The organism is Kocuria sp. UBA1838, assembly GCF_002338785.1.
Lineage (GTDB): Bacteria > Actinomycetota > Actinomycetes > Actinomycetales > Micrococcaceae > Kocuria > Kocuria marina.
In genome coordinates, this window is sequence record NZ_DDIY01000003.1 from 54938 (window position 1) to 112035 (window position 57098).

At 69.7% G+C, this 57098-nt stretch carries 53 protein-coding genes and 1 tRNA gene (1 of these 54 cut by a window edge); 31 read left to right on the plus strand and 23 right to left on the minus strand.

Going from position 1 to position 57098, the window contains the following annotated elements:
- Window positions 1–76: 76 nt before the first annotated feature.
- Complete coding sequence (locus B3I25_RS01150; protein ID WP_286737554.1) at window positions 77–2824, plus strand: multicopper oxidase domain-containing protein; 2748 nt, start codon at window positions 77–79, stop codon at window positions 2822–2824.
- A gap of 53 nt (window positions 2825–2877) precedes the next feature.
- Here the strand turns inward: B3I25_RS01150 and B3I25_RS01155 are convergent, their stop codons facing one another.
- A complete protein-coding gene (locus B3I25_RS01155) occupies window positions 2878–7959 on the minus strand; it encodes an NAD-glutamate dehydrogenase (RefSeq protein ID WP_286737555.1) in 5082 nt (1693 codons plus the stop codon).
- A gap of 341 nt (window positions 7960–8300) precedes the next feature.
- Here B3I25_RS01155 and B3I25_RS01160 point away from each other — a divergent pair, with 341 nt between their 5' ends.
- Window positions 8301–9134 carry a formate/nitrite transporter family protein gene (locus tag B3I25_RS01160; protein WP_206479192.1) on the plus strand — a complete coding sequence of 278 codons (834 nt, stop codon included), beginning with the start codon at window positions 8301–8303 and terminating at the stop codon, window positions 9132–9134.
- 13 nt (window positions 9135–9147) lie between these two features.
- Here the strand turns inward: B3I25_RS01160 and B3I25_RS01165 are convergent, their stop codons facing one another.
- Both B3I25_RS01165 and B3I25_RS01170 read right to left on the minus strand, forming a co-directional pair.
- The gene (locus tag B3I25_RS01165; protein WP_064845574.1) at window positions 9148–9693 is read right to left on the minus strand and encodes a histidine phosphatase family protein; all 546 of its coding nucleotides are present in this window, start codon (window positions 9691–9693) and stop codon (window positions 9148–9150) included.
- 196 nt (window positions 9694–9889) lie between these two features.
- The gene (locus tag B3I25_RS01170; protein WP_064845575.1) at window positions 9890–10336 is read right to left on the minus strand and encodes a YsnF/AvaK domain-containing protein; all 447 of its coding nucleotides are present in this window, start codon (window positions 10334–10336) and stop codon (window positions 9890–9892) included.
- A gap of 105 nt (window positions 10337–10441) precedes the next feature.
- Between B3I25_RS01170 and B3I25_RS01175 the strand changes: the two genes are divergently transcribed.
- The 3 genes from B3I25_RS01175 to B3I25_RS01185 all read left to right on the plus strand — a co-directional run bounded on the left by B3I25_RS01175 (window position 10442) and on the right by B3I25_RS01185 (window position 12858).
- On the plus strand, window positions 10442–11077 hold the full coding sequence (locus tag B3I25_RS01175; protein ID WP_035964882.1) for a tetratricopeptide repeat protein: 636 nt from the start codon (window positions 10442–10444) through the stop codon (window positions 11075–11077).
- A complete protein-coding gene (locus tag B3I25_RS01180) occupies window positions 11074–12123 on the plus strand; it encodes an aldo/keto reductase (RefSeq protein WP_286737556.1) in 1050 nt (349 codons plus the stop codon). Before B3I25_RS01175 ends, B3I25_RS01180 begins: the two co-directional genes overlap by 4 nt.
- Before the next feature lie 183 nt (window positions 12124–12306).
- Window positions 12307–12858: a DUF2617 family protein gene (locus B3I25_RS01185; protein ID WP_206399605.1), complete on the plus strand. Its 552-nt coding sequence runs from the start codon at window positions 12307–12309 to the stop codon at window positions 12856–12858.
- A gap of 33 nt (window positions 12859–12891) precedes the next feature.
- On the opposite strand, the gene B3I25_RS01190 is transcribed toward B3I25_RS01185, so the two are convergent.
- A complete protein-coding gene (locus B3I25_RS01190) occupies window positions 12892–13368 on the minus strand; it encodes an acyl-CoA thioesterase (RefSeq protein WP_064845578.1) in 477 nt (158 codons plus the stop codon).
- 117 nt (window positions 13369–13485) lie between these two features.
- Here B3I25_RS01190 and B3I25_RS01195 point away from each other — a divergent pair, with 117 nt between their 5' ends.
- From B3I25_RS01195 to B3I25_RS01205, 3 genes are all read left to right on the plus strand, one after another.
- Window positions 13486–14124, plus strand: a complete 639-nt coding sequence (locus B3I25_RS01195; protein WP_286737557.1) for a YdcF family protein — start codon at window positions 13486–13488, stop codon at window positions 14122–14124.
- 288 nt (window positions 14125–14412) lie between these two features.
- Complete coding sequence (locus B3I25_RS01200; RefSeq protein ID WP_286737558.1) at window positions 14413–15276, plus strand: metal-dependent hydrolase; 864 nt, start codon at window positions 14413–14415, stop codon at window positions 15274–15276.
- 119 nt (window positions 15277–15395) lie between these two features.
- Window positions 15396–15479 (plus strand) — tRNA-Leu (locus B3I25_RS01205).
- Window positions 15480–15658: 179 nt separating this feature from the next.
- Here the strand turns inward: B3I25_RS01205 and B3I25_RS01210 are convergent.
- The 3 genes from B3I25_RS01210 to B3I25_RS01220 form a co-directional block, all read right to left on the minus strand.
- Window positions 15659–15871: a DUF2087 domain-containing protein gene (locus tag B3I25_RS01210; RefSeq protein WP_064845580.1), complete on the minus strand. Its 213-nt coding sequence runs from the start codon at window positions 15869–15871 to the stop codon at window positions 15659–15661.
- A 168-nt stretch (window positions 15872–16039) separates the two neighbouring features.
- Entirely contained in the window at window positions 16040–17512 is a 1473-nt protein-coding gene (locus tag B3I25_RS01215; protein WP_286737559.1) for an LGFP repeat-containing protein, read from the minus strand.
- A gap of 239 nt (window positions 17513–17751) precedes the next feature.
- A complete protein-coding gene (locus B3I25_RS01220) occupies window positions 17752–18591 on the minus strand; it encodes an arylamine N-acetyltransferase family protein (RefSeq protein WP_193520003.1) in 840 nt (279 codons plus the stop codon).
- Window positions 18592–18720: 129 nt separating this feature from the next.
- Here B3I25_RS01220 and B3I25_RS01225 point away from each other — a divergent pair, with 129 nt between their 5' ends.
- Window positions 18721–19464 carry a hypothetical protein gene (locus B3I25_RS01225; RefSeq protein ID WP_286737560.1) on the plus strand — a complete coding sequence of 248 codons (744 nt, stop codon included), beginning with the start codon at window positions 18721–18723 and terminating at the stop codon, window positions 19462–19464.
- A gap of 88 nt (window positions 19465–19552) precedes the next feature.
- Window positions 19553–20692 carry a saccharopine dehydrogenase family protein gene (locus B3I25_RS01230; RefSeq protein ID WP_144998481.1) on the plus strand — a complete coding sequence of 380 codons (1140 nt, stop codon included), beginning with the start codon at window positions 19553–19555 and terminating at the stop codon, window positions 20690–20692.
- Here the strand turns inward: B3I25_RS01230 and B3I25_RS01235 are convergent.
- Together B3I25_RS01235 and B3I25_RS01240 are read right to left on the minus strand one after the other, a co-directional pair.
- Window positions 20670–21800: a DUF808 domain-containing protein gene (locus B3I25_RS01235; protein WP_286737561.1), complete on the minus strand. Its 1131-nt coding sequence runs from the start codon at window positions 21798–21800 to the stop codon at window positions 20670–20672. The two genes, B3I25_RS01230 and B3I25_RS01235, sit on opposite strands and share 23 nt — an antisense overlap.
- Before the next feature lie 129 nt (window positions 21801–21929).
- The gene (locus tag B3I25_RS01240; RefSeq protein ID WP_098053616.1) at window positions 21930–22400 is read right to left on the minus strand and encodes a MarR family winged helix-turn-helix transcriptional regulator; all 471 of its coding nucleotides are present in this window, start codon (window positions 22398–22400) and stop codon (window positions 21930–21932) included.
- A gap of 295 nt (window positions 22401–22695) precedes the next feature.
- Between B3I25_RS01240 and B3I25_RS01245 the strand changes: the two genes are divergently transcribed.
- The 4 genes from B3I25_RS01245 (at window position 22696) to B3I25_RS01260 (ending at window position 25837) form a co-directional block, all read left to right on the plus strand.
- Entirely contained in the window at window positions 22696–23208 is a 513-nt protein-coding gene (locus B3I25_RS01245; RefSeq protein ID WP_286737563.1) for a carboxymuconolactone decarboxylase family protein, read from the plus strand.
- Window positions 23205–24215 (plus strand): pirin family protein, encoded by a 1011-nt coding sequence (locus tag B3I25_RS01250; protein ID WP_286737564.1) that lies wholly within the window; start codon window positions 23205–23207, stop codon window positions 24213–24215. Before B3I25_RS01245 ends, B3I25_RS01250 begins: the two co-directional genes overlap by 4 nt.
- Window positions 24216–24259: 44 nt before the next feature.
- On the plus strand, window positions 24260–24607 hold the full coding sequence (locus B3I25_RS01255; RefSeq protein WP_085106532.1) for a GNAT family N-acetyltransferase: 348 nt from the start codon (window positions 24260–24262) through the stop codon (window positions 24605–24607).
- Between the two features lie 126 nt (window positions 24608–24733).
- The gene (locus B3I25_RS01260; RefSeq protein ID WP_085106533.1) at window positions 24734–25837 is read left to right on the plus strand and encodes a type I restriction endonuclease; all 1104 of its coding nucleotides are present in this window, start codon (window positions 24734–24736) and stop codon (window positions 25835–25837) included.
- Between the two features lie 35 nt (window positions 25838–25872).
- Here the strand turns inward: B3I25_RS01260 and B3I25_RS01265 are convergent, their stop codons facing one another.
- Window positions 25873–26478, minus strand: a complete 606-nt coding sequence (locus B3I25_RS01265) for a class I SAM-dependent methyltransferase (protein WP_286737565.1) — start codon at window positions 26476–26478, stop codon at window positions 25873–25875.
- A gap of 120 nt (window positions 26479–26598) precedes the next feature.
- Here B3I25_RS01265 and B3I25_RS01270 point away from each other — a divergent pair, with 120 nt between their 5' ends.
- The 10 genes from B3I25_RS01270 to B3I25_RS01315 all read left to right on the plus strand — a co-directional run bounded on the left by B3I25_RS01270 (window position 26599) and on the right by B3I25_RS01315 (window position 35144).
- The gene (locus tag B3I25_RS01270; protein WP_286737566.1) at window positions 26599–27930 is read left to right on the plus strand and encodes a DUF2254 domain-containing protein; all 1332 of its coding nucleotides are present in this window, start codon (window positions 26599–26601) and stop codon (window positions 27928–27930) included.
- Between the two features lie 46 nt (window positions 27931–27976).
- Window positions 27977–28273, plus strand: coding sequence for a hypothetical protein (locus B3I25_RS01275; RefSeq protein ID WP_286737568.1), 297 nt, complete (start codon window positions 27977–27979; stop codon window positions 28271–28273).
- A gap of 330 nt (window positions 28274–28603) precedes the next feature.
- Window positions 28604–28906 (plus strand): urease subunit gamma, encoded by a 303-nt coding sequence (locus tag B3I25_RS01280; protein ID WP_035964916.1) that lies wholly within the window; start codon window positions 28604–28606, stop codon window positions 28904–28906.
- 13 nt (window positions 28907–28919) lie between these two features.
- Window positions 28920–29243, plus strand: a complete 324-nt coding sequence (locus tag B3I25_RS01285) for an urease subunit beta (RefSeq protein ID WP_286737569.1) — start codon at window positions 28920–28922, stop codon at window positions 29241–29243.
- On the plus strand, window positions 29240–30967 hold the full coding sequence (ureC, locus tag B3I25_RS01290) for an urease subunit alpha (RefSeq protein ID WP_206479098.1): 1728 nt from the start codon (window positions 29240–29242) through the stop codon (window positions 30965–30967). The genes B3I25_RS01285 and ureC overlap by 4 nt, the downstream gene beginning before the upstream one ends.
- Window positions 30968–31113: 146 nt before the next feature.
- Entirely contained in the window at window positions 31114–31599 is a 486-nt protein-coding gene (gene ureE / locus B3I25_RS01295) for an urease accessory protein UreE (RefSeq protein WP_286737570.1), read from the plus strand.
- Window positions 31599–32420: an urease accessory protein UreF gene (locus tag B3I25_RS01300; RefSeq protein ID WP_286737571.1), complete on the plus strand. Its 822-nt coding sequence runs from the start codon at window positions 31599–31601 to the stop codon at window positions 32418–32420. The genes ureE and B3I25_RS01300 overlap by 1 nt, the downstream gene beginning before the upstream one ends.
- A gap of 34 nt (window positions 32421–32454) precedes the next feature.
- Window positions 32455–33066, plus strand: a complete 612-nt coding sequence (gene ureG, locus B3I25_RS01305; protein ID WP_035964924.1) for an urease accessory protein UreG — start codon at window positions 32455–32457, stop codon at window positions 33064–33066.
- Window positions 33063–34064, plus strand: coding sequence for an urease accessory protein UreD (locus B3I25_RS01310; RefSeq protein WP_286737574.1), 1002 nt, complete (start codon window positions 33063–33065; stop codon window positions 34062–34064). Before ureG ends, B3I25_RS01310 begins: the two co-directional genes overlap by 4 nt.
- Before the next feature lie 45 nt (window positions 34065–34109).
- Window positions 34110–35144 carry a HoxN/HupN/NixA family nickel/cobalt transporter gene (locus B3I25_RS01315; protein ID WP_286737575.1) on the plus strand — a complete coding sequence of 345 codons (1035 nt, stop codon included), beginning with the start codon at window positions 34110–34112 and terminating at the stop codon, window positions 35142–35144.
- Here the strand turns inward: B3I25_RS01315 and B3I25_RS01320 are convergent.
- Entirely contained in the window at window positions 35105–36121 is a 1017-nt protein-coding gene (locus B3I25_RS01320) for an urea transporter (protein ID WP_064845598.1), read from the minus strand. The two genes, B3I25_RS01315 and B3I25_RS01320, sit on opposite strands and share 40 nt — an antisense overlap.
- A gap of 149 nt (window positions 36122–36270) precedes the next feature.
- On the opposite strand from B3I25_RS01320, the gene B3I25_RS01325 reads away from it, so the two are divergent.
- Window positions 36271–37020 carry a sulfite exporter TauE/SafE family protein gene (locus tag B3I25_RS01325; protein WP_064845599.1) on the plus strand — a complete coding sequence of 250 codons (750 nt, stop codon included), beginning with the start codon at window positions 36271–36273 and terminating at the stop codon, window positions 37018–37020.
- Window positions 37021–37099: 79 nt separating this feature from the next.
- On the opposite strand, the gene B3I25_RS01330 is transcribed toward B3I25_RS01325, so the two are convergent.
- The 3 genes from B3I25_RS01330 to B3I25_RS01340 form a co-directional block, all read right to left on the minus strand.
- On the minus strand, window positions 37100–38323 hold the full coding sequence (locus B3I25_RS01330; protein WP_206399621.1) for an MFS transporter: 1224 nt from the start codon (window positions 38321–38323) through the stop codon (window positions 37100–37102).
- Entirely contained in the window at window positions 38320–38931 is a 612-nt protein-coding gene (locus tag B3I25_RS01335) for a GntR family transcriptional regulator (RefSeq protein WP_064845601.1), read from the minus strand. Before B3I25_RS01335 ends, B3I25_RS01330 begins: the two co-directional genes overlap by 4 nt.
- 261 nt (window positions 38932–39192) lie before the next feature.
- Window positions 39193–39678 carry a rhomboid-like protein gene (locus tag B3I25_RS01340; RefSeq protein ID WP_286737578.1) on the minus strand — a complete coding sequence of 162 codons (486 nt, stop codon included), beginning with the start codon at window positions 39676–39678 and terminating at the stop codon, window positions 39193–39195.
- An 18-nt stretch (window positions 39679–39696) separates the two neighbouring features.
- Between B3I25_RS01340 and B3I25_RS01345 the strand changes: the two genes are divergently transcribed.
- Genes B3I25_RS01345 through B3I25_RS01355 form a run of 3 tightly spaced genes read left to right on the plus strand, consistent with a single transcriptional unit; the run spans window position 39697 to window position 41908 of the window.
- On the plus strand, window positions 39697–40098 hold the full coding sequence (locus tag B3I25_RS01345; protein ID WP_098053632.1) for a hypothetical protein: 402 nt from the start codon (window positions 39697–39699) through the stop codon (window positions 40096–40098).
- Between the two features lie 44 nt (window positions 40099–40142).
- Entirely contained in the window at window positions 40143–41372 is a 1230-nt protein-coding gene (gene manD, locus B3I25_RS01350) for a D-mannonate dehydratase ManD (protein ID WP_286737579.1), read from the plus strand.
- A gap of 5 nt (window positions 41373–41377) precedes the next feature.
- Window positions 41378–41908 carry a gluconokinase gene (locus tag B3I25_RS01355; protein ID WP_286737580.1) on the plus strand — a complete coding sequence of 177 codons (531 nt, stop codon included), beginning with the start codon at window positions 41378–41380 and terminating at the stop codon, window positions 41906–41908.
- A gap of 167 nt (window positions 41909–42075) precedes the next feature.
- On the opposite strand, the gene rlmC is transcribed toward B3I25_RS01355, so the two are convergent.
- The gene (gene rlmC / locus B3I25_RS01360) at window positions 42076–43215 is read right to left on the minus strand and encodes a 23S rRNA (uracil(747)-C(5))-methyltransferase RlmC (protein ID WP_144998506.1); all 1140 of its coding nucleotides are present in this window, start codon (window positions 43213–43215) and stop codon (window positions 42076–42078) included.
- A 124-nt stretch (window positions 43216–43339) separates the two neighbouring features.
- On the opposite strand from rlmC, the gene B3I25_RS01365 reads away from it, so the two are divergent.
- Window positions 43340–44293 (plus strand): hypothetical protein, encoded by a 954-nt coding sequence (locus tag B3I25_RS01365; protein ID WP_286737581.1) that lies wholly within the window; start codon window positions 43340–43342, stop codon window positions 44291–44293.
- A gap of 215 nt (window positions 44294–44508) precedes the next feature.
- Window positions 44509–46260: an alpha/beta hydrolase gene (locus B3I25_RS01370; RefSeq protein ID WP_286737582.1), complete on the plus strand. Its 1752-nt coding sequence runs from the start codon at window positions 44509–44511 to the stop codon at window positions 46258–46260.
- 162 nt (window positions 46261–46422) lie between these two features.
- On the opposite strand, the gene B3I25_RS01375 is transcribed toward B3I25_RS01370, so the two are convergent.
- The 8 genes from B3I25_RS01375 to B3I25_RS01410 form a co-directional block, all read right to left on the minus strand.
- A complete protein-coding gene (locus B3I25_RS01375; RefSeq protein WP_286737583.1) occupies window positions 46423–49191 on the minus strand; it encodes a glycoside hydrolase family 2 protein in 2769 nt (922 codons plus the stop codon).
- A 5-nt stretch (window positions 49192–49196) separates the two neighbouring features.
- Window positions 49197–50303, minus strand: a complete 1107-nt coding sequence (locus B3I25_RS01380; protein ID WP_064845608.1) for a DUF1839 family protein — start codon at window positions 50301–50303, stop codon at window positions 49197–49199.
- A complete protein-coding gene (locus B3I25_RS01385) occupies window positions 50300–51241 on the minus strand; it encodes a hypothetical protein (RefSeq protein WP_098053638.1) in 942 nt (313 codons plus the stop codon). Before B3I25_RS01385 ends, B3I25_RS01380 begins: the two co-directional genes overlap by 4 nt.
- Window positions 51238–52443, minus strand: coding sequence for an acyl-CoA dehydrogenase family protein (locus B3I25_RS01390; protein ID WP_098053639.1), 1206 nt, complete (start codon window positions 52441–52443; stop codon window positions 51238–51240). The genes B3I25_RS01385 and B3I25_RS01390 overlap by 4 nt, the downstream gene beginning before the upstream one ends.
- Window positions 52436–52690 (minus strand): acyl carrier protein, encoded by a 255-nt coding sequence (locus B3I25_RS01395; RefSeq protein ID WP_064845610.1) that lies wholly within the window; start codon window positions 52688–52690, stop codon window positions 52436–52438. The genes B3I25_RS01390 and B3I25_RS01395 overlap by 8 nt, the downstream gene beginning before the upstream one ends.
- 82 nt (window positions 52691–52772) lie before the next feature.
- Window positions 52773–53228: a holo-ACP synthase gene (locus B3I25_RS01400; protein ID WP_098053640.1), complete on the minus strand. Its 456-nt coding sequence runs from the start codon at window positions 53226–53228 to the stop codon at window positions 52773–52775.
- Window positions 53225–54370, minus strand: coding sequence for an alpha/beta hydrolase (locus B3I25_RS01405; protein ID WP_064845612.1), 1146 nt, complete (start codon window positions 54368–54370; stop codon window positions 53225–53227). Before B3I25_RS01405 ends, B3I25_RS01400 begins: the two co-directional genes overlap by 4 nt.
- Window positions 54358–56031: a hypothetical protein gene (locus B3I25_RS01410; RefSeq protein ID WP_286737587.1), complete on the minus strand. Its 1674-nt coding sequence runs from the start codon at window positions 56029–56031 to the stop codon at window positions 54358–54360. The genes B3I25_RS01405 and B3I25_RS01410 overlap by 13 nt, the downstream gene beginning before the upstream one ends.
- 524 nt (window positions 56032–56555) lie before the next feature.
- Here B3I25_RS01410 and B3I25_RS01415 point away from each other — a divergent pair.
- On the plus strand, window positions 56556–57098 hold the start of the coding sequence (locus tag B3I25_RS01415; protein WP_286737588.1) for a glycosyltransferase family 4 protein. It continues 717 nt past the right edge of the window; 543 of the gene's 1260 nt are visible here — the first part of the coding sequence; it begins with the start codon at window positions 56556–56558; the stop codon falls past the right edge of the window.

Below are 57098 nucleotides of genomic sequence, written 5' to 3' on the forward strand. Positions count from 1 at the left end.
TCCGGGCGGCGGTCCGGGCGGAACCGGCAGCCGCCTATTATGGTATTTCGTACACCAATTATGGAACGGATTCAGCGTGCTCCCCATAAGTGCCCCGCAGCGGCCCAGCACCTCCACCGCCCGCAGGGGCCGCTCATGGCACCGCACCGCGGGCAAGCCCGTGCGCTGGTGGCTCGTGGCCCTCGTGATCGTGATCGCAGCGCACCGGTGGATCCCGGACACCCGATGGCTCATGGTGCACATGGTCACGCTCGGGCTGATCACCACGTCCATCATGGTGTGGTCCCAGCACTTCACCGAGGCACTGCTGCACCACAAGCTCCCGGACTCCGGCCGTCCGCGGCAGATCGTGCGGATCTACGGGGTCACGGTGGGCACCGCCCTGTTGATCGTGGGGATGCTCGCGGGGTGGTGGTGGCTCACTGTGGCCGCGGCCACCGTGATCGGCGTGATGCTCACCTGGCACGGCCTGGCCCTGCTGGCACAATCGCGCACCGCACTGCCCGCGAGATTCGGACTCACCGTGCGCTGGTACGCCACGGCCGCGTTCTTCTTGCCCGTGGGGGCGGTGTTCGGCACGATCCTGGCCCGCGACCTCTCCGCGACGTGGCACTCCCGGCTGCTGCTGGCCCACCAGGCCGTCAATGTCCTGGGTTTCGTGGGCCTCACCGTGTGCGCGACCCTGCTGACGCTGTGGCCCACGATCCTGCGCACCCGGATGCGCCACGACGCGGTGCGGTTGTCACGCATCGCTCTGCCCCTCATGGCCGCGGGCAGTCTCCTCGCTGCCGTGTTCGCGGTGCTCGGAACGGCCCCGCTCACGGCCGCCGCGTTGCTGCTCTACGCCGCCGGCGCGGCCACGGTGGGGTGGCTCATGCTGCGCACCGGGATGCAGCGCCGCCCCGAGGGTTATATGGGATGGTCCGTGGCCTCGGGCATCGCCTGGCTCGTGATGACCACGGTGCTGGCCGCGTGGCTCGTGCTGACCCGAGGGGTGGAGACCTCCGTGGCGCAGTCCCTCACGATCCCGTTCGTGGCGGGATTCCTGGTGCAGACTCTCTTCGGCGCCATGAGCTACATCCTGCCCTCGACCATGGGCGGCGGCCCCGCAACCGTCCGCGCATCTCTGGCCGCCATGAACCGCGCCGGGGTCTACCGCGTCACGGTCGCCAACCTGTGCATCGCGTTGTTCGCCCTGCCCGCCGGGGTCCTGCCCTCGTGGGTCCGCGCGCTCGTGTCGATCGTGGGGGCCGTGGTCCTCGCAGCCTTCATCCCGCTCATGATCTCCTCGGCCAAGGCGGCCATCGCCGCACGACGCCGCGCCGTCGCCGAACGCGCGGCCGGCACCGCACCCACGGACCGCACCGGGGCGACCGCTGCCGAGTCCTCCCGCCGCGGGATGGGAACGGCCCCCCAGTTCCTGGCCGGGGTACTCACGGTGCTGCTCGCGATCGCGGCGGGGATCGCCGTCGCGCCCCAGTCCGCGGGTTTCTCTCTCACGGGCAGCAACAGTTCGAGCGCGGAGGGCACCGGGGAAACCACCGAGATCAGGATGCATGCCCAGCAGGACATGCGTTTCGACCCGTCCGAGATCCGGGTACCTCAGGGAAACCGCCTGGTGATCCACCTGACCAACGACGACCCCACCACGGTGCACGATCTCGTCGTCGCCAACGGCGCCACCTCCGGCCGCCTGGACCCGGGAGCCTCCGCGACCGTGGACGTGGGAGTGATCACCGACAGGCTGGAAGGCTGGTGCTCGGTGATCGGTCACCGCTCCATGGGGATGACCGTCGACGTGATTCCCGTGGACGCACAGGGCCAAGAGGTCACCGCCACCGGAACGGATGACGCCCACGGTTCACACGGGCACGCGGAGCACACCGGAACGGACCCGGCGCAGGCGGCGGATCTCAACGCCGTCCCCGGTGAGGGTTTCACGACCCGCTCCCCCGAACTGGCCCCCGCATCGAACGAAACCGTGCACCGGATGACGCTGGACGTCCAGGAAGTGGCCCGCGAGGTGGCCCCCGGCGTGACCCAGGACGTGTGGACCTACAACGGTCAATACATGGGGCCCACGCTGCGCGGGAAGGTGGGTGACACCTTCGAGATCACCCTGACCAACGGCGGCACCATGGGTCACTCCGTGGACTTCCACGCGGGGGACATCTCCCCCGACCAGGCCATGCGCACGATCGCCCCCGGCGAATCGCTCGTGTATCGGTTCACGGCCCACCGTTCCGGGATCTGGCTCTACCACTGCTCCACCATGCCCATGAGCAGTCATGTCGCAGCAGGCATGTTCGGCGCGGTGATCATCGATCCCCCGAACCTGCCGAGCGTGGACCGTGAGTACCTGCTCGTGCAGAGCGAGACGTACCTCGCGGCCCCGTCCCCGGATCAACCCGGCCTCCCGGAGGGGGTCAACGCGGTTGTGGATCCGGAGAAGATCGCCGCGAAGCAACCCTCGTTCACGATGTTCAACGGCCATGCCACCCAGTACATGCACGACCCGCTCACGGCCCGCCCGGGAGAGCGCGTACGGATCTGGGTGCTCGCGGCCGGCCCGTCCGAGGGGTTGAGCTTCCACGTGGTGGGCGGCCAGTTCGACACCGTCTACACGGAGGGCGCGTACCAGCTCTCTCCCGATGGACCCGGTAATCCCGGTGGGACGGGTGGCGCTCAGGCCCTGAATCTCGCACCAGCGCAGGGCGGCTTCGTGGAACTCCACTTCCGCGAGCCCGGGACCTACACGTTCGTCAATCACTCGTTCGCCGAGGCCGAGCGGGGCGCCCGGGGGCTGATCCGGGTCCAGGAGTGAGCGGGGCCCGGGCGACGTCGCATCGTCACCCGGACCCCCGGTCACGTCCCGACTCAGTCGGTCAGTGCGCTGCGCAGCGTCCGTAGCGCCACGGACAGCGCGGCGAGTTCGGCGCCGGCGTCTCCGCTGTCGGCCATGGACTCGATCTCGTCCAGGACCTCCCGCAACCGCTCGAGCCGGTCCGCGTTCTCCTGCTCCCACGCCTGGACCTTCTCCTGGGCGTTGTCCCCCGGGGAGTCCAGGGCCTGACCCGCGAGCGCCACGAGCGTGGAGTACAGGTCCTCGCGCATGGCGATCCGGGCCATGTTCTCCCACCGCGTGGTCTGCGGCAGGGCCGTGATCCGGTTGAGCAGGTTCTCCAGGCCGTAGCGGTCGAACAGGGCGAAGTACACGCGGGCGATCATCTGCACGGTCACGCCCTCGCCGGAACCCTGCGCGGTATCGTCCGACGACGCCGCGGCGTCGCCGGGCTCGTACCCCGCGATGCCCTGCGCCTGGGCGAGCCGGGCGACGTCGAGCAGCGCGAACGCGTCGAGCAGTTCCGCCCATTCCACGGCGAGTGCGCGGGGCACGCCCTGGCGCTCGGCGAGCTCGGCCTCGGTCCGGGCGCGCTCGGCGGATTCCTCGCCCAGCAAGCGGTCGTTGCCGAAGCGCAGTGCCACGATGGGCCGGTACATCTCCACGAGCTCCTGGATTCCGGAGTCGGTGTCCTGGCGGTGCAGGAACCAGCGGACCACGCGGTCCAGCAGCCGCCGCATGCGCAGCGACATCCGGTTCCACAGCTCCAGGGGCACGTCCGCGTCCAGCTGGGCGTGGCGGGTGGCATAGCTCTCGAGCTCGAAGATCTCCATGGCCACAGTGAACGCGCGGGCCACGTCCACGAGGTCCGAACCGGAGTCGTCCACCACGCGGTACGCGAAGGCGATCCCGCCGTAGTTGATGATCTGGTTGGCCACCACGGTGGCGATGATCTCCCGGCGCAACGGGTGGGTGTCCAGCTTGTCATCGAAGCGCTCCCGGATCTGGGCCGGGAAGTACTGGGACAGCGTGCGGTGGAACCAGGGGTCGTCCGCGAGGTGGCTGTCCACGAGTGCCGCGGAAAGCTGGATCTTCGCGTACGCCGTGAGCACGGACAGCTCCGGGCCGGTCAGGGGCTGGCCCTGGGCGGCGCGCTCGCGCAGCTCGGAGTCGGAGGGCAGGAACTCCAGCTCCCGGTTGAGGTCCGCGTGCTTCTCCAACCAGTGCATGAGCCGGATGAACGTCTCGGTGAATTCCACACCGCGAGCGCGCTCGGTGGTCAGCAGGACGTTCTGGGCCACGTTGGTGCGGAGCACGAGTTCGGCGACCTCGTCCGTCATGGACTCGATGAACTCCGCGCGCTCGTCCGTGGAGAGCAGGCCGGCCTGGACCATGCCGTCCACCAGGATCTTGATATTGACCTCGCGGTCGGAGGACTCCACGCCGCCGGAGTTGTCGATCGCGTCCGTGTTGACCAGGATCCCGTTCAGCGCGGCCTCGGTGCGCCCGAGCTGGGTGGCCCCCAGGTTGCCGCCCTCACCGATGACCTTGACGCGCAGGTCCTCGCCGTTGACGCGGATGGCGTCGTTGGCCTTGTCCCCGACCTCCTGGTTGGTCTCGGTGGACGCCTTCACGTAGGTACCGATGCCACCGTTGTACAAAAGGTCCGCGGGCGCGAGCAGCACCCTGCGCACGAGTTCCTGCGGGCTGAGCGACTCGACGTCGTCCTCGATCCCGAGCGCCTCGCGCACCTGCGGGGTGATGGGCACGGACTTGTCCCGGCGCGAGTACACGCCGCCGCCCTCGGAGATCACGTCCCGGTCGAAGTCCTGCCACGAGGTACGCCCGGCGGTGAACAGCCGTTCGCGCTCCTGGTAGGAGGCCGCGGCGTTCGGGGTGGGGTCCAGGAAGATGTCCCGGTGGTCGAACGCGGCGATCAGGTGGATGTGCTCGGACAGCAGCATGCCGTTGCCGAACACGTCCCCGGACATGTCGCCCACGCCCACCACGGTGAACGCCTCGGACTGGGTGTCCACGCCCAGCTCGAAGAAGTGGCGCTTGACGGACTCCCACGCGCCGCGGGCGGTGATGCCCATGGCCTTGTGGTCGTAACCCACGGACCCACCGGACGCGAACGCGTCACCGAGCCAGAAGCCGCGCTCCAGGGAGATCGCGTTCGCGGTGTCGGAGAACGCGGCCGTGCCCTTGTCCGCGGCGACCACCAGGTAGGAGTCGTCGTCGTCGCGGCGCACCACGTTCTCGGGGTGCACCACGGTGTCCCCGGCCACACCGGAGGTCTCGGCCGACTCGCTCGCACCGCCCTCGGAGCCCGGGGTGGCATCACCGCGGGACGACGACGCCGTGTCCCGCGCGGTCTCGCCGGTCCCGTCCTGCGCGGTGCCGGTCTCGACCTCGCGCTCGATGTTGTCGGTGACGTCCAGCAGGGAGGCGATGAACAGCTTGTAGGCCTCCCGACCCTCGGTCAGCCAGCCCTCGCGGTCGGTCGCGGGGTCCGGCAGCTGCTTGGGGAAGAACCCACCTTTCGCACCCGTGGGCACGATCACCGCGTTCTTGACCATCTGCGCCTTGACCAGCCCCAGCACCTCGGTGCGGAAGTCCTCGCGCCGGTCGGACCAGCGCAGGCCGCCGCGGGCCACCTGGCCGAAGCGCAGGTGCGTGCCCTCCACGCGCGGGGACCACACCCAGATCTCGAAGGCCGGGCGCGGTTGCGGGGCCGCGGGGATGGCCGCCGGGTCCAGTTTGAACGCCATGGTGGGCCGGCTCTGGAACACGTTGGTGCGCAGCGTGGCCGTGACCACGTCCGCGAGCGCGCGGAACAGCCGGTCCGCATTCAGGCTGGGGACCCCGTCGAGCACCCCGGCCAGGCGCTCCAGGGCGCCGTTGCGCGCCTCGTCGCGGGCGGCGGCGTCGTCGGTGAAGCGGGAGGGGTCGAAGCTCGCCGAGAACAGCTCCGCGAGCTCGTGGGTGGCCCGCGGGTAGTCCACCAGGGTGTCCGCGATGAACTCGAACGAGTTGGGGTAGTTCAGCTGCAGCAGGTAGCGCACGTAGGCGCGCAGCACGGCCACGGTGCGCCAGCCCATGCGCTCGGTGAGCACCAGGCGGTCCAGGCTGTCCGACTCGGAGCGGTTGGAGAGCACCGCGCACAGGGTGTGCTCGATGAGGTCCTCCGTCTTGGCGTCCTCGGGGCCCTGGGGGTCCACACCCTCGGGCAGCTCCACACCGAAGTCGTAGAGCTGGAACTCGCGCCCGTCCGCGGGGGTGACCGTGTAGGGGCGCTGGTCCAGCACGGTCAGGCCCATGTTGTGCAGCAGCGGCAGCAGCTCGGTGAGGGACAGCGCCTGGGTGAGGTAGATGTTCAGCCGGACCTGGCCGTCCGCGGTCTGCGCCACGCGCACCTCCGCGGGCAGGTCAGGGTCGCGGCCCCACAGCTCCTCGCAGCGCTTGAGGTCCTGGATGGCCTCCTCGATCTCGTAGTCCTCGCGGTACGAGCCCGGGAACGCGTTCTCCCACACGGGGCCCAGCGCACCGGCCTTGTCATCCTCGAACTCCAGGCCGATCGCCCGGCCCAGGGACTCGGGCCAGGAGCGCACCGCCGCGCGCAGGCGGGCTTCGAGGTCCTCGTGGTCGAAGTCCCGCACCTCACCCGTGTAGGGCAGCCGGATGCGGAAGAACAGGCGGGCCAGGGAGGAGGAGGTCAGGCGCACCTCGAAGTCGATGGCCTCGGCGTCGAAGACCTCGAACAGCTGGGCCTCGATGCGCTGGCGCACCGAGGTGTTGTAGCGGTCCCTGGGCAGGAACACCACGGCGGACATGAAGCGCCCAAAGGTGTCCTGGCGCAGGAACAGACGGGTCTGGCGTCGTTCGTTGAGCCCCAGCACACCCCCCGCGGTCTCGTAGAGCTTCTCCGCGGACATGTGGAACAGCTCGTCCCGTGGGTAGTCCTCGATGATGCCCATGAGGTCACGGGCGGAGTGGGAGTCCGGGAGGAAGCCGAAGCGCTCGACCACCCGCTGCACCTTCTCGCGCACGAGCGGGGTCTGCTGGGCCGGGACCGAGTAGGCGTGGCGGGAGAACAGCCCGAGGATCAGGTACTCGCCATCCACATCCCCGTTCTCGGCGAACGTGCGCACCCCGATGTAGTCCAGGTACTCGCGGCGGTGGATCGAGGAGCGGCGGTTGGCCTTGGTCACGAACACCACCTGGTGGTCGCGCGCGTGGGCGCTGCCCAGGCCCGTGAGCTTCTGGGCATGGCCCTCGGTGCCCTGCTCCCGCAGCAGCCCCAGGCCCGTGTCCGGGCGCGAGTGCAGCACGGCGTCCTCGCCGTCCACCTCGAGGTCGTAGCGCTTGATGCCCATGAACACGAAATTGCCGCCGCGCAGCCACTCCAGGAACTCCTGGGACGCGCCCACGTCCGGCAGCCGCGAGCCGTCCTCGAACGTGATGTCCTCCAGGGGCGCGAGGGAGTCGGCGATGCGTCGGGTCTGCTCCAGCATGGCCTCCTGGTCCTCCGCAACCCGGCGCACGTCCGCCACGAGCGCCTCGATGTGGCGCGCGAGCTCCCCGCGGGCCTGCTCGTCCAGGGTGCGGTGCAGCTCCACGCGGATCCAGGACTCCACGGCGGTGTGTGAGCGCCCACCGGCGGCGCCGCCCACGAGCTCGTCCGTGATGGGGATCGAGGTGGTGTCCCCGGAGGAGACCGCGGAGATGTTGGGGACCTCCCCCAGGGATCTCAGCACGTCCTCGGAGTCACGTGCGGCGAGCAGCAGCGGGTGCAGCACGAGCTTCGCGCCGCCCCAGTTGGCGGCGATCTCCGTGGTCAGCGTGGACACCAGGAACGGCATGTCCGTGGTGACCATGTACAGCACGGTGTCCCCGTGGTCCTCCCGGACCTCGATGCACAGTTCGTCCGTCCGGCGGCTGCGCCCGACCTCCCGGTGGCTCTCCGCCCGTTCCGTGAGCACCTGCTGGTCCGTTCCCGCCATGTCCGCGTCCGGGACCGAGCGGTAGTACTCGTTGAGCCACGCCTGCTCTGCACTCCATCGCGGCCGCTGCCACACCGTGGGGATGGCCTGGGTGGTGGCTTGAGGAGAGGTCACTGCTGCATCACGCCTTAGCTGTCGTTGAGTTGGGATGTCACTCCACGGCGTGGCTCGTGGTGCCCGGTGGGGCACGGCGCACAGACCTCCGCCGGACCGCTCGCCCCGGAACCCATGACGTCTGCCTAACCCACGGCCACACTGCCGCATGTTCCACCACCATAGGACCCCGCGAGCACCGGGACCAGACGCCGCGCGTGTTCGCGCGAGCGTTGCACGGCCCTACACTCATGCAGTTACGGTTTTCCCCTCGCACCCCGCCCACCGGCGACTGCGGGTGCCCCTGACCCCGCAGCCGGGGCGCAGGCCCGCCCCCCCCCACGACAGAAAGCAGAGCAGTCATGACCAACGTGAACCCATCGGATGTGGTGGCGAACGCCGTCACCGCCGGGGAGGCCAAGGCCACAGCGCCCTCCGGCGCCCTCGTGCTGCGCGGCGTGCTGGGCGGTGCCGTGCTCGCGGCCACCACCTCGTTCGCAGTGTCGGCCACGGTGAGCTCCGGCTCGCCCGTGGTGGGCGCCCTGCTCTTCCCCGCCGGCATCACCATCGTGATCCTCATGGGCATGGAGCTGCTCACCGGCGGCTTCGCCCTGACCCCCATGGCCGCGCTGCGCGGACTCGTCCCGTGGTCGGCCGTGGCCCGGTACTGCCTGATGGTGACCATCGGCCACATCATCGGGGCTGCGCTGTTCGCCCTGCTCTACGCGGGCACCCTCACGGGCTTCGGCTCCCACGACGCCGGCGCGCTGGGCAAGAAGTTCGCCGACACCGCCGCGGCCAAGACCACTGCCTACCAGGCCATGGGCTTCGCGGGCATGGTCACGGTGTTCGTCAAGGCCGTGCTGTGCAACTGGCTCGTGTCCCTGGGCGTGTTCATGGGCATGGTCTCCAAGGACACCATCGGCAAGATCGCCGCCATCTGGCTGCCCATCATGGCGTTCTTCGGCCTGGGCTTCGAGCACGCGGTGGTCAACTTCTTCATGATCCCCATGGGCATGCTCATGGGCGCGGACGTGGGGCTGGGCGACTGGTGGATCTGGAACCAGATCCCTGTGCTGCTGGGCAACCTGGTGGGTGGTTTCGTCTTCACCGGACTCGCGCTGATGTACGCGCACCGTCCGGCCCGCACGGAGGCCATCGAGACCGCGGCCGCTCGCCCCGGCGCAGAGCAGTAGTCCGGTAGGTCGGTCAGGGGGCGGCAGCCAGCTGCTGCGTGGTCACCTCGACCACTTCCCCGTTCTGCAGGCTCGGCAGCTCGACCCCCAGGATCCGGCCCGCAGTCAGGCGGATGAACGTCCCGTGGGCCACGATCATCACGTCCTGCTGCGGGTACCGCGCGGCGATCTCGCGCAGTACCGCGATCCCCCGCTGCACCACGTGCTCGGCCGCCTCACCGTGCTCCTCCATGAACGCGTGCCGCTCGTCCTCTGTCATCCCGGTGCAGTCGTAGCCCTCCGCGTCCCCGAAGGAGCGCTCCGCGAGGTCCGCGTAGGTCCCCGCCGGTGCGAGTCCGAGCTGCGCCCCGATGATCCGGGCCGTCTCCCGTGCGCGCTGCAGGGGAGAGGAGACCAGCGCGTCCCAGTGTCGCCCCGACGCCGCGAGTTCCCGGCCCACCGCGCGGGCCTGTTCCCTGCCCGTGTCGTTGAGGGGGATGTCCGTGCGGCCCTGCAACAACCGTTGCAGGTTCCAGTCCGTCTGGCCGTGGCGGATCAGGGTCAGGGTCGTTTCGCTCACCCCACCAAACTACCCCGCGGGCACCCTGATGCCGCAGCGGCGTCGTCCCCCTGTGGCGGGGACGCGGACGACGCCGCGCCCACCGCGGGTGCCGCGGACCGGGGGTTCCGTCGCGAGGGCGGACGACGACGGACCGGCACCCCGCTCGGAGATGCCGGTCCGTTGGAAGCTCTTGCCGCGGGCGGCGCCGCGTGGCTCAGTGCGCGGGGCGCTCGTCCGTCTCGATGTCCACGCGCTCCTTGCGCAGGGTCTCCTCGATCACCTCGGTGCGCTCGACGCGCTCGGCGACCAGGCGGACACGCTGGTACGGGACCCGCATGGTCTGCACCACGGGCTCGGTGCGGTACAGGATCAGTTCGTCCTCACCCACGGGCAGCTCGCGACCGTCCAGGAACGCCTGACGCTCCTCCTCGGTGATGGGGGTGCGCACCACGTTGGCCTCCTCCGAGGCGAGGGTGACCTCCTGGCGGACGGGCTCACTCACCACGTACTTGCGCAGCCGAGCACGGCCGGTGACCTCCTCCTCGCGGTTGATCACCAGACGCTCCTCGTGACGGATCACGGAAGCATGCTCGTCGTCCGGGGCTGCTGCGTGGCGGGGGTCGCGCGAGTCCTGCCCCGGTGCGGTGTTCTGTACTGCCATCCTGACCTCCTGGGAGAGTGTGGTTTTGAGATTAGCAGCCGGGTTCCGAATCGGCTCACCATGTAGCATCCTTAGATTCTTACTGGGTCCCGGGAGGTTGATCTGATGAGTTACTCGGATGACGGCAACGGTTATTTCACGCGTGCTCTGGACGCCGAGGACCGCGGTGAGCACGCCCTCGCGGAGACCGCGTACCGGCAGGCCATCGAGCTGTTCCACGAATCCGGCGACACCGCCAAGGAACTCGCCGCGTGCCACTACAACCTGGGCCACATCTACGTGGTCATGGAACGCACCAGCAAAGCCGTGGCGGAATACCGCACCGCGCTCGAGTACTTTTCCCAGCTCCCGGGCAGTGGCAAGCATAAGGCCCGCGCGCACCTGATCCTGGGGTCCCTGCTGGTCGAGACCGGGGAGTTGCGCGCGGCCGAGACCCAGTTGTTGGACGCCCTGGGCCAGTACCTGGACGCCCCCCACGAACCCCGCGACCAGGCCGACTGCTACAGCAACCTCGCACGGGTCTACCGCGAGACCCAGCGCAACGCGCAGGCTGTGACCGCGTACAACCGCGCCGTGGACTTCTACGAGGAGGTCCCCGATTCCCTGCGCGACCGCTCCGACTGTTTCACGGAGCTCGGAACGGTCTACGAGAGCACGGGCAAACTCGACGAGGCCGCCGCCGCGTTCGCCGAGGCCGCCCGCCTGCGCCGCGGCGCCGAGCAGCAGGGCGGGCGCCCGTGAGCACTCCCCTGATCTACGGGTGCATGACCCTGGGTGGCTCCTGGGGTCAGGAGTCCGTCCCGGCGTCCCAGTACGACGTCGCTCGCGAGGCCGTGTACGCCGCGCACCGGGCCGGGTTCGAACTCTTCGACCACGCGGACATCTACATCGGCGGCGCCTCTGAAACCCTGTTCGGTCGCATCCTGGCCGAGGACGCCCTGCTGCGGCGCGCGGTGCGGATCCAGACCAAGTGCGGGATCAAGCTGCCGGGTAACACCGGGCCCCAGGGCTCACCCGTCCACTACCGACTCGACCGTGACTCCGTGCGGTCCTCCCTGGAGGGGTCCCTGCAGCGGCTCGGCGTGGACCACGTGGAGCGGTTGTTCCTGCACCGCCCGGATCCGCTCACACCCCTGGGCGAGACCGCGCGGGCCCTGGACGAACTGCACCGTGAGGGCCTGATCGGTTCCGTGGGGCTGTCCAACATGACGCCGCATCACGTGGCCGCGTTCCAACAACTGTTGAGCGTGCCCGTGACCGCGGTGCAGATCCAGATGAGCCTGGCGCACCGCGATTTCGTGGAGTCCCAGGTGCTCGCCAATCACCCGGAGGGGACCGGGGTGTCGTTCCCCGGTGGGCTGCTCGCCCAGTGCATCGCGGACGAGATCGAGTTGCAGGCATGGGGTGCCATGGCCGGCGGGATCTATTCGGGTGCACCCGCGCCCGCGTCCGGAGCTACGTCCGCGCCGGCTGCCTCGTCCGGGGAGGACGGGATAGGCGGTGCGGAGGCCGGGGGTGCGGCGTCGTCTTCCGGCGGTGTGAACGAGGACCCCGTACGGCGGACGAGCGCCCTCGTGGAGCAGCTCGCCCAGCGCATGGGCGTGTCCCGCGAGGCCGTGGTGGTGGGTTGGTTGCTGCGCCACCCGTACGGTATCCGCCCGATGGTGGGGACCCTGAACCCGCAGCGGATCGCCGCGTGCGCGCAGGCGCCGCGGGCCGCCGAGCTCATGACCCACGAGGACTGGTACGCACTGTGGACGGCGGCGCGGGGCCGTCCGCTGCCCTGATCCAGCCCCTGTCACCGCAGCCGTTCCGGCACGCGCCGCGTCCGTGTGGGCCCGGGTGGCATATATGCGTCGTCATCAAACGGTGACCTTCCGGTGCTTGCTCGCGCCCCTGCTTGGTGGATATTTTCTTCTGTAAAGCCGATGCGGCGGACTGTCGCGGGGCCGAAGAGGGAGAACAAGGCTATGGAGCATCGCTGGCTGACCCCGTTGCACGGGCATGTCGTGTGCCGCCCGGAACAGTTCGGGTACCGCACGGATCTGGGCGTGCTGGACGCACCGGCCGGGCGCTCGCTGCGAGTGGACGAGCACACGGTCGTGGAACTGCGTGTGGGTTCCTCGCACCACCAGTGCGTGATCACCCACGCCGGGGAGCAGTGGGTCGAGACCGTGGGTCTGTTCGAGGACACCGCAGCGCAACTGCCCACGCTGTGCAGCATCGCCCACCCCACGCCGTTCGCCTCGCACGTGGAAGTGGGCTGCACGGTGACCGAGCACTCCCCTCGCGGTCTGCAGCGGGAGCTCGCGCGCCTGCACGACACCCTGGATGCGGCACCCCTGGCCGTGTGCGTCCAGGACACCGAGGACCCCGCGGCGGTCACCGCTGCCACGTGCCACGCGGACCCGGACTCCCACGCCGTGCTGTGGTGGACGTGGCGGGTCTTGCCGGAAAGCGGCCACATCCTGCGCACCCGCGCGCAGCTGCGGTTGCGGACCCCGGTGAAGCTCGCCGCCTGAGCGGCGTCGGCGCGGTGCGCGGGTGTGCGCAGGTCAGAACGGCGACGGCGCCGTATACGGTTCCAGCAGTTCGCGCTGTTCGGGGGTCAGGCGCACCACCGTGCGCGTGCTCGGGAGGTAGAACGCGAGCTGGGTCTGGGCGCGGACGCAGGGAGCGCCGTCGGCGAAGTCGAGGATCTCGAATCCCAGGACCAGGGTGGCGGCCCGGGCGGAGACCACCCACACGCGCACATCCACGGGGACGTTGCGGTACGCCAGGGGGCGCAAGTACTTGACCCGGTGCTCGGCGATCAGCGCCTGGGTGCCCTCCGGGAGCACTGAGAACAAGGGGATCTTGGCCGGCAGGACCTGCTCGCCCGTGCCTACGGGGACGCCGAACGCGGCGATGCGCGCTTCCTCGAGCACACGGACGACCTCCACGTTGTTCACGTGGCCGTACGAGTCCATGTCCCCCCACCGGAGCGGAACCTGGCAGGTCATCGAACGTTCGAGGTGGTCGTTCGAGCGCATGAGCTGACTCCTTGGTGGGTGTTTACCGGTTCGAGATGCAGAAGCCTCGGAAGGGGTTCCGCTGGATGAGATGATATCCGCGGCATTCCTGTAAAGCCCCACATCGGAAGGACATCCGTGGCACACGCGGCCCCCGGGCAGACCCTCGCCAAGAAGCGGCGGTGGCCCCTGCTGGTGTTGACCGTCCTGACGATCCTCGTGGTGCTGTGGCTCGCGGTGTGCCACGCGGTGCTGGACAACCCCCGCGTGGATCCGCCGAAACGATCTGACGCGGTGTTCGTGCTCGGACCGCCGGACACGTCCCGTATGGCCTACGCGGAGGACCTCGTGTTCAACCAGCACGTGGCGGACACGCTGGTGATCTCCGCCCCGGACCCCCAGCCGTACGAACCACCGCGGATGCAGGAGTACTACTCGACCCGCCCGTTCTGCGCGCCCCGGGAGGGCGTGGAGGTGATCTGCTTCAAACCGGATCCGTCCACGACCCAGGGCGAGGCCATGGAGCTGCAGAAGCTTTTCGAGGAACGCGGGTGGGACACCGTGACCGCTGTGACCTTCACCCAGCACGTGCCCCGATCGCGGCTCATCCTCTCCCGCTGTTATCCCGGTGAGCTACGCATGTCCGCCGTGGACTTCCACATCACGGGCAAGAGCCTGCTCATGCAGTACCTGCACCAGACGGGCGGCTTCATCAAGGCCTGGCTCACACCGGGGTGCGATCAGCAGCTCCCCTGGAACCCCAAGTCTCTGGACTGACGCTTCACGCTCACGAATCAAGGGGTGGTGCGCGGACCCACCCACGCTGGTTCGGCAGGGCAGGACATGGCCCCACGCGGGTGACTGAGGCGCGGTGCACCGACCGTCGTGAACGGATGGCACGGGGCATGGACGCGCGGTGGTCGACTGCCGCGCACAGTGCGGATCCGAGCAGGTCGCCGAGGCGGCCTCCGCAGCCGCTTATGCAGGTCGGAACCGGTTCCTACCCTGGGGTCTGCTTCTTCCCCGAAGTCTTGAGAGGACCACCACCATGCCCAGGTTCCCCCGATGATGGGCCCCAGCCATGCCGCGTGCGGTGCAGCCGCGTGGGTGGCGCTGACCGGTACCTACACCGTGCACCTCGCCGACGTCTCCGTGCCGGTGGGTTTGGGGGTGATGCCCGTGGGCGACCCCGGCGTCATCACCGGCGCGCTGATCTGCGCCGGCGCGGCCCTGCTCCCGGATCTCGACCACCCCGGGGGCACGGTCGCCCGCTCCCTCCCGCCACTGTCCACGTGGGTGGCCCGGGCGGTCGGCAAACTCTCCGGGGGCCACCGCAGGGCCACACACTCGCTCGTGGGGCTGCTCCTGATCATCGTCCTCGCGCTGTTGTCCCAGCGCGCGTCCGTCCCCGTGGGGGACGCCCTGCGCTGGAACTCCTTCTCCTGGCCGGGGACGGAAGGTCAGGCGGGAGAGATCCCGGACGCCGCGGCGTCGTTACCAGGACAGGTGTGGCCCCTGGCGGCGGTGCTGTCCGTGCTGCTCATCGCGTGCGCGGTGAAGGTCCTGGCGTTCGTCCCGGACCGGCTCTCCCACGCGAACTGGATCGTGGGCATCCTGCTGGGGGCGTTCGTCGCGGTGAATCCCCCGCAGGACCCGCGCTGGTTCGTGGTGGCCGTGGGTCTCGGGTGCGCCGTGCACATGCTGGGGGACCTGCTCACGACCCAGGGGATCCACCTGTTGTGGCCCCTGCGCACGTCCCTGCCGCTGCCCACCACGTTCTACAAAGGCCGCTCGTTCGTGCGCTTCCCCGTGCTCGGCAACGCGGGCTCCGCCCGGGAGATCGCCCTGCTGGTCCCGGTGACGCTCTACGCGCTCGCCGGACTGTTCTGCGCCGGCGTCACGTGGGCGGGACTCACGGTGAGCATCTGAGGCGCCACAACGCCGTCGCCCCTACCGAGAGGTCGACGACGCCGCGATTCGCCAAACGTCGCACGCGTCAGGTATTCTTTTCGACGTTGCTCACCGGCGAATGCCACGTGGAACAACGAGCGCGAGTGGCGGAATAGGCAGACGCGCACGGTTCAGGTCCGTGTGCCCGAGAGGGCGTGGGGGTTCAACTCCCCCCTCGCGCACCGCAAGAAGTCCCGTTCGACCGGAAGGTCGGGCGGGACTTCGTCATTCGCGGGGCCGCTCGAAGGCAACCGTTATCCGGCGCTCCCCACCGGACGGCTCCGTAGAACCGAAGCCGACGGAGACCGCGGGAACCCTCCGTATCGATGGTGCGGCCGGCCCCTCGCGCCGCGGCCCCCGCTCAATCCTCGGTCAGTTCGTACCGGGTCCCGTCCGGGGCGCGCCTGAGCACTCCCATGTCCACGGCGTGCCGGCGGAAGAACGCGACGTCGAGCACGAACATCCGCAGCCGCTCGTTAAGCGCGGACTCCGCGACGGCTTCCCCGGGGCGCACGACCCGCCGGGCCACCGCGGCCACGACGTCGTCGACCCAGCGCACGGGCAGGCCCGGCACGCTGCGGATCAGATCCGCGCGCTGGCCGAGAAACTGCAGGCGCCGGTCGTGTCCCTGCGCGGGGACCGGGGCATCACGCCCTCGTCCGGACCATGGACGCAACACCCCGGGTGGCACGCCCCGGACGCACGGTGGTTGCCGCGCGTCCGGGGCACCGGTCGGGTACCGCTACCCCCGACTCACCGTGACCTTGCCGGTGGAGCGGTGCCACGTGGCCACCACACCGCGGGAAAAGCGCTGGGCCATACCGCCGGAGACGGCGTACTCGTCGGTCGCGGGGTACCCCCACGCGTGTTCGTGCCCGGCCTTCTGCCAGGCCGTACCGATCCCGCCGCTGAGCTTGATCACGCGGGTGCCCGTGGCCGGGGAGTACATGGCGCGGTAGCGGGCGTTGCCGTTGCGGAAGTCCTGGTAGGCGCCGCCGGGGATCTTGCGCTCCGCCATTACGGGATAGCCCCACCCGCGCTCCAGACCGGCAGCCTTGTAGGCGTTACCGATGCCGGTCCCCCACTTCACGGGGTGGGCGCCGGTCGCGGGGCTCCAGTAATACGTGTAGTTCTTCGTGAAGCCCTGGTAGACCCCGCCCGCGCGGCCCGTGGGCTTCTCCGCCGACGTCGGTTGCCCATATGTCCCCATCCCACCCGTGGCGACGTAGTCGGTCCGGATGGCCCCGCGCAGCCAGGACGTCTGAGGGGTGCCCCGTGTGGCGGTCTGGCCCGTCGTCGTCGGCGCGGGCGGCAGCGTGGCCAAACCCTGGGCGATCAGGCCCACGATGTCGTAGTCGTCGTGGTCGTAGCCCTGCAGGGTCTTGAGGGAGGCGCGGGTGAACCCGTCCGCCCGGAACCGCTTCATGCCCTGGGCTGCGGCGGCGGACGCGGACCACGTGGGTGGGTTGGTGCTGCCGGCCACGTCCTTGGTCCCCGCGTGCCATGTGATCGGGAGGGAGCGCACCGCGGCACTCGGCGCGGTCTGCATGCCGCTGGCACCGCCGCCGCCGATGATTGTCGCACCGCCGCCACGGATCCAGTTCTGCCGATCGGCCAGCAGCTCGTACGTGATGAACTCCGCGCCACCCGAGTAGCCGGCGAGCCACACGCGGGAGGTGTCCAGGTCGTAGGTCTTCACGAGGCTGTCCTTGAGCGCGCGAAAGTAGTCGCCGTTGCCGTCCGCGTCCTCCCACCACGTGATGCCGTTGGGCTTGAGCTTGTGGTCCGGGGAGATGGGGACCACCAGGATCATGTTCTTCTTGCGGGCCTGAGCGGCCAGTGCTGTGAGCGCGGTCCCTTGGGGGCTGTGCACCCAGGTCTCGCCGGGGTTGTCGTAGTCGCCGCCCAGGTAGAACAGCACACCCACGGCCTTCGAACGGTCGATGCCGTTCGTGTAGATGTGGTAGCTCGAGTTCTTGCCCGCGGCCTTGAAGGGTTTGTGATGGGCGGTCGCGGGAAGGGCGGGGGCCTGAGCCGCGTGCACGGGCGCCTCGGGAACCCGCGGCGCGGTCCGGACCGCGGGAACCGCGGGAGCGGTCACTGCGGGAGCGGCGTTCGCCGGGGCCAGGAATGACGGGGAGAGCGCCAACGGGGACAGCGCCGTGACCACGGCGAGGGCCGCCGCGGGCACCACGGAGGAACGGAAGAAACGCATGGGGGGCTGCTTTCTACATGGGGGGGGGTATTCAGTTGTGGCCCGCTCGGTCAGCTCATTCCGGGCGCAGCGCTGGCCGAGCATCGGGGGAAATGCTCAGCCAGGTGAAGATCATGCCATCGGCGTGATCGAATTTTGCGAACGCGAAGCCCGTGCCGCGTTAATTTTTGGTGTCCCGGCCGCTCGCAGCCGTCGCCCCCCCCACGACTGGCCGCCCGCGGCCGCCGATCCCGCCCCGATCAGCCCCTCATCCGGGTCACGACGTCGGTGAGCTGCGCGTCTTCCTCCTCGGTGATCCGCACGCCCAGATCCCGGACCTCGGTCACGATCTCCGGGGCCGTCAGTTCCCGCTGCCGGGTCGGCCGCCCAGGGGTGCGCACGGTGGTGCCGTGTTCGGTCACGGTCACGTGGCCCCGCGGGGTGTGCTTCATGACCATGAGGTGATGGCGGAATATGGACTCCGCACCGGTCGAGGTCTGCAGGTGGCCCATCCGCACGTCCGCGGGGTGGATGGTGGACTCGTCCAGCACGTGTTCCATGGCCCCGTCCCGCTCGAACGACCACACGGGCCAGCCCTCGTCCGTGACCCGCCCGATCGAGAAGGTGCGGTCCCCCTCCACGCGGCGCGCGCCGTCGTCCAACGGGATGGGACCCGTGATGCTGAAACCGAAGCCGGGATCGCACAGGTAGCGTGTGCCGGCGAGGTCCACGAGCACGGTCATGTGGGTGCGGGGGCTGTCGAACGAACGCACGCGGCCCAGGGCGCGGCGCACGGTGAAGCCCAGCGTTTCCAGAACGGCCGCGAACAACTGCGAGTGCTCGAAGCAGTACCCGCCGCGGCGGCGTCGGACGAGTTGGTCCTGCACGGTCGCCAATTCCACCCCGGGATGCTGTCCGAGCAGCACCTCCACGTTGCTGAACGGGAACGTGAAAACATGGGCGCGGTGCAGCCGTTCGAGCAGGCTCAGGTCCCGCGGGGCGGCGGCGAGCTGCGCGGCGTCGACGTCCAATGCCGCGAGGTAGCCGGGGACGTCCACGTCCTCGATCCGCCACGGGGACGCGGGGCGTTCGTTCATCATGACCTCCGGGGGCACGGGAGCGGGCCGGTACGCGGGGCACGGCAAGGTTGACCCGGCATCATGGTGACACACGACCGCACCCCGACAAGGACCCGCCATGCATCCGCACACCACGTCCCCGTCCCCCTCATGAGCCGCGCTCCGGGACGCGTCGCCGGCTGGATGTGGGGTCTGCTCGTGGTGCTGGCCCTCGTGGTGGGTGCCGTGTGGGCCGGTTCGGGACCGCTGCGTTCGATCGTGTCGAGTGCCCCTCCCGCACTGGGCAGGGCGGAATGCACGGTGACCACGCAGGACGGGGACGTCCCTCTGACCCGCGAGGAGGCCAAAGCCGCGACCACCGCCGTCGTGCGCGGTGCGGACGCCTCCGCGGTACCCGGCGTGGAGCCGACTGTCATGGAGCGTCTCACGCACGGCCCGCCCGACGACGCCGGGCCCAGCCTGCGCTGCCGCGGGCACAGCAGCGAGGGACTCGAGGCGCAGGAGATCACCCCCTCCGGGCTGACGCCCCGGGCCGAAGCGGTCCGGGACGCGATGATCGAGGTCTTCGGCCCCCTGAGCCTCGGCGGTTTCGCCCCGGGCGGTGTGGGCCACGGACATGGCGAGAATTCCACGCACTACGACGGGCGCGCCGTCGACGTGTTCTTCCGCCCCGTGACGGAGGAGAACCGCCGGCAGGGGTGGCAGCTCGCGCACTGGCTCGTGGCCCACGCCGAGGACCTGGACGTCCAGTACGTGATCTTCGACGACATGGTCTGGGGTTCGCGCTCCCCCGCCGGGCGCTGGCACCCCTACAACGCGCCCGCGCCGGCGAACGAGATCCTGCGCCACCTGGACCACGTGCACGTGGACGTGGTGCGCGGGGAGCCCGCGTAATCGTCGCGCACTCCGGCCCGATCCCGTAACGTGACGAACCAGCCCGCACGGCACCCGTTGCGGTCCGTCCCAGCGCAGGAGGACACCCATGAACGCTCACGTGGTGGTTTTCGGAGCCACCGGATACACCGGCCGCCTGGTGGTCGAGTCCCTCGTGGAACGGGGAGTGCGCCCCGTCCTCGCCGGGCGCCGCGAACGGCCCCTGAACCAGCTGGCCTGCACGCTGGGCGGCCTGGACGTGCGGACCGCGGACCTGGCCGAGCCCGATTCCGTCCGCGCGCTGGTCTCCGAGGGGGACGTCCTGGTCACCACCGTGGGTCCCTTCGAGCGACTCGGGGACGTGGCCGCGGACGCCGCCGCGGCCCAGGGTGCCCACTACCTGGACTCGACGGGTGAGGTGGGCTTCGTGCGTCGGCTCCAGGAGCGCTATCCTGCCGCCGCGCCCGACGACGCCGCTGCACCGGGTGATGCGCCCCGCGGCACCATGCTGCCCGCATTCGGTTACGACTACGTGCCCGGGATCCTCGCGGGATCCCTGGCTCTGGAACGCGCCGGGGACCGCGCCGAGACCCTGCGGGTGGGCTACTTCGCCCCCGGGGCGGGCCCTACCGGGCTGAGCGGCGGGACCATGACCACCATGCTCGAAGAGCTGAGCAAACCGTTCCTGGTGTGGCGTGATCACCGGTGGAAGAAGCCGGGGCGGATACCGCGGCAACACACGTTCACGGTGGACGGGGCGAAGCGCAACACGGTGATGGTCCCCGGGAGCGAGATCGTGTTCCTGCCGGACGCGTTCCCGAAGGTTGCGAACATCGAGGTGTTCAACGGGTGGTTCTCCGCGCCGGGGCCAGTCATGAAGGCTGCGCTGCCCGTGATGGCCGTGGCCGGTTCCTCGTCCCTGGCCCGCAAGGCGCTCGGCAAGGGCATCACCGCCCTGACCGGTTCCGAGGGTGGGCCCAGTGCCAGTGAGCGGGTGAAGTCGTCCTCCCTGGCCATCGCTGTGGCCACCGATTCCCGGGGCGAGACCGTGTCCGAGGTCCGCGTGGCGGGTCCCAACGTCTACACGCTCACCGGCCACCTGTTGGCGGCCGGCGCGGAGCACGTGCTCAAGGACCGTTCACGGGCGCGCGGGGTGGTGGGCCCGCTGCAGGCCTTCGGCATGGAAGGCCTCGTGGAGCTGTGCGCTTCGGCGGGGTTGCGGGAGGTCAGCCCCGGGGCGGCTCGCTGACCGCGGTCGAGCCGCCGTCCTCATGGGAGTTCTTTGAGGACGGCGCCCCGGTCGCCGAGACCCCGGACGACGGCGCTCCGCGCACCGCGGCGGCGTTCCCCCGGTGGGTAGACACGGCGTCGTCGGCATCCGAGGACTCACGGCCGGCGGCATCGGAGGAGTGAACGTCGTCGTCGCCGTGCTTCTTGCCGAAGGGCAGCACGTGGACGATGCCCACGATGATGGAACCCCACACGATGCCCAGCACTAGGGCGCAGAACGTCTCCACGAGCCACGCGAGCGCGGGGCCCACCCCGGCCACGTGGTGTACTGACTCGCCCAGGTGGTGGACCCAGTCGTACACGGGGGTGAACCCGAGGTCGGCCATGCCCACCAGGATGATGTGCCCGCCCACCCACAGCATGGCGAAGACACCCACGATCGAGATCACGGACAGCACCGTGGGCATGGCCTTGACCAGGCCCCGGCCGAACTTCTGGGCGCCCTCGGAGTCCTTCTGGGCCAGGGCCAGGCCGATGTCGTCCATCTTCACGATCAGGGCCACGACGCCGTAGACGAGCACCGTGATGAAGATCGCCACCACGATCAGGATGAGCGTGCGGGTCAGGAACGGCTCGTGGGAGACCTCGTTGAGCGCGATCACCATGATCTCCGCGCTGAGGATCAGGTCCGTGCGGATCGCCCCGGAGGTGATCTTCTTCTCCGCCTCCGGACCGCGGTCCGCGGCGGGTTCGTTGGGGGCGTGCTCCTGGTGGGACAGGTGCTCGATCACCTTTTCCGCGCCCTCGAAGCACAGGTACGTGCCGCCCAGCATCAGCAGCGGCGTGAGCAACCACGGCGCGAACTGGCTCAGGATCAGGGCCACCGGCAGGATGATCAGCAGCTTGTTGCGCAGGGAGCCGATCGTGATCTTCTTGATGATCGGTAGTTCTCGCTTGGGGTTAACACCCTGCACGAATCGCGGGGCCACCGCGGTGTCGTCGACGACGACGCCCGCGGCCTTGGCGCTCGCACGCCCCGCCGCCCCGGCAACGTCGTCCACACTCGCGGCGGTCAGCTTGGCGAGTGCCGCGATGTCATCCAGCAGCGCAGCCAGTCCAGCGGCCATCAGGCTCCCTCAATCCATGTGCTCAGCTATCTCGATTAAGGACAAGCGTAAAGGGTGCCGCGGCCGGCGCGAACCACGAGCGGCATCGGCCCCTGTCCGAGGTGGTTCGCGCCTCGGTCGCCGAGACCGCTACGCGCGGTCGATTCCGCTGCGGTGCAGATCGGCCATCGCCTGTGCGACCACGACGGCGCGTTCGGGGCCCAAGACGTCCACGAACGTGGCCGTCATCGTCTCGGCCACGAGATCACGAACCTTCCCTGCCGTGGTGCGGCCTTCGGCGGTGAGCTCGAGGTAGACGACGCGCCGGTCCTCGGGACACGGGGCACGCCGGACCAGGCCGCGCTTGGTGAGCCGGTCCGCGACCTTGGTGAAACCGCCGGTGCTGAAGGCCACCTGACGGGCCAATTCGGCCATGGGCATGCGCTGGTGCGGGGTGCACGTCAGCCGCAGCAACGCCTCGGCCTCCGCGGTGTTCAACGCATGGGCCGCGGCCACCTCTCGGTGCAGGTTCTTGTTGGTGCTCTGGAACCCCTCGATCACCTGGCCCCACAGGGTCACGGGGTCCACCGCCTGGGCAGCGGTGTCGGTGTGCGCGGTCATGATCTCCCCTTTCAAGCCCTTAGAACTCGTTGAGCTGGGGGATGATTTTACCTCGCCTCGGAAACATTTGTCTAAGAATCTTCTTGCGCAGCCACCTCCAGCCTCGCACCCTGTCCCGCCCCCTTGAGCGGACCCCGACCGCAAGTTAGTCTTGCGAGGAAGATATTTCTGTTTAAACAAGTTCATCTCCACCCGGACCGCCCCGTCGCATCCCGGACCCGCGCCGGGTGGCCGCGACAGCAGCGTCGTCGACCCCGGCGAATACAGTCGGCGCACGAAACCACGAGGAGCCGCCATGACCGAGCAGGACCGTTTCTTCCTGGACAAGTCCGACCCCTCCAGCTGGCGGGCGGTCAACGCCTTCTCCCGCAAGGTCGGTGCCGCTGCAGAGGATGCGGGCACCCCCGCCTCGGTCGTGGAGCTGGTCAACGTGCGAGTGTCCCAGCTCAACGGGTGCGCGTTCTGCCTGGACCTGCACGTCCGCAAGGCCGAGGCTGCCGGGGTGACCGCGCAGCAACTCGCCGTGCTCCCCGCATGGCGTGACACCGTTCTTTTCAATACCGTGGAACGGGCCGCCCTGATCATCGCCGAAACGGCCACCCTGCTGCCCGACGAGAACACGCGGCACGCCGAGCAGGCCGCGGCCCGGGAAGCACTGAACGACGAGCAGTACTCCGCCCTGCAGTGGACCGCGATCGCGATCAACGCCTTCAACCGGATCTCCATCCTGTCCGGACACCCCGTCCGTCCCCGTAAGACTGCGTCCGCGCCGGCCGGTGCGACCACGAGCACCGGAGGTGCGCGATGACCAACCTGGAAAGCAACCCGCAAGAGGTCCTGTGCACCGAGGCGATCGGTGCCGGGGCGGCCCTGCTGACCCCGCGGGACGTGCCCCTGGGTGGCCCGCGGGCGATGACCGTGCGCCGCACCCTCCCCCAGCGCCATCGCAGTCTCATCGGCGCGTGGTGTTTCCTGGACCACTACGGCCCCGATCCCGTGGCGGACACCGGGGGCATGTCCGTGGCGCGCCACCCGCACACCGGCCTGGCCACGGTGAGCTGGCTGTTCACCGGCGGCATCTCCCACCTGGACTCCGCCGGGTACAGCGCGGACGTGCGCCCCGGGGAGGTCAACCTCATGATCGCCGGGCGCGGGATCTCCCACCAGGAGTTCTCCACCCCGGACACCACCACCCTGCACGGCGTGCAGCTGTGGTACGCCCTGCCGGACGACACCCGTCACATGGCACCGACCTTCGAGCACTACACGCCAGAGCCCGTGAAGAACCACGGCGCCGAGCTGCGGATATTCATCGGTGAGCTGGCCGGATCCACCTCCCCGGTGAACACCTACACACCCCCGCTGGTGGCCGCCGAGATCCTCATGGAGCCGGGAACGGAACTGGAACTGGACCTGGACCCGTCCTTCGAGCACGGGGTCCTGGTGGACACCGGGGACCTGAGCCTGAACTCGGCGCCGATCCCGGAGGACCACCTGGCCTACCTCCCCACGGGGCGGGACAGCGTGATCCTAACCGCCGGTGAGAAGCCCGTGCGGGCCATGCTCCTGGGCGGGGAGCCCCTGGGGGAGCAGATCGTGATGTGGTGGAATTTCGTGGGCCGCACCCACGAGGAGGTCGTGGCCTACCGTGAGCAGTGGCAGGCCGAGATCGACCCCGAACCGGCCCCCACCCCAGAGTCCGGAACCTACTCGGACGGGACCCCGTACCCGCGCTTCGGCCCCTTTCCCGACGGTCAGCCCGCGCCACTGCCGGCCCCGGCTCTGCCCACCGTCACTTTGCGACCCCGCGGCTGAGCCCGCCCGATCCCGCCCCGCCCGATCCCACCCAGGAGAGTCCCGTGGAAACCGAATCCGACATCACCGTCCGCCACAACGCCGACGGGCACCGCTACGAACTCCTCGACGGTGACGCGGTCATCGGCGAGGCGCACTACCTGCCGTTCGACGGCGCCGACGAGCCGCGGCGGATCTTCTACCACACGACCGTCGACGACGCTTACAGCGGTCAGGGTCTCGCGTCCACGCTCTCGAGGGTGGCCTTGGACGGCACCATCGCCGACGGGAAGACCATCGTCCCGGTGTGCCCCTACATCAAGTCCTGGCTCGGCAAGCACGACGACTACCAGCCCCACGCCACTGCGGTCCGCCCGACGCATTTGCAGGCGTTGTCGGGGATGAATCGGTAATCATGCACGGCGCGTCCCGCTGAATTGGAGCGGCGGGTCGGTAGGGTGGATCCAATTCAGAAAGTGCATAATCACCCGCCCGGCGGGACACTTGCACTGTTTGATTTGTCTCACCCGGAGGAATTCATGGAATTCACGGAACGCCTGGCCGCTCTTGCGAACAAGGTCGCGCATCAAAAGGATGCACTCCAAACGGAGGAAGCCACCAAGAACGCATTCGTCATGCCCTTCATCTCCACGATCCTGGGATACGACGTGTTCAACCCCTCCGAGGTGGTTCCGGAGTTCACGGCGGATGTCGGCCTGAAAAAGGGCGAGAAGATCGATTACGCGATCGTCCAGGACGGCCAGATCCAGATGCTCATCGAATGCAAGCACGTGGGGTCACCGCTTTCACTCGAGCACGCTTCACAGCTGTACCGGTACTTCGCCGTCACGAACGCTCGCATAGCCATTCTGACGAACGGGGAGAAGTACCACTTCTACACCGACCTCGATGCGCCCAACCGAATGGACGACAAGCCGTTCCTCGTCCTGGACCTGCTCGACATCGATGCCACGTTGATCCCGGAACTGCTCAAGCTGAGCAAGACGGAATTCGATCTGGATTCCATCATCAACGCTGCCGGCGAGTTGAAGTATGTGGGGCAGATCAAACGAGCCATTGCGGCTCAGTTCAAGGAGCCATCCGATGATTGGGTCCGGTTCTTCACCAACCGGGTTTACGAAGGTGCGTTCACTCAAAAGGTGCGCGAACAATTCACGCCGCTGGTGAGCAAAGCATCCCAGCAATTCCTCAACGAACAGGTCAACAATCGCCTCGCCACCGCGCTCGGCGCGAGCTCGGTGCCCCCGTCCCTACCCTCCGGCGATGACGTCACCGAAGAGATCACCAGCCGGGAGGAAGCCGAACGAGATCTCGAGGAGAGCCAGGACGACATCGTCACTACGGCGGATGAACTCACCGCGTTCAACATCATCCGCGCGATTGTGTGCGATCGGGTCGACATGTCTCGGGTGACCTACCGGGACGCGAAATCGTATTGCGCGGTTCTGCTGGACAATAACAATCGCAAGACGATCGCCCGCCTGCATTTCAACAGGAGCCGCAAGTACGTGGGCCTTCTCGATGAGAACAAGGTGGAAACGCGCCACGGGATCGACGCACTCGAGCAGATCTACGGGTTCAGCGACGCCTTACGCGAAACGGTGGACCGCTTCAACGGTTGATCCGGGGCAGCTCGTTCACGGAATGCCGCCGCGGCTCACTCCGCCGCAGCGCCCAACACGGTCACGAGGAACTCGCTGTCCGGGGACCAGGGGCGTACGTCCCACCCCGCCAGGGTGAGTTGCGGTGTGAGACCCTCCGCAGCAGCGTCGGCGAAGAACTCCGCGGCGGAGTAGCCGCGCCCCGCGCCGAAACCGACCACCGCGCGGCCGTCCTGACCCAGGTGACTGCGGAAGCCGCGCAGCACGTCCCGCCGGGTGTTTTCCGCTAGGAACGTGACCACGTTGCCCGCGCACACGATGGCGTCGAAGGCGTCCCCGAGGTCCATGTCGGCCAGTACGGCGAGATCGGCCACGCGATACTCAGGGCCCGGGTAGTCCTGCCGGGCGGCGTCGATCAACTCGGGATCCACGTCCACCCCGACCACCCGATGCCCGGCCGCGTGTAGGTACCCGGACAGCCGCCCCGCTCCGCACCCGGCATCCAGGATGCGAGCGCCGCGGGGAACCATGGCGTCGATGAGCCGGGCCTCCCCCACAATGTCCTCCCCGCGCGCGGCCATGGTGCGGAACCGTTCGATGTACCACTGGGAATGCCCGGGGTTCCGAGCCACCTGGGCAAGCCACTTGTTCTGTTCCGTCATGAGGCCAGGCTATCGAGGTGCCGCCCCCTTGCCCACGCTCCGCGTGCCCGCCTCCGTGAACGGTCTGGGTAGGCTGACGATCGGCAGGCTCGTCGGCGAACAATGCTCGGAGGACAGACAGTGGCTGGACGTGGAGGCGTCTCGTGGCGGCTGCGCCTCGCGGCGCTGCGGTACCGATTCGAGGAGAGCCTGTTCCTCTATCCCGCCATCATCATGCTGGGCGGGATCGTGTTGGCAATCATCGCGACGTCCGTCGATCACGCCCTGGGGTACGACACCCACGTGCCGTTCACGCTGGAGATGAGCAGCAACGCGGCCACGTGGTTGCTGGCCACCGTGGCCGGGGCGATGATCACCACCGTGGGCGTGGTGTTCTCCCTGACCGTGGTCAGCCTGCAGTTGGCCAGCAGCCAGTTCTCACCTCGGGTCATGCGGTCCTTCATCCGGGACCGGCTGAGTCAGCGCGTGATCGGCCTGCTCGTGGCCACCTTCTTCTACTGCGTGCTGGCGCTGCCCAGTGTCAGCGGGGAGACCACGGCCCCTGCGCCGAAGGTGTCGCTGACGCTCGCCGTGGTGCTGACGCTGATCACCGTGATCGGCATCATCGTGCACCTGGATCACCTGGCCCACGGGCTCCAGGTGGGCAACGTGGCCCGGGTCATCGCGGACGAGGGAGAGAAGGTGGCCGCCGCACTCGACGAAGTGCCCTCCGGGATGCGTGAGGTCGACCCCCGGGACTTCCACGATGCCCCCGATGACGCCGCGGTCATTCCCGCCACGCGCAGCGGATGGATCAGCCAGGTGGACATCCGCCAGCTCCTCGCGGCCGCCTCCCCCGACACCACCGTGCGCATGGACACCCGCGTGGGTGCTTACATCCACACCGGTGAACCCCTGTTGACGGTGTGGCCCCGCCCCTCGGCCGCCAGCAGGAAGGGTCTCGCCGAGTCGATCGGCGTGTCCGACATGCGCACCACGCTCCAGGACGTCGACTTCTCCATCCGGCAGCTCGTGGACATCGGGCTGCGTGCCCTGAGCCCGGCTGTGAATGACCCCACGACCGCCGTGGAGGTCATCCTGCGGCTGGGGAGTCTGATGCGGACGTTGCTCATCACTCCACTTCCGCCCCCAGCGTTGCAGGACGGATCCCACCGGGTGCTCGTCCAGCCCTGGAACCTCTCCCATGAGGAATACATCGCCCACGCCTTCGATCAGCTCCGGCAGACGTGCCTCGACCAGCCGGACGTGGCCGCCACCATGTTGCGGGAGCTGCGGATGCTGATCACCCACCTGCGAGACCAGGGGCACCCCGATCTGGTTCCGGCACTGCAGCGACAGATGCAACTGCTGCTCGACGGGCTCGAAGCGCAGAAGGACATGCACCCCGAGGATCTACGCCACCTCCGCTCCCTGTCCTCCGACCACACGGATCCCGCCGACCACAGTCGGTGACCCGCCCCCGCCGGGTTACGCACAGAAACCCGAGAACGGGCACTTCGTGACCCTCGACGTGTCCGCTGAGACCGGACCGAGGGAACAGTTCCAAGAGGCCTTCTACGGCACTGATTACACGTTCAATCCGCACGAATGGAAATTCATCACTCCGGCCGGGACCACGGCGAACTCGGTGGCATCAGCCGCGTCCTACATGTGCTTGCCCGATGCAGAGCGGATCCCGGAGATGGGGCCCGCCGAGCGTGCGACCGGCAAGATCGTGTTGGACGTGCCCGCGAAAACGGGAACCCTGGTCTATGCGCCCGGTTTCGTGGACCAGGCCTGGGAGTGGAAGCTGTAGGCTCCATCCTTCGTGGTGCCCGCGCGTAGCGAACGCGCCACGACCACTGCGCGACGACGCCGCCCGGGTTCCGCACACGAAGCCCGGGCGTCGTCGTACCCGCGGAGCGCACCCAACGCGGCGTCGGGCACTGCGCGGCGTCGTCGACCGGGCCCGGCGACCTGTGCCACTCGGGCACCTCCGAGCGCAGGCCCGGACGGCTCCCGGGCAACTCCTAAGAACACGACGGAGCACTACGGAGTGTGTTTTCACGCGTCAGGCGTATCATGCCGGTTGTTAGGTAGCCTTCTTTCCCTGCCGGACGTCCTTCTGACCATCCTTGGAGCCGCAATGCACTTGATCCCTCGCGAGCAGGAGAAACTGCAGATCGTCGTCGCCGCGGACCTCGCACGCAGACGCCAGGCTCGGGGCCTGAAGCTCAATTACCCGGAGGCCGTGGCGATCATCAGTTACGAACTGATCGAGGGCGCCCGGGACGGCCGCACGGTGGCGGACCTCATGAGTTGGGGGACCACCATCCTCGGCCGGGACGACGTCATGGAGGGTGTGCCCGAGATGATCTCGGACGTCCAGGTGGAGGCCACCTTCCCGGACGGCACCAAGCTCGTCACCGTCCACACCCCCATCCGATAGGCAGGAGACTCCCATGATCCCTGGCGAATACGTCCTGGCGGACACCCCCGTGGTGTGCAACGAGGGCCGCGACACCGTGGAGCTGGACGTCACCAACACCGGCGACCGCCCGGTGCAGGTGGGCTCCCACTTCCACTTCTCGGAGACCAACCCGGCGCTGCGCTTCGATCGCGACGCCGCCCGCGGCTTCCACCTCGACATCCCCGCCGGCACGGCCGTGCGCTTCGAACCGGGGGACAAGAAGACCGTCCGCCTGGTGGCGATGGCCGGTGACCGTGCCGTGTTCGGATTCCGCAACGTCGTCAACGGCCCCCTGGACAGTGAGGAACGCTCATGAGCTTCGAGATGTCCCGGCAGCAGTACGCCGGTCTGTACGGCCCCACCACGGGGGACGCCGTCCGGCTCGCGGACACGGACCTGTTCCTGGAGGTGGAGAAGGACCTCACGAGCCACGGTGACGAGACCGTGTTCGGCGGCGGCAAGGTCATCCGCGACGGGATGGGTCAGGACGGCAACACCGTCCGCGACGGCGCCCCGGGTGACCTGGCCGTGGCAGACACCGTGATCACCAACGTGATCGTCCTGGACCACACGGGCATCTACAAGGCGGACGTGGGGCTGCGGGACGGACGGATCCTGGCCATCGGCAAGGCCGGCAACCCCAACATCATGGACGGCGTGGACGTGGTGATCGGTCCCGCGACCGAGGCCGTGGCCGGTGAGGGCCGCATCCTCACCGCCGGGGGCCTGGACACCCACATCCACTTCATCAGCCCCGACCAGTTCGCTACCGCCCTGAACTCGGGGATCACCACCATGATCGGTGGCGGTACCGGACCCGCGGAGGGCACGAAGGCCACGACCATCACGCCCGGGTCCTGGAACCTCGCGAACATGCTGCGCGCCGTCGAGAACTTTCCCATGAACGTGGGCCTGCTGGGCAAGGGGCACGCGAGTGCGGTGGAACCGCTGGCCGAGCAGATCAAAGCCGGTGCCATTGGGCTCAAGGTGCACGAGGACTGGGGCGCCACGCCCGCGGCGATCGACAACTCCTTGAAGGTGGCCGACCATTACGACGTGCAGGTGGCCATCCACACGGACACCCTCAACGAGGCCGGGTTCGTGGAGGACACGATCAAGGCCATCGACGGGCGGGTCATCCACACGTACCACACCGAGGGTGCCGGCGGCGGCCACGCCCCGGACATCATCAAGATCGCCGCGTTCCCCAACGTGCTGCCCGCCTCCACGAACCCCACGTTGCCGTTCACACGCAACACGGAGGAGGAGCACCTGGACATGCTCATGGTGTGCCATCACCTCAACCCTGACATCCCCGAGGACGTGGCGTTCGCGGATTCCCGCATCCGCCCGGAGACGATCGCTGCGGAGGACGTGTTGCAGGACATGGGCATCTTTTCCATCACGAGCTCCGACTCCCAGGCCATGGGCCGCGTGGGGGAAGTGATCCTGCGGACGTGGCAGGTCGCGGACAAGATGAAGAAGCAGCGCGGCAAGCTGGACGGGGACACCGAGCGCGGCGACAACTTCCGGCTCAAGCGCTACATCTCCAAATACACGATCAACCCCGCGCTCGCCCACGGTGTGAGTGACTACGTGGGCAGTGTGGAGGCCGGGAAGTTCGCGGACCTGGTGCTGTGGGAACCTGCGTTCTTCGGCGTCAAACCGTTCATGGTGTTCAAGGGCGGGCAGGTGGTCTCCTCCCTCATGGGTGATTCCAACGGGTCCATCCCCACGCCCCAGCCCATGACCATGCGCGGTTCGTTCGGCGGGTTGGGTTCCGCGGTGCACTCCTCCTCCATCACGTTCATGTCCCAGGCGGCCGTGGACGCGGGCGTCCCGGAGCAGCTCGGTCTGCGGAAGACCGTCAAGGCGGTCCACGGCATCCGGTCCCTGCGCAAGTCCGACCTCGCGTTCAACGGCGAGACCCCCGAGCTGGACGTGGACCCCGAAACCTACGAGGTGCGCGTGGACGGCGAGAAGGTCACGTGCGAGCCCGTGGACGTGCTCCCCATGGCCCAGCGGTACTTCCTGTTCTGAGCCCACGCGGCCGCCGGCAATCCGCGGACGACGGCGCTCGGCTGGCACCCGGCGCCGCCAACCAGTCGTTACGGGCCCGTCGTTGCCGCCCCGGCACCGGCACCCCGACCAACCATTCCCGACACGTTCCCGACAAGGAGGATCTCGTGATCGTCGACCGCGTCCTGGGCAACCTGGCCGATTTGTCCCCCTCCGAACGGCAGGGGCTGCACGTGGAGAAGGTGGTGCTGCCCAGTTCCGAACTCGTGAAGCGGATCCAGCGCGTGACCACGGATCACGGCCGCACCCTGGGGTTGCGCCTGGACAGTCCGCGCGGCGCGGTCGGCGACCTCCAGGACGGGGACATCCTGCTCCGGGACGAGCGCGGCGTCGTCGTCGTGTCCGTCGAGGCCTCGGACGTGCTCGTGATCGCCCCGCGCACCATCACCGAGATGGGCGTGACGGCGCACGGGCTGGGCAACCGGCACCTGCAGGCCCAGTTCTTCGACACGTCCTCCGAATACGGCGCAGAGGTCATGGTGGTGCAGTTCGACCACACGGTGACCCAGTACCTGGACGAGCACGGCGTGCCGTACGAGCGGCAGGAACGCGTGATGCCGGTCCCGTTCCGCCACGCGGAGCACACGCACTAATGACCGGGGACGCACAGGACTGGGCGGGATCTCTCCTGCCGCTGCTGCAGATCTGCGATTCCGCGCTGCCCACGGGGGCGTTCGCGCACACGTTCGGCATGGAGACCTACCTGGAACGTGGCACCGTGTCGGACCAAGCGAGCTTCCAGGACTGGCTGGAACGTTTCCTCGACCACCAGCTCGTCTACGCGGACGGTCTGGCCGTGCGGCTCACCGCGGAGTTGTTCGCGGGGACGACGGCGAACGGAGCCTCGGCGGGCACGGCACCTTCCGCGCTGGCGGCCGCCGACGGCGCGGCGTCGCCCGCGGATCCCCCCGCAGCCCCGGCGGACGCGACACCCGACTCCGACTTCGACGCCGGCCTCGTCCGACTCGACGCCCTCATGTTCGCCCAGGCCCTACCGGCCCAGGTGCGACAAGCCGGGCTGACCATGGGACGCCGGCTGCTCGAGATCGGCACGCTGTCCCTACCCGGCCCGGGACTGGAACGCTACGCCCGCCTCGTGGCGGAGGGGACGTGCCGCGGCCACCAGGCGATCGTGTTCGCGCTGATCGGGGTGGACCACGGTGTGCCCCCGGCAGCGATCACGCAGGCCTTCCTGTTCTCCACCCTCACCTCGCTGACCCAGAACGCGGTGCGCGGGATCCCCATCGGGCAGAACGCGGGCCAGCGCACCCTGGGGGCACTGCGCCCCCGGGTCGCGGCCGCGTGGGAACGCATCTCCGCACTCGACATGTCCGATCTGGGCGTGGTCTCCCCGGGGTTGGAGATCGCCCAGATGCACCACGAAACCCAACGCGCGCGCATGTTCATGAGCTGAACCGCGCCACCGAACGTACGGAGGAATAAACCACATGACGGCAGTGAAGATCGGGATCGGCGGACCGGTGGGCGCGGGCAAGACCCAGTTGATCGAACGCCTCACCCGGGCGCTGAGCCAGGACATCTCCATGGCGGCGATCACCAACGACATCTACACGATCGAGGACGCCAAGATCCTCTCCCGCAACAGCGTGCTGCCCCTGGACAGGATCGTGGGACTCGAGACCGGCGGGTGCCCCCACACCGCGATCCGCGAGGACACCTCCATGAACCAGGCGGCGATCGACCGGTTGGAGCAGGAGCACCCGGACCTCGAGGTCGTGTTCGTGGAATCCGGCGGGGACAACCTCTCCGCCACGTTCAGCCCCGAGCTCGTGGACTTCTCGATCTACATCATCGACGTGGCCCAGGGCGAGAAGATCCCCCGCAAGGCCGGCCAGGGCATGATCAAGTCCGATCTGTTCATCATCAACAAGACGGACCTGGCGCCGCACGTGGGGGCGGACCTCACGGTCATGGAGGCCGATTCCCGCCAGTTCCGCGGGGACAAGGCGTTCTGCTTCACCAATCTGAAGACGGACGAGGGCCTCGAGCACGTGATCGAGTGGTTGCGCCACGACGTCCTCATGCAGGACCTCGCGTGAGCCCAGCCGCACCGGTGACCGACACGCACGCCTCCGCCGCGCCGACGGCCACGCGGGACGACGCGTCCGAGTCGGCGTCGACGACCGCGGGGACAGCTGCGACCAAGCTGACTGTGGCGGCATCGGCGAACACGGTGACCGCGGCGTCGTCGTCCCCCGGAACTGCGCGAGAGACGTGGCGCGGTGAACTGGAACTGGGAATCACGGCGCGCCCGGGGCGTTCCGTGGCGACCCACCAGTTCCACCGCGGGGCGCTGCGCGTGCTGCGCCCGCACTACCTGGACGCGAGTGGGCAGGTGACCTACACGGTGGTCAATCCCGGCGGCGCGTACCTGGACGGTGACCGTTACCGCGTGGCCGTCACGGTCGGGGACGGCGCGGACCTGCTGCTGACCACCCAGTCCGCGACCAAGGTCTACCGCACCCCCGTGGGTCTTTCGACCCAGGAGATGACGGTGTGCCTGGGCTCGGGCGCGCGGCTCGAGTACCTGCCGGACCAATTGATCGCCTACCGGGACTCGCGCTATCGGCAGCACACGCTCGTGGACATGGACCCGTCCGCGACCCTGGTGCTCGCGGAGGTCGTCACGCCCGGCTGGTCCCCCACGGGCGAGCCGTTCCGCTACGACAGTGTCCGGTTGCGCACCGAGGTGCGGATGTCCGGGCGCCCCGTGGCGCTCGACAACATCCGCCTGGAACCCTCCGGGGATGAGCCGGGGTTTGACGGTGTGGGCTCGTTCGAGAGGTTCAGCCACGTGGGTTCGCTGCTGGTCCTGGATCCCCGCGTGAACGACGCCGCTCTGGCAGCCGTCCGCGCGCTGCTCACCGAGCGCGCGGGGCACCTCCGTGGCGGCGCCTCCGCCCTGGCCGTGCCCGGGTTCGCGTTGCGTGTGCTGGGCAACTCGACGCAGGAGATCGACGAGCTGATCCTGGCCGCGGTGGCCGTGGTTCGCGAACGGTTCTTCGGCCAGGGGCCCGTGAACCTGAGGAAGTACTGACGTCCGTTGGAGGTAGAGATGACGCGCACCGGTGGAAGTACGGCGGTGACCCGCACGGCAGTGAATGAGTGGAGTCTGCGCTCCCGGGTGCTCGCAACCCTGGGCGCGGTGGTGCTGCTGCACGTCCTCGCGCTGGGCATGTTGGGTGCCGGGGCCCTGGAGAGTTCCGTTCCCTTGTCCATCGGACTCGTGGTCACGTGCTACCTCACGGGGGTGAAGCACAGTTACGACTGGGACCACATCGCCGCGATCGACAACTCGACCCGCCGGTTCATCTCCCAGGGCAAGCGACCGGCGAGCGTGGGTCTCGCGTTCAGCCTGGGGCACAGCTCGGTCGTGATCCTCGCGGGAGTCCTGGTGGTGCTCGGGGCCACGTTCGTGTCCTCGTTCATCGAGGAGGGCACCACCGCGAACACCGCGCTGGGGATCATCGGTGGCACGGTGTCGGGGGTCTTCCTGCTGGTGCTGGGAACGTACAACGCCACCGCGAGCGTGCGGTCGTGGCGGCTGCGGCGCGCGGTGGCGGACGGGCAGCGGATCACGGAGAAGGACATGCGGTCCCAGGGGTTGATCGCCCGCGTCCTGGACCGGCCGCTGCAGCGGGTCAAGAGCCCGCGCAACATCTACGTGCTCGGTTTCCTCTTCGGTCTGGGTTTCGACACCGCGAGCACCGTGTCCCTGTTGATCATCACGGCGTCCGCGTCCGTGGCAGGGGTGTCCACGTGGACCCTGATCTCCCTGCCGTTCTTCTTTGCCGCGGGCATGTGCCTGTGCGATTCCCTCAACGGACTGGCCGTGCTGCGCATGTACGGCTCCACGTGGCGCGATCCCGTGCGCAAACTCGGGTTCAACGCGGTGATCACGGGCATCTCCGCGGTCTCCGCCCTGTTCATCGCCTTCATCACGGTGGGCGCGGTGCTCAACACCGCGTTCGACCTGAACGATCCGCTCACCACTTTCCTCGCCTCCGTGGAGCTGGGCCACGCGGGACTGTTGTTGATCGCGGGGCTGCTCGCGGTGTGGGGGATCTTCGCCCTGGTTCACCGCTCGTCGTGGCGGGCCTCCCCCGCCCTCCACTGACGGGAGCGTAGCGCCAGAACGGTCCACGTGACGAGTACGAAGGGCCACGTGTACGGCGCGACCCCCACGGCCGTGATGACCCACCACAGCGGCACGGTGAGCGCGGCGGCCAGGACGGGCACCCCGATCCGCAGGATGCGGGACCCCCGCGCGGGGAACGCGACACCGAGCGCCACGGTCACGAGCATCGCGCCGTAGCCCAGCAACCCGGATGCGGCGGGGCCCTGCCCGATCCCCACGAACCCGGCGAGCGTGCCCACCAGGGTCCCGGCCGCCGCCCACACACCGGCCCGCCACCCGGCGGCGAACATCCCCGCGAGCACCAACAGCCCGCCCAGCACGGAACCGCCCAGGATTACCTGGTGCGCTCCCCGCACGGCCCCGGCGAGTACGTCGTGCACGGGGGAGCCCAGGGGCACCACGGCTCCCTGGGTCCGTTCGAACGGGGCCGCTACGGCCACCGCGATGCTGTTGACCAGGCAGAACGGCCCCGTGAGCAGCGGAAGGGATTCGGGCCACGAGAGTTTGGGGGCGCCCCACACGATCAGCGCGCAGACCGCCGAACCCGCGAGGGTCCACAACGCCGCGGGGATCCCGGGCCCGCACGCGAGCACCGCGGCACACCCCGTCAGGGCACCGTTGAACCCGTGCAATCCCTGGTCTACCTCTGCGGGGATCACCCCGGCTCGGCTCCGGGCCAGGGCCCTCGCACCGACCCGTGAGCTCTCGGGATCGTGTCCCGGGATGCCACTCCGGGCCCGGGTCCCGCCCTCCCGGAGACGGTGCAGGCCCCGCGCGTCGTCCCACCCGGCGAGCGCCAGCGCACACCCTGCCTGGACCGCCGCCCCCGCGAGCGCGGCGAGCGCGAACCACGCGGACGCCACCGTCATGGCGGCGAGCGCGAACACCGCGGGGCCCCATCCGGCCTGCAGGAAGATCTGGCCTTGGGCCCGGACGATGCCGCGGAGGAAGTTCATGCCCCTATCCTCCTACCGTCATCCCCAGGTCGCGACCCATGTCCCGGGTGCAGCACCCATGATATGCGCCACGGATCCCACGCGGTGCCACCCGGCGGCGCACACACGGATACCCTCGAACCACTGACCCCGCTCACCGGAAGCCGCCCATGTTGATCCTCATCGCCGCCCTGCTCGCCGTGCTCGTGGGTACCGTCCTGCAACGGGTGTCCGGCACCGGGGTGGGCCTCGTGGTGGCACCGGTGCTGTCCCTGATCATGGGTCCCGGCCCGGGAGTCCTCGCGACGAACGCGGCCACCACGTGCTCCGGTTTCCTGATCACCCTGTCCGTGCGCCGATTCGTGGAATGGCGGCACGCGGCGGTGCTGGTCGCGTCCGCCGTGCCCGGGATCGTGGCCGGAGCGCTCGTGGTGCGCTGGGTGCCGAGCGCGTGGTTGCAGGTGGCCGTGGGTGCGGTGGTGCTCGCGGGCCTCGCCGTCACGCGCTTCTCCCCCGCGACCCCCGAGCTCTCCCGTCGCAAGGCCATGGTCCCGACCGGGGTGATCGGAGGATTCTTCAACTCCACCGCGGGTGTGGCGGCCCCCGCCATGGTGATCTACTCGCGCGTGACCCGCTGGGACCAACACCGGTTCGCGGCCACGATGCAGCCCGTATTCATGTCCATGGGGGCCTTGTCGGTGGTCTCCAAACTCGCGGCCGGGGTGCACTTCGCCCTGCCCGTCCCCGCGCTCGCGGCCGTGGGCGCGCTCGTGCTCACGGTCCTGGCCGGGATCGCGGTGGGGACCTGGCTGTCCCGCCACCTCACCAAGGCGACCGCGCAGAAACTGGCCATGGCGCTCGCGGCCGCGGGCGGCGTCGTCGTCCTGTTGCGCGGCGCGGCGACCCTGGTCCTCGGCTGAGCACGGCCGCCCCGCGACGACCCGGCATCACCCGCCGTACGGGCGCATTCGTCACGGGACGACGACGCCGCTGCCCCTGCTACCGCGCGGCCGCCGCCTCGAGCGCGTCCAGGTCGCGCACCTCGTGCCGCCGCCCGTAGGCCATGACGCCCAGGCACAGGGCCGCGATCACGGCACCGGAGGCGAACAGCCACGGGTAGGACGTGAACCGGGCGATCAGTGCGAGGACCATGGGCACGAAGAAGCCCATGTAGGTCAGGGAGTAGAAGACCGCGGTGAGTCCCGCGAGGTCGTCCGGGCGGGCGATGCGTTGGACCTCCTGCAACCCGGAGACCAGCACGAGCCCGTAGCCGCAACCCAGGACCCCGGAGGCCGCGAGGACCACCAGGATGTTCAGGGTTGAGGCGGCGGCCACCCCGGTGAGCATGCCCAGGATCACCGCGACCATGCCCACGGCGAGCGAACGGATGGAACCGTCCCGGTCCAGATGACGGCCCAGGGGCTGGATGAAGAACCCGCAGCCCAGGCCCACCAGGCACATGAGCCCCGAGAACGCGATGCCGTAGTCCGGGCCCACGACGTCCGCCATGAGCGCCGGGAGTATCGCGTACGAGGACGCCGCGCATCCGAACACCCAGGGCGCGGACGGCGCCACCACGAACCAGAACCGGTGCTGACGCGTGGCCGGGATCTTCAGATCGGACAGGAGGGAGCCGTGCGGTGCGCTTGCGTAGCGGGTCTCGGGTGCTCCCGCGACCAGCAGGACCGCGGGCAGACAGATCAAGAGGTTGATCACGTACGGCAACACGGTTTGCAGCGGGGCGAACTGGGCGAGCGTCGCTGCGATCACGGCACCCAGGGCGAAACCGGCCGTGAGCGACAGGGACGCCCTGCGAGCGCCCGAGACCCGCTCCGGGTGCTCCTCGTACGGCCGATCGGAGAGCTCCTTGATCCACGAGGTCCCCACGGCCATGCCCAGTCCCAGGGCCAGCCCGGAGAAGACCCGGCCCACGAAAAGCAGCACCAGACTCCCGGCCCCCAGGGCCAACAGGATGCTGCCCACCATCGCGAGGATGGGCGCGGGGATCATCAGTGCCCGCCGCCCGTGCCGATCGGACAACGGCCCGCCGATCAACAGGGCCGGCACGATCCCCAGGACGTACGCGGCCAGGAGCATGTCCACGGCCACCTGTTCGTACCCCTCCACCGTGCGGTACATGACGAGCAACGGGGTGAACTCGTTGCCACCCCACGCCACCGCCAACAGCGCCGAACTGACCCTCATCCAGGGTTTCACACTCATGACACGATCCCTTCGTACACGCGCTGCAAATGCTCCGCCAACAGGGCTTCCACCCGTTCCGTATCTTTTTCCCGAACGCCCGCCACGATCTCCGCGTGCTGCGCCAGGATCTCGTCAGACCGCTCCTGGGCCGTGCGCACCGCGGTGGCGATCAACCGGATCTGCCGGTCCCGCAACCCCTGGTAGAAACCGCTCAACAGACTGTTGCCCGCGGCCTCCACGAGAGCGGTGTGGAACGCGGCATCCAGCTCACCGAATCGCGGCGTGCCCGCAGCCTTTCGCTGCTGTTCCAGGAGGTCGGCGAGGGTGTCGGGCAGATCGGGATCCCCGATCGCCTCCTTCACGCTCGCGCATTCCACGACCCGCCGCGCAGCGAGCACCTCGCGGGACTCGTGCGGGCCCACCGGCACCACGAGCGCACCACGCTTGGGGTAGAGCCGCATGAGCCCCTCCACCTGGAGCCGCAGGAACGCCTCACGGACCGGAGTCCGGGAGACCCCCAGCTCCGTGGCGAAGACGCCCTCGGACAACATGTGCCCGTCCAGCTCCCCCGTGAGGATCCTGGCCTTGACGTGCTCGTACGCGCGCTCGGCCGCGTTGTACGCCATGGTGCTCCCTGTTCGACGTCGCTCCGGCCGGTTCCGTACCCGCTGGCACGGCCGCGTGCCCCGGGGTGTGGGGCGAGCGGCAACCCGCGGCGATCAGTCCGCGGGTTGCATAGATACAAGCTGCATACTAAGTGTCGCACGTCACTCGGGCAACCGGGACGAGTGGCTCCGCAGCGTCGTCGAACTCTGCTGCGCCGTCGCAATCCGTAGCGCGGTCCAACTCTGCCGATCCGAACCCACGGGACCGAGGCCCGTGCCGGATCAGTGCTCCATCTCGTACAGCCGCCGAGCCCGGACGCGCGCCTCGTGGTGCACGGCGGCGTCGGGATTCACGAGTCGGTAGCACGCGAAACCCAGCAGCACAGCGATCGCGTGCCCGATGGCCGTCCATCCGAAATCCAGGACCATTCCCCCGGCCGCCGCGGCCACGAGCCCCGCGGCCCACAGGAGCCTGCGGCGCGCGGGACCGTGATAGGTGGCCAGCGCGGCGAACGCGAAGAACCCGTAGCTCGCGCCCACGTCGATCCGTTCCGGGATCAGGTCGGGATTCGGGAAGGCCTGGGCCTCCCACATCTGCAGTGCCGCGGTGGACACGGTGGCACCCACGTGCCCGATCACGAAGCCGGCGAACACGCGCCGCCACCCGGAGCGATGTTCCCTGGGCACCACGACCAGGGAGAACGCGACCCACCACACCGCGAGCTCGATGGGTGAGACGTACATGGCGCTGCGCAGCAGAACGGTCACCGGATTGATGCCCAGCTAATGCAGACTCGTGGACTGCTCCACGAGGAACGCTCCCTCGCCGAGCGCGCCCTGCCGCTCGTGGTCGTGGCGTTCGACCAGCACGCCCCGCAGCAGAGCCCGGACACCGTGAACGGCATGGCGGTCGCGGGCGGGTTGATCCCCGCGGTGATCTTCCTGATCGTCATGCTCATCATGGCCGGCTACCCGCTCACGGAGGCAAAGTTCAAGGACATCATGAAGTCCATCGAGGCCAACCGTTCGCTGCGCCACGAGCAGCTGCACCCCGGTGAGGTCCCGGCTCCCGCGGGGGCCCGCACCGACCGCCCCGGCCCCACGGCCCGGGATTCCCACCCCATGACCACCCAGGGCCCGTCTGTGCCGTCCGAGCGCGGCGACGGGTCCGGCCCGTCCACACGCTGATCCGCCATAATCGAGCGGGCCCACCGTTCCAGAGAGGAAACACCATGAAGATCACCGAAGCCAAGGTCATCGTCACCAGTCCCTCACGCAACTTCGTGACGCTCAAGCTCACGACCGACGAGGGTGTCACCGGGATCGGTGACGCGACCCTCAACGGCCGCGAACTGGCGGTGGCCACGTACCTGTCCGACCACGTGGCACCCCTGCTGATCGACCGCGACCCGGCAAACATCGAGGACACGTGGCAGTTCCTGTACCGCTCCGGCTACTGGCGCCGCGGCCCTGTGACCATGGCCGCGATCGCCGCGGTGGACATGGCCCTGTGGGACATCAAGGGCAAGGTGGCCGGCATGCCGGTGTACCAGCTGCTCGGTGGCGCCTCCCGCCGCGGGCTGTCCACGTACGGCCACGCCTCCGGGCGGGACACCGAGGAGATCTTCGACTCGATCCGCTCCGAGCAGGAGCACGGCTACACCGCGATCCGCGTGCAGTCCTCGGTCCCGGGGATCACCGCGCTGTACGGCGTGGCCGCCCAGCCGCAGGCCTCCGGCGAGCGCTCCGACTACCAGCCGGCACAGCGTGCCGCGCTGCCCGCGGAGGAGAACTGGGACACCCGCCCGTACCTGCGCCACATTCCGTCCGTCTTCGAGGCCGTGCGCAACGAGTTCGGCCCGGAGCTGCCCCTGTTGCACGACGGCCACCACCGCATGACTCCCATCCAGGCAGCCAAGCTCGGCAAGTCGCTCGAGCCCTACGACCTGTTCTGGCTCGAGGACTGCACCCCGGCGGAGAACCAGGAGGCCCTGCGGCTGGTGCGTCAGCACACCACGCAGCCGCTCGCCATCGGCAAGGTCTTCAACACGATCTGGGACATCAAGGACCTGATCTCCGAACAGCTGATCGACTACGTGCGCTGCGCGTCCACGCGCTTCGGCGGGATCTCCCCGCTGAAGAAGGTCATGGACTATGCCGCGATGTACCAGGTCAAGTCCGGCTTCCACGGCTCCACGGACGTCTCCCCCGTGGGCTTCGCGGCGCAGCTGCACGTGGGCATGGCCATCCACAACTTCGGCCTGCAGGAGTACATGCCTCACTCGGAGAAGGCCAGCCAGGTCTTCCGTCAGCACATGACGTTCGAGAACGGTCTGCTGCACCCCTCCGACACCCCGGGCCTGGGCGTGGAGATCAACGAGGATGAGGCGGAGAAGTACGAGTACACCACCGCGCACCTGCCCTACAACCGCCTCACCGACGGCACGGTGCACGACCGGTGAGCGGGGTGAGCACGGACATCGCACCGCTCGTGGTGGTCATGGGCGTCTCGGGGTCGGGCAAGACCACGATCGGCACGCTCGTGGCCCACGAGCTGGGTGTGGACTTCGTCGACGGGGACAGCTTGCACCCCATCGAGAACGTCCAGAAAATGGCCTCGGGCACGCCGCTCGACGACGACGACCGCTGGCCCTGGCTCGAGATCGTGGGCCGCACACTGCACGAGCGGGGTGAACAGCACGAGGGCATGGTGATCGCGTGCTCCGCGCTCAAGCGCAAGTACCGGGAACGGATCCGCTCGCAAGCGCCGTCGGCGTTGTTCCTGCACCTGGACGGGTCCGTGGCGGTGCTGACCCGGCGGATCGAGGGCCGCAGCGGGCACTTCATGCCGGCCACGCTGTTGCAGTCCCAGCTGGACACCCTCGAGTCGCTCGCGCAGGAGGAGGGCGGCTACAAGCTCGACATCGATCAGTCCGTGCCGGACATGGTGAACGAGGCAGTGACCAAGCTGCGGGCCATCGCGGCGGCGAACTCGTAGTCCACGCCTTCGCGGCAAGCATCCGAAGCGTCCCAGGGTGCTCGACAGGGCACCCCGGGACGCTTCTTCGATGCGCGTGCCCGTCCGCGACCCGGGACGATGGCGCCGGGCCCGGCGCCGTCGTCAGCCTCGCCGGGTCGCCGGCATCGAACCGGTAGTCCCGCCCCTCACCCTCTGCGCAGTAGGACCGCGACCTCGTAGTGTCCGGTGTGGGGAAACATGTCCAGCAGTCGTGCTTCCACGGGCCGCAAGGACGGCATCCGGCCCAGGTCCCGCGCGAGCGTCGTGGCGTTGCACGACGAGTACACGACATGATCCACCGATGAGTTCTCGAGCCACGCGCACAGGGACGCTTCCAGCCCGCGGCGGGGCGGGTTGACGATCGCGAGCTCCGGGGTGCCGGGCAGATCCGCGGGGGTCGCGGCGGCGTCGTCGGCGAGGAAACGCACGGAACCCGGACCCTCATCCGGTAGCCCCATGGCGCGGGCGGTGTCCCGGGCGGAGGCCACGGCCTCGGCGGAGATCTCGGTGCCCACGACCTCGCGCGTGGGAGCAGCGACATGCAGCGCGAAACCCCCCACCCCGCAGTACAGGTCCCACACGCTCGCCGGGTCCACCGCGTCCACCCAGTCCGCGACCTGGCGGTACAGCTGCTCCGTGACCCGTGTGTTCGTCTGGAAGAACGAGCGCGGCCGGACTCGCAGGTCGATGCCGTTGACCGGCATGATCAGCTCGCCCTGCCGCGAGAGCAGGATCTCCTCGGCGCCCTCGATCACGGCCTTGTGCTCGGGCTGGATGTTCACGGAGAGCACGTCCGCGTGCGGCACGAGCTCGCGCAGCAGATCCGTGTTGTCCCGGATCTTGGCCAGCTGCCCGGTGCTGCGCAGCACGAACCGGATCATGAGCCGCCCGTCCGGGTTCCCCGTGACGATCAGGTGTTTGAGCTCGCCGCGCCGCTTGGCCACGTCGTACGGCAACAGCCGCACCCTCGCGATGAACTCGGCGAGCGCGTGGATCGCGCGCGTCACGGGTTCGGGGTAGAGCGGGCAGTCGCGCAGGTCGATCCCACGGCCCCCGCGGTCCAGGATGCCTAGGGTCGGTGCGCCGACCTTCCCGGCCACGACCATCTTGGCCTTGTTGCGGAACCCCGCCTCCACGGACGCGACCGGCTCGAGCCACCGCGGCTCACCGTGTGAGTCCACGAGGTCGCGCACGAGCTGTTGTTTGCGAGCGAGCTGCCGCGCGTAGGGTACCTCGATCACCGTGCAGGATCGGCACAGGTCCCGATCGTAATATCCGCATTCCACCCGCTCGATTCTACGACGACGCCGCACGCGCCCCTTCCCCGCTCGGGCCGCCCGCCCGCTGGTAATCCCGGCGGTATCGTGACAGCGTGGCACGGACACCGCCCCTTCCGCCCGAGGACCTGCCATGAGCACCCCACACCCCTCCCCCGCCGCGATGCGCGGCCGCAAGGACCCCGCACTGGGCGTCCGCCCGGTGGACTACACCTCGTGGCGCCCTTCCGAGCGGCAAGGGGACGCGGACGCCGTCGGCGATGACTCCGAACCTCGGGCCGGAACAGCGCCGGACGGGACGCCTCGGTCAGGTCCCGGGCCCCGAACAGTTCCCGGCGCGGACGGCACCCGTGCTGTTCCTGCCGCGGGCGGGGCACCCAAACCGGGCCCCGGGCCGCGCACGGTCCCCGCCGGGGAACCCACCACGCCCATCGCGTCCGAAGCACCACGCGAGCTCACGGTGGACCCGCAGCTCGCGGAGTTCGTTCGCCTGTTGCGCGCGGGCATCACCCCCGACACCACTGCCCCCGAGCGTGCGTTCTACACCGTGGACTCCGATCTGTCGGGGGCCCCGGCGCTCGAGGTACCCGCGGACGGCGTCGTCGTACAGGGCGTGTGGGACGTGAGCGAGAGCGCGCTGCAAGCCGTCGTGGCGGACCCCGAGGACACCTGGACCGCGGACCTCGGGCGCACCGACTACTACGTGCGCGGCCGGCTGTGCGTGCAGGTGACCCGGGCGGAGCACCGCGTGGTGGGGATCTACCGCAGCGGGTGGGCGATCGCCCGGCGCCCGGACGAGACCTGGGCGGACACCCCCGACTCCCTCGAGCACACCGGCGCGAAACCCGGGGGCAGCGGCACCCGCTATCCCACCAACCGCAGGGAACTGCTCGAACGGTTGCGCGGGGCGGGCTTCGAGGTCACCACGTCCGGGCCCACCCACGGGAAGATCACCCACCCGGACGTCCCCGGTAGGTTCCTGCCGTTCTCCTCGACACCGTCCTCGCAGCGCTATGGCCGCCACGTGACCACCGCGGTGAAGCGGGTCTTCGGGATCGACCTGCGGGACCCCGCGAAAACCCGGTAACTGCCCTAAGTACCCCCTAAAGGGAGGGCAGGCATTTCCCCTCGGGAACCCCGGAATCACATGCCAAAGGCGTATGCTTTTGCACAGTTCACTCCGCCCGTCCCGGGGAAAATGGTTAGTCTGGGCAAAAGTTCGTCAGGGGGCAAGCGCGCCGAGGTTCTTGGGGAAGAACCGGACGCCCGCGGCGGAGACACGTATTACTTGGGGGATCATTCATGCTCACGTACTCGCAGCTGCGCCGTTCCAGGCCCGGCCACCGCTCACGCGTTCGCGAGGAGGACTCCGTACGCCACGGGTGGGTGCCTGCCGGGAACCGGTGGATCGCGGTGGACGTGCACGAACCCACGGCCACTGAGCGCGGCGGGACCGTCATCATCGTGGGGTCCCCGGGACGCGATCGCGTGACCCTGACCCGCAGCATGATCCACACGGCCCGGGCGCTGGCCGCTCACGGGTGGCGTGTGGTGCGCCTCGACTGGTCCGGGACCGGTCAGAGCCCCACCGCCGAGGAAGCCGTGGACGCCGGACTGTGGGTCGACGACCTGACCACCGTCCGCGATTGGGCGAGCTCCCACGGTCCCGTCCACGGGGTGGGCTTCAGCCTGGGCGGCACCGTGCTCGCCGCCACCGAGGATCATGGCTGGGCCTCCCGGCTGGTGCTGGCCCCCGTGTCCGGTAAGCAGTGGGTGCGCCACCAGAGCGCGCTGCGCCGCATGGGCGGGCCCGACCTACCTCCCCGCGTGAGCGAGGGCACGGAACTGATGAACCTGCAGCTGTCCTCGCACGGCGCGGCCGCGCTCAAGGCGCTTCCCGAGCCCGCGGACGGTCCCGATCGTCGGATCCGCATCCTGTCCGACGAAGAAGCAGGCGCACTCCCGATCAACGTGCACCCCCGCGCGGCTGCCGTCCCCGCCCGTCTGATCGCCACCGTGCGTACCGCGCTGGACGCCGCCCCGGCCGGGACGACGCCGGATGACACCGCTCGTCCCGACGGGGACGGCCTGGTCCCCGAGCAGGAGATCACCGTGGACGTGGCCGGGACACCCGTGGTGCTGCGGCGCTCGACCAGCGGGGCCGCCCGACGCCCGGCCATCATCACCGAGCCGGTGACCCGCGACCACGACGCCCCCGGGCTGGCGTTCATCTCCCCGGGTTCGGAGGTCATGGAGGCCTCCGGCGGTCTGTGGCTGCGCACCGCGCTGCTCGCGTCCGCGCGCGGCGCCGTGTGCTTGCTCGCCGAACGCTCCGACACCGGTGAGCTCGTGCGCTCGGACATCACGCAGGACTCCAACCCGTACGCTCACCACACGCTCACCGAGTCCCGGGAACTCGTGATGCACCTGAGCGAACTCACGGACGGTCCGCTCCTGGGGGCGGGCATCTGTCTGGGCGCGTGGGGCCTGGTGGCCTCGGCCCACGGACTGCCCGCAACCGTGAGCGAACGACTCACGCTCATGGTCATCAACAACGTCGCGTGGCAGCGGGCACCGTGGCGCTACTGGCGCCAGGGCCTGCGCGGCGGCCCCCTGGCCCCAACCCTGCCCGGGCAGGACGAGGCGGCGGCAGCGCGGTCGTCCGCTCCCGCCGCCGACGACGCACCCGCCGGCTCCCGCTGGGATGCCGTCCTGGCCGGGCTCAACGCCTACGTGGGGACGACGGCGCGCACCGTGGTACGCGGCACCCGTCACCGCGCCCGCAACGCGTCACCTCGGGTCAATGCGCTCGCGGCCGGGGTGGGGGTCATCGACGTCCCGCAACCCACGCTGCGCCGGCTCGCCAAGATCCCCGGACTCACGGTGGACGCGGTCTTCGGACCCGCCGATGCCAAGCACTGCGGGGTCACACCTCAGCGCCTGGGCCCGCGCAGCACGCTCACCGTCCTGGACCCGTTGGACCACTCGCTGTTCGCCACGGAATCGTGCCGCCGGATGGTGGATTACGTCCTGGCGTACGTGCCCGAGGTGTGAACCGCGGCGTGTACGGGACAGCGGGCCGATGACAGCCGCCGGCAAATGACTCAGGAGCCCCGCACGGGTGGCGTTGCCAGCACGTGCGGGGCTCTCTCGTCGATACGGCTCATGGGGCCGTTATGAGGTGACGCTTCACCCGGCCCGTTGATAGATCGTCGGCTACTCGGACTCGGCGCCCACCGGAACCGATGGGACGCCCAGCGCCCGCACCCGCGTGGCCGCACGACCCTCGTCGGTGAGGGCTCCGCTGACCGGAACGTGCACCGTCTCACCCGGGAGCACATGGACGTAGCCGTCCTCGGCCACGGCCCCGCGGGGCAGGTCCAGGGCCACGAATCGCGCAAGTCCGAACGCCGTCACGGCCACCGACCACTCCCCCTGTTCCGTCCTGACCCAGTGAGCGTCGAGTCCCGGATCGGGTGCATCGTTGCGTCGCGGTCCCCCGGTCAGGTGGACGTCCCGGGCGAGCACGCGACCGGAGGGGTTCACGAGCTGGGCGGACACGGCGTCGTACTCCCGCTCGCCGAAACCGTACGCGTGGTCAAGGTCCCGGAACGTACCGTCCGCGAGGTCCGCGCGGATCACGGTCTCGCCGCGCGCGGGCACCGTGACCGGGATGTCGAGGGGTTGCTGGCAGCCGCCGTGCACCGTGGCCACGGTCAGTCGCAGTGTGGCCGTGAGCGGGGTCGGGCCGTCGTTCCAGACATGGACGGGTAGTCCGTCGCCGCCGGCGGGGAGGAAGGACACGGCCACGGGCGCGCACGCCCGGCGCATCCCGTACCACGCGGCGGTGGGCCGCCCGGAAGCATCCAGGACACCCCACCCGGGCCCCGCGGCCATGGACAGCGCCGAGAGCACGAGCGCTCCCCGGCACGGCGACTCCTCGCTGCGCCACTGGGCGAAAGTCCGCTGGAACACGTGGGCGAGCGCGGCGCGCTCGTACTCGAGGCGCTCGACGTGACCCGTCCCTGCGCCGTCGGACGCGGGCTGCCCCGGGGTCGCCAGACCGGCGTCCGGATCGCTGTCCCGGTCCAGGAACAGTCGGTGGACATAGATCGCGGTGGTGTCCTCGAAGGTCCATTGCGCCCCCGGGTCGTGGGCGACACCGGCGCGCCACGCGTCCGCGGAATCCCCATCGTCCAGCGGACCGTCCGTCCCGAATTGCTCCCGCACCGCGGCGGGTTCCGGCGGCACCGCGAAGGCCAACGCCTCCGCCGCGAACCGCACCCCGCGGGTCACCGCGTCCTCGAGCGGTCGCCCGTAGGCCCCCACCCCGAAGTAGTGGGACACGCCGTCGGCCGCGTCCGTGGGAGCGACGGTCGGCACCGACGACGACGCCGCCCGCTCCCCCGAGGCCTCGCCCGTCTCGTACGCGTGCTGCGCGGCGTCCAGGTCCGCGTCCGAGCACGGAGAGGACGGAACGACCACCACGTCCGCATCGGCCTCCCCGACCGCACGGGGAACGTCCCGCAGGACCACGTCCGTGCGCCACTGCTCGGCGGGCCGGCCTGCGAGCACGGGGGCCTGGATGACCTCGGTGCCCCCGGAGATCACGACCGTGGACGGATGAGAGGCCAACCGCGAGGCGAGGTATCGGACCTCGTGGCGCAGCCCGGCGCGCCACTCGGAATCGTCCGGCGGGTCCTGAGGCCCCAGGGCCACGTCTTGCCAGACCATGAGACCCAGCTCGTCGCACGCGCGGTGGAAGTCCTCGGTCTCGTAGCACGCCGTTCCCGGGACGCGGATCATGGTGCTGCCGCCCGCGTGCAGGCGTTCCAGCACGTCGCGGGTGCGCTGCGGGTCTGCGGCCACCTCGAAGGGGTCCGCACCGGCCCACACGGCACCCCTCGCGAACACGGGGACGTCATTGATCCGCAGGGCCAAACCGCGATGGTCCCGGTCCCGCGGTTCGGCACACACCGACCGGAACCCCACGGCGTACGTGCATTCCCCCTGCCCGGTGCGCACCCGCACCCGGTACAGCGGTTGCTCGCCCATCCCGTGCGGCCACCACAGCGCGGGGTCGGGCACGGTCACGTCCACGGTGAACGTTTCGCGCGATGTGGCATCGGACGCGGTCACGACGCGCTCGGCGGCCACCGGCTGCGCGTCCACCTCATAGGGAGGCTCCACGGTGATGTGTACGGTTTCACGCGCATGTTCCACCGCAGCGCCGCGGGCCACCGGAACGTCCGGGTCCGCTGAGCATCCGACGTCCGCCAGCTCCGCGGCCGCGCCCGCGCTCCCGGCCGTGTCCGCGTAAAGATCCGGGGTCGTACCCGTGGTCGGGCCGAGTTCCACGGTCACGACGCCGCTACCGTCCTCCCCGACCCGCGTGCGCACCGCGCGCGGTACGAGTCCGAGCGAGGGGTGGGGGGTGTCGTCGTCGGCGGAAGAAGGAAGTGGGACAGCGCGCAGGCCGCCCCACGGACCCAGGACGGGCAGCGCACCGGGCCAGTCGATCGAGCCGATCAGCGGGGTACGGCGCCACCGCAGGGAGCGGTCAGACACGAGCGGCGACAACCAGCGGGCGCGCGGCTTGCGCGGCACGCTCACGGACGCCGTGGGCAGGACCCGCAGGGCGATCTCACACGGCCCGGACGGCAGCTCCACGATCACGTCCCACGGTGCGAAGGCACTGTGGGACTCGTGCACGACCCGGTCCGCGACCAGCAGCTGCGCCACGGTGGCCACGCCCGTGGACATGAACCGGTGCCGACTACCGGCGGTGGTGACCCGGGTGCGGTACTCCCACACTGTGTCGGGACCGTCAGTGGCCAGCACGGTGGCCACGCGGTCCTCCCCGAGGGCGTCCCGCAGGGCACCGGACACCGTCCCCGGGACCCGCGCGGGAATCCCACGAGCGAGGGCATCGCCCGGGTCCTGCGACGGGTCGAGGCGCCGGAGCGTCCACGCGGCGTCGCGCACCCCGGTCACTCCCCCAGGCCCAGGGCCTCACGCACCACGCGCATGCCCGCGGTGTGCCCGGCCACGAACGCCTCCGCGGACGAGTCGATCCGCGGTGTCCTGCCCGAGGCCGCCCGGGCGAGCTTGAACTGCAGGGCCTTGGCGGCGCCGGCGGCGGCGTCGAACTGCTCGGCGGCCTCGATCAGCTGCTCCGCGTCCAAGTCGCTCGGCCACTCCTGCGCACCGCGGGACAGGTACCGGCACGCGTGGGCGGCGAGCCCGGACGTGAGACCGGCCTGGCGCGTCGTCGCGAACGAGTACTGGTGGAAGTACTCCATGCCCCGCTCGGCGAGCACCGGGACGTGCTCCCGGATCGCGGCCACGAGCCGGTCGGCCGGATCGGGGTGCGCGGTATTGCCCGTCCCGGCGTCCGGGGCGCGGCGCAGGTGCCCCCGCGCGATCTCGACGGCGCGCTGCCACAGCGCCTCGGGCGCCAGGGACCGGATGCCGTCCAGTCGCACGAGTTCCACGTACGGGTACGGGACCCACCCGGAACCCACACCCGTGCCCAGCGCGTTGTCGAGGTCCTCCCCGTGCAGCACGTGGACACCGTCGTTGTGCAGGTAGACGAGTTCCCCCGCGACCGGATCCAGGCGCAACGGCACGATGGACGTCTTGGTATGGGCCCGCCCGTAGGACACGCCCTCGGTATCCGGGAGGTGATAAGCGTCCACCTCCACGATCAGGGCGTCCCCGCGGGACATCACCAGCTGCACGTGTTCGGCCAGGGGCCGCCACGTGTCGTACTCCCCCACCGTGAGGCCGTAGAGCGTCTCAAGGTCCTCCTGCCGGGGCTTGAGGAACTCCCACTGGTCCCCCAGGAAGTCCGCGCTGAACGCGGCCCCGAGCATGGGCAGCGGGTCCAACCCGAGGGTCGCGGTGAGACCGATCCACACGTCCATGTAGCAGTTCGTGGGTGACCACGGTTCCGCCGGGTCGTGCAGGACGGAGCGCGGTGCGTTCGCCACGGTGAGCGACTCGCACCCGCGCACGGCCAGGACCTCGTGGCCGAAGGGCTCCCGCACGGACGCGGTACCCGCCGACCCACCGTGGTTCACGGTCACGGCGGTCATGGCAACCCCAGTTCCTGACGCACGGTCGCGGGCCACGCGGCGGTGTCGAAACCGTGGCGCATGGCCAGGGCCAGGGCCACCCGCTCCAGACCGAAGCCGAAGCACGCGGAGTGGGCCACGGCGCCGTCGGCGGTGTGCAGGTGGAAGCTCTCCCCGAAGTGGTCCTCGTGCAGGTTCGCGGAGGCGATCGCGGTGGGATGCCCCGGGTAGACCTCCGTGAGGATCTCGAACTTCAACTGCGCCTCGCGCTGACCCGCGCTGAGCAGGCGCCCCGCGCGGCCGAAGAACGGGTCGTTGGCGGTGTCCGCGTGGACCTCGAGCCCCAGGGAGCTCAGCAGGTTGGTCCCCGCCTCGAGCCACTTCTCGCGGTGCTCCCGGGCCTCCTGCGGCGTGCCCAGGCACACCGCCTCGAACATCCGGAAGGTCACGAAACGCATGGGGTCCGGGCTGGGCTCGTGGCGGTAGCACTCGCCCACGAGCTCGAACACCGAGCCGTCCACCTGCGAGCCCTCGAGGTACGCGTACAAGGGGTGGCACACCGCGGGGACCAGCGCGTGGCCGGCCGGGGTGAGCTGGGCGGACCAGTCACCGTGCTCCTCGTACGTGGCGAGCAGCTCACGGTGGGCCTTGTTGTCGCCCTCGAACGCGGAGATGGTCCCGAGCAGTTGTGGGAAGGACGCGACGTAGTCCGTGCGCTCGAGCAACCGGGTCCCGTTGACCGGTGGGAAGCGCAACCGGCGCGTGCCGGCGTCCGGGGACAGCCGCGCCGCGACCTTGCGGGCCGCGGCGGCGATGCCCTGCACGACGTCCTCGGCCTGCGGACCGAGCCCGGTCACGCCGTCCCCGAGGGTGGGCAGGAACCAGCCGTGGGCCTCGAGGCCCCCGCGGAAGGTGTCCTGCAGCTGGGAGAGGTCCTGTGTGGTGTCCGTGGCGCTCATCGTTGCCCCCTGGAAACGAGTTGGAGTGTGGCGGTGTGGAGCAGGATGCGGTCGTTGTTGACCATGACCGAGGGCCCGATGCTGTCCCGGTACAACCGGGCCAGGCTCACGGGCGAACGATTGGCGAAAGCGGTGATGCCCACGATCACCATGGCGTCCCCCACGATCCGGCGCACTGCTTCCGCGCCCGAGACCTTGAGGGTGTTCATGGCGATCGCGAACTGCATGGACTCGGTCACGGCCGGATCGTCCCACGCGGCCTCGTAGCGGGCCACGCTCGCACGCACCACGTCCGTCATGGACTGCAGCTGCACCTCGAGTTCCGCGAGCCGCAGCGCGGACGGCGGTGTGGTCCCCGGGGTCTTACGCGCGGCCTTTTGCACCACGGACCGGGCGGTGAGCCCGGCCTGGGTAGCCATGCCCAACCACGCGGAGGCCCACAGGCAGTGGGCCGCCGGGAGCATGGTCTGCGCGGAGATCGTCTCGAACAGCACCGTGAACATGGCGTCCGCGGGCGTGGTGGCGTCCAGCTCGAAGGACTCGGAGCACGTGCCCCGCATCCCCAGGGCGTCCCAGCCACGCTGGCGGTCCAGCTGCAGGTTCTCGGCCTCGACCACCAACAGCACCTGGTCGCTCGACGCCGCGTCCTCGCTGCGCCGCGCGGTCACCAGGATCGCGTCCGCGTACGCACCGTAGGAGATCACGGGGCAGCTCTTGTGCAGGGCCACCCGGCCGTCCTCGATCGGGCGCACGGCGCACGTGGAATTGCGGGTGTCCCCGCCGATCTGGGCCTCGGTCGTGGCGGAGGCCAACAACAGCCCCTCGGCGGCCACACGGCGGGTGTAGTCCCGCAGGAAGTCGGTGTCCGCGTGGCGGGTGAGGCACAGCACCTGGGAGTGGTGCATGGCCAGGATCATGGCCGTGGAGGTGCACTCCCGACCCACGCGCTCGAGCATCCGGCACAGCTCGGTGATGCTGTAGCCCAGCCCACCATCCGCTTCCGGGATCGGCGCGGCCAACAGGCCCTGGGCGCGGGCCTCCTCGATGGCCTCCCGCGGGAACCGGGACTCCGAGTCCACCGCGTCCGCGAACTCGCGCGCCACGGCGGCCACGGCCTCCGCGCGCGCGGCGACCCGCTCGGCCCGGTCGGTGTCCTCGGCACCCCGCTGCGGGGTGTCGGTCAGTACCGCATGATCAGTCATTGTTGATCGCCTCCACGGCCTCGGTGATGGAGTTGATGGACGTGAACGTGGCCTTGGTCAGGCGCTCCTCGGGGAACTCGATGTCGAACTCGTCCTCCAGGCCCAGCATCACGTTCACGGACGCGTGGGAGGTCATGCCTGCGCGGTACAGGTCCGCATCCGCGGCGATCGTCCCGGCGTCCTCGGACAGCTTCCCGTGCTGGCCCAGCACGGAGCGGACGGTGGTCTCGATGGCGGTGGAATCCATGGGGTGAACCTCTTTCGGTTGATGTGGTGGTTTTCGATGTCCGCGCCCCGGGTACCGGTCGGCGCGGTGGTCTGGCCTCCGGTCAGGGCTGGGGTGAGCGGATGGCCAGGGCCACGGCCATCGCGAAGCCTCCGTCGTGGGACGTGCTCACGCTCCACGCCCCGAGTCCGGCGCCGCGGGCCAGGCGGGCGGCCGTGCCCCGCAGTTCCACGCGAGGGGCACCGTGGGCGTCCGAGCGGATCATGATTTGGGGCCAGGCCACGGCGTCGTCGGCGCTCGGGCGCAAGACCTTCAACACGGCCTCCTTGGCCGCGAAGCGCCCCGCCACGGACTCCGCCGCGAGCGGGCGTCCGTCCGGACGCGTGAGGTCGGCGATCTCCTCGGGCGCGAACAGTGCCCGCAGGTACCGCTGCCCGCGCTGCGCGAGCGCTTCGGCCACGGGCGCGACCTCCTGCAGGTCGCAGCCCACGCGGGGTACGCCGACGACGCCGTCCCCTGCCTCGGTCCCGCGTGTCACGGTCACGGGCGCGCTCGTCATGACGAGCTCCGTGAGGTCACGTCCTCGAATGCCGAGGGCACCGACGGCTGGGGCGAGGTGCGCTTCACGCCCACCCGATCGGCCCAGCGCCCGAGGGCGACCGTGGCCGCGGGGGTCCAGCACGGGAACTCGTGGCCGCCGTTGCACTGGCCCGCCTGGCCGTACTCGGTGTACTGGTAATCCACTCCCTGTGACTCGAGCTCGCGCGCCATGGTCACCGTGGTGTCCTTCAGAGCGGGTTCGATGTCCCCCTCCTGGCCGTTGCCCCGGCCGGCGAAGAGTTGCACGTGGACACTCTTGAGCTCCCCGCTCCGGACCGCGGGATCGTTCGCACGCCACTGTTCCTCGGTCGTGACCGAGCCGTTGCCGAACACCGAATCGGTGCGGCCCGTGGCCTCCTGGGATCCCGTGGCGATCGTCTGCTTGGCCTCATCCGAGGACAGGTCCAGCAACCCGGACAGGCTCACGGCCTCCCCGAAGAGATCGGGACGTTGCTCGGCGTAGCGCATGGCGCCGTACCCGCCCATCGAGTTGCCGATGATCACGCGGTGCTCGCGGTCCGCCCTGGTGGACAGGTGCTGATCCACCCACGGCACCACCTGGTCCAGGTGGAATGTCTCCCAGTTCTGCGTGAGTTCCTCCTGGGACGCCCAGTCCGAGTACCAGCCCACCTTGCCCCCGCTCACGATGACAGTGATCACGGGCAGACCCTGGGTGAGCTGCTCGGCCTGACCCGCCTCGTACCACTGCAGGGCAGGGGCCTCCGTGGCACCGCTGCCCGGGAGGAGATACACCACCGGGTACTTCTTCGCGGGGTCGTAGTCCTGCGGGGTGATCACCACCACCGAGTTGCGCCCGCCCGGGGCCTCGGCAGAGACCTGGTCCGTGCTCACCGCGAGTTCCGCGGCCCGCTCCGAGAGCCCCCGCGCACCCGTCACGGTGATCCCGTGGGACGGTTGCGTGAGTTGCTGCGGGTCCGCGAAACCCACCCGGGACAGCGCGGCGTCGTCGAAACCCAGGCTCTCACCGGAGGAGGACGGCGCGTGGTCGCCGGACCCGCCGGCCGCGCAGCCGCTCAGCAGCACGGCTGTGAGGGCGCACCCGGCGAGCGCGCGGGCGCTGCGTGTTCTCAGACGGCGCACGGGACGACCTCCTCGGCGGGTGAGGGGCTCAGGCCCAGGGCGGCGTCCACGATCTCGAGGGCCGTGAGGCGTGAGGCGTGGGCCTGGAGGGAGTGGTCCAGGGCGGGCACGTGGGCCACCCTGATCCGGCGGCCCTGGCGCTGCAACCGGGCCAGACCCTCCTCCCCGCGTTCCTGCTGGAAGAGCAGACCGTCCTCCGGCCCGAAGTAGAACGTGACCTCGGCGCCCCGGGACGCGTACTCCATGACCACCTCGGGAACGTTGGGGATGTTGCGCCGGCCCAGCACGAGCCACGCGATGTACGGCATGCGGCGGCGCACCCGGTCCTTGGCGCGCGTGCGCCAGCTCGTGGTGACCTCCACGTCGCTCATGGTGCGCAGCTGTTCCAGCACGGCGTCCACGTCCCAGTTGCGATAGAGCTTGTCGTAGTAGCTCTCCGCCGCGCGCCACGCCACGTTGTTGAGCACCACGCGGGTGGTCATGGCGCTCGTGGGCGGGGCCATGGCGACCAGCCAGCCGCCCACGCACAGCCCCACCCCGGTGACTTTTTCCCCGGTGCGCTCGGCCAGCCACGCGGCACCCAGGTCCAGGTCCGCCACGCCCTGCCCCGTGTAAGGGTTGATGTCCTTGACCTCGTCCAGGCCAGCGGCGTCACCGCAGTGGTGACGCTCGATGCGCAGCGCGGGGACACCGCGCGCGGCGAGTCGGCGTGCCTGTACGGTCCACAGTCCCGTGGGCCCGTCCTTGGGGTCCGCGGACGGCGGTGCGAGCAGCACCGCGCCGGCCCCGGTGCCGTCGCGGCCCACGGGGTGGGTGTAGGAGGCCGGCAAGTGGTCCGGGCCCAGCTCCAGCAGGTCCTCCTGGACCTCCGCGCCGAACTCCGCCACATGGAAGCACGCGGTCGTCGTGGGACGCCAGCCGCTCACGTCCACCCAGTCCTCCCTGTGGGACGTGGTGGGGACGGAATGGTCCAGTCGACCCACGAGGGCGGCGATCGCCTCCGGGCTCGCCTTCGCGTAGATCGCGGCCACGCCGTATAACTTCTTGGCGATGCGCCGGTCCTCCTCGCGCACCGTGATCAGACCCGGGGTCTTGATCTTGCGGGGATCCGGTAGGGCGCGGATGGCCGCGGCTTCGGCGTCGGTGAAGTGTGCGCCGCCGATCTCCACGCCGTCGGGGACCTCGGGCGGCAGGATCAACCCGCTCGTGCGCCGCAGGCCCGTGTACTGGCGCATGTAGACGGCGCCCGAGACCGGTTCCCACAGCACGCGCCGATCGAACGGCAGGGGTGAGGTCGCGAGCACACCCGCACCGATGCGCAGCCCGATCCCGTGCACGGGCAGATCAGGTCCTACGAGCTCCCGCGCGGCACGGTGGGCCACCGCAAGGTCCTCGTGCCACACCTCGAGCGGGTTGCTCAGGGCCGGACGCGCACCGGATTCGGAGGTCCCGCTCCACGCCAGGCGGATCACGAGCCACCCGGATTCCGCGGCGCGCGCGGCCACGAGGCGCATGCTGCGGTGACTCACGACCTCCTCGCGCGCCAAGGCCGGCGCCACGATCACGGCGCCGCGCACACGATCGTCCGCGGGGCCGTGGACCCACGCGTGGATGGTGTGGTCGTGGCCCGTCAAGAAAGTTGCCTGCCCGGCAATACGCATGAAATCTCCCCCAGTTCTGCTCCGGTGCGCCTCAGCCGCGCCCCTTCGCACGTCCCCCGTGGCGATGGGGTGCCCTCTCGAAGACCGGGCCCCACCCCGAAGTGCGGATCGATGCCCCGAACTCCGCGTCGCTTCGGCGTTCCCCCGCGGGAGTCGTGCATGTTTGCACTCATAAAGCATAGCCAGGGAGACGCCGGTCGTGACCGAGATTACCGTCCCCTAATGTGTGGTTTTACATCAAGATCACTGTTTTTCGCGCTCCCACCTGAGGCGATACCGACGTGTACCTATATGAGCCCACACAGAATTGTCACCACTGTGGTGTTAGGTGCTTGTGCACACGATTATGATGGCAAACGTCGGGACACGCGGGATTCGTGTTTCGGCGACATTCACCGCTCCCGGTGGGACAGCCATGAGGCATCGCTGCACCACGTGGCGCGGAGGCGGACTGGGGAAGTCCGCCCATTCGGGAAAAGCGGCAGCGGCTGAGCTGCTCCGCTTTTCATGGGGGAGGAGATAGCGTGGCAGCACGCGTCCTGATCATCGGACTCAACTATTCACCGGAACACACGGGCATCGCGCCGTACACCGCCGGCATGGCTCGCGCGCTGCGCGAGGAGGGATGGGACGCCCGGGTCATCACGGGTCTCCCGCACTACCCGCAGTGGCGCGTCCACGAAGGTTATTCGCACCGCCGCGCCGCGCACGAGGAGATCGACGGCGTGCCCGTCCTGCGCGTGCCGCACCCCGTTCCCCACGACGCCGGACAGCTGCGCCGGCTGGGAATGGAGATCGTCTTCGGTCTGCGTGCCGCGACCGCCGCGTGGGGCGATCCCGACGCCGTCGTGGTCGTGAGCCCCGCCCTGTTCTCGTCGGCGATCGTGCGGGTGCGCGCCGCGCTGAGCCGCACGCCGGTGATCGCGTGGGTGCAGGACATCTACACCGCCGGGCTCACCGAGACCGGCGCGGCGAGCGGACCCGTGGCGCGCGTCATGCGCGGTATCGAGAGCACCTTCCTGCGCTCGTGCCAGGGGGTGGTCGTGATCCACGACCGCTTCTCGGAC

What these genes read in the sequence shown, in the direction of transcription:
- B3I25_RS01160 (WP_206479192.1), top strand. Translation starts at nt 8,301, where the DNA reads ATGACCAACGTGAACCCATCGGATGTGGTGGCGAACGCCGTCACCGCC.
- B3I25_RS01170 (WP_064845575.1), bottom strand. Translation starts at nt 10,336, where the DNA reads ATGGCAGTACAGAACACCGCACCGGGGCAGGACTCGCGCGACCCCCGC.
- B3I25_RS01175 (WP_035964882.1), top strand. Translation starts at nt 10,442, where the DNA reads ATGAGTTACTCGGATGACGGCAACGGTTATTTCACGCGTGCTCTGGAC.
- B3I25_RS01185 (WP_206399605.1), top strand. Translation starts at nt 12,307, where the DNA reads ATGGAGCATCGCTGGCTGACCCCGTTGCACGGGCATGTCGTGTGCCGC.
- B3I25_RS01190 (WP_064845578.1), bottom strand. Translation starts at nt 13,368, where the DNA reads ATGCGCTCGAACGACCACCTCGAACGTTCGATGACCTGCCAGGTTCCG.
- B3I25_RS01200 (WP_286737558.1), top strand. Translation starts at nt 14,413, where the DNA reads ATGATGGGCCCCAGCCATGCCGCGTGCGGTGCAGCCGCGTGGGTGGCG.
- B3I25_RS01215 (WP_286737559.1), bottom strand. Translation starts at nt 17,512, where the DNA reads ATGCGTTTCTTCCGTTCCTCCGTGGTGCCCGCGGCGGCCCTCGCCGTG.
- B3I25_RS01220 (WP_193520003.1), bottom strand. Translation starts at nt 18,591, where the DNA reads ATGATGAACGAACGCCCCGCGTCCCCGTGGCGGATCGAGGACGTGGAC.
- B3I25_RS01225 (WP_286737560.1), top strand. Translation starts at nt 18,721, where the DNA reads ATGAGCCGCGCTCCGGGACGCGTCGCCGGCTGGATGTGGGGTCTGCTC.
- B3I25_RS01230 (WP_144998481.1), top strand. Translation starts at nt 19,553, where the DNA reads ATGAACGCTCACGTGGTGGTTTTCGGAGCCACCGGATACACCGGCCGC.
- B3I25_RS01235 (WP_286737561.1), bottom strand. Translation starts at nt 21,800, where the DNA reads ATGGCCGCTGGACTGGCTGCGCTGCTGGATGACATCGCGGCACTCGCC.
- B3I25_RS01240 (WP_098053616.1), bottom strand. Translation starts at nt 22,400, where the DNA reads ATGACCGCGCACACCGACACCGCTGCCCAGGCGGTGGACCCCGTGACC.
- B3I25_RS01245 (WP_286737563.1), top strand. Translation starts at nt 22,696, where the DNA reads ATGACCGAGCAGGACCGTTTCTTCCTGGACAAGTCCGACCCCTCCAGC.
- B3I25_RS01250 (WP_286737564.1), top strand. Translation starts at nt 23,205, where the DNA reads ATGACCAACCTGGAAAGCAACCCGCAAGAGGTCCTGTGCACCGAGGCG.
- B3I25_RS01260 (WP_085106533.1), top strand. Translation starts at nt 24,734, where the DNA reads ATGGAATTCACGGAACGCCTGGCCGCTCTTGCGAACAAGGTCGCGCAT.
- B3I25_RS01265 (WP_286737565.1), bottom strand. Translation starts at nt 26,478, where the DNA reads ATGACGGAACAGAACAAGTGGCTTGCCCAGGTGGCTCGGAACCCCGGG.
- B3I25_RS01280 (WP_035964916.1), top strand. Translation starts at nt 28,604, where the DNA reads ATGCACTTGATCCCTCGCGAGCAGGAGAAACTGCAGATCGTCGTCGCC.
- B3I25_RS01285 (WP_286737569.1), top strand. Translation starts at nt 28,920, where the DNA reads ATGATCCCTGGCGAATACGTCCTGGCGGACACCCCCGTGGTGTGCAAC.
- ureC (WP_206479098.1), top strand. Translation starts at nt 29,240, where the DNA reads ATGAGCTTCGAGATGTCCCGGCAGCAGTACGCCGGTCTGTACGGCCCC.
- B3I25_RS01300 (WP_286737571.1), top strand. Translation starts at nt 31,599, where the DNA reads ATGACCGGGGACGCACAGGACTGGGCGGGATCTCTCCTGCCGCTGCTG.
- ureG (WP_035964924.1), top strand. Translation starts at nt 32,455, where the DNA reads ATGACGGCAGTGAAGATCGGGATCGGCGGACCGGTGGGCGCGGGCAAG.
- B3I25_RS01320 (WP_064845598.1), bottom strand. Translation starts at nt 36,121, where the DNA reads ATGAACTTCCTCCGCGGCATCGTCCGGGCCCAAGGCCAGATCTTCCTG.
- B3I25_RS01325 (WP_064845599.1), top strand. Translation starts at nt 36,271, where the DNA reads ATGTTGATCCTCATCGCCGCCCTGCTCGCCGTGCTCGTGGGTACCGTC.
- B3I25_RS01330 (WP_206399621.1), bottom strand. Translation starts at nt 38,323, where the DNA reads ATGAGTGTGAAACCCTGGATGAGGGTCAGTTCGGCGCTGTTGGCGGTG.
- B3I25_RS01335 (WP_064845601.1), bottom strand. Translation starts at nt 38,931, where the DNA reads ATGGCGTACAACGCGGCCGAGCGCGCGTACGAGCACGTCAAGGCCAGG.
- B3I25_RS01345 (WP_098053632.1), top strand. Translation starts at nt 39,697, where the DNA reads ATGCAGACTCGTGGACTGCTCCACGAGGAACGCTCCCTCGCCGAGCGC.
- manD (WP_286737579.1), top strand. Translation starts at nt 40,143, where the DNA reads ATGAAGATCACCGAAGCCAAGGTCATCGTCACCAGTCCCTCACGCAAC.
- B3I25_RS01365 (WP_286737581.1), top strand. Translation starts at nt 43,340, where the DNA reads ATGAGCACCCCACACCCCTCCCCCGCCGCGATGCGCGGCCGCAAGGAC.
- B3I25_RS01370 (WP_286737582.1), top strand. Translation starts at nt 44,509, where the DNA reads ATGCTCACGTACTCGCAGCTGCGCCGTTCCAGGCCCGGCCACCGCTCA.
- B3I25_RS01380 (WP_064845608.1), bottom strand. Translation starts at nt 50,303, where the DNA reads ATGACCGCCGTGACCGTGAACCACGGTGGGTCGGCGGGTACCGCGTCC.
- B3I25_RS01385 (WP_098053638.1), bottom strand. Translation starts at nt 51,241, where the DNA reads ATGAGCGCCACGGACACCACACAGGACCTCTCCCAGCTGCAGGACACC.
- B3I25_RS01390 (WP_098053639.1), bottom strand. Translation starts at nt 52,443, where the DNA reads ATGACTGATCATGCGGTACTGACCGACACCCCGCAGCGGGGTGCCGAG.
- B3I25_RS01395 (WP_064845610.1), bottom strand. Translation starts at nt 52,690, where the DNA reads ATGGATTCCACCGCCATCGAGACCACCGTCCGCTCCGTGCTGGGCCAG.
- B3I25_RS01400 (WP_098053640.1), bottom strand. Translation starts at nt 53,228, where the DNA reads ATGACGAGCGCGCCCGTGACCGTGACACGCGGGACCGAGGCAGGGGAC.
- B3I25_RS01410 (WP_286737587.1), bottom strand. Translation starts at nt 56,031, where the DNA reads ATGCGTATTGCCGGGCAGGCAACTTTCTTGACGGGCCACGACCACACC.